The sequence below is a fragment of the Microbacterium salsuginis genome (genome assembly GCF_012524205.1).
GTDB classification, from domain to species: Bacteria; Actinomycetota; Actinomycetes; order Actinomycetales; family Microbacteriaceae; genus Microbacterium; species Microbacterium salsuginis.
The window spans coordinates 1,189,788-1,247,458 of sequence record NZ_JABACI010000001.1 but is presented as its reverse complement, the minus strand read 5'-3'; the positions used below and the strand labels follow the sequence as shown (position 1 = coordinate 1,247,458).

The following is a 57,671-nucleotide window of genomic DNA, read 5'->3' as shown; positions in this document are numbered from 1 at the left end:
CGACGGCCGAGTCCTGTTCCCGGTCGCTGAGTGAGCGAAGCGACACGAAACGCGCCGAACCGCCGGTCATCGCAGGAAGGCGGCTGCGACGCCGGAGTCCACGGGAATGTGCAGACCGGTCGTGCGCGAGAGCTCGGGGCCGGTCAGCACGTAGACCGCGTCGGCGACGTTCTCGGGCACGACCTCGCGCTTGAGGATGGTGCGGTTGGCGTAGAACTGGCCGAGGTCCTCTTCCTTGACGCCATACGTCGCGGCGCGGTTCGCACCCCAGCCCGAGGCGAAGATGCCCGAGCCGCGCACGACGCCGTCGGGGTTGATGCCGTTCACGCGCACGCCGTGCTCGCCGAGCTCGACCGCGAGCAGACGCACCTGATGGGCCTGGTCGGCCTTGGTCGCCGAGTACGCGATGTTGTTCGGTCCGGCGAAGACGGAGTTCTTCGACGAGATGTAGACGACGTCGCCGCCCATGCCCTGCTCGATGAGCGCCTTCGCGGCGGCCTTGGCCACCAGGAACGAGCCCTTCGCCATGACGTCGTGCTGCAGGTCCCAGTCCTTCTCGGTGGTCTCCAGCAGCGGCTTGGACAGCGACAGCCCGGCGTTGTTGACCACGAGGTCGATGCCGCCGAACGCGAGCACGGTGGCGTCGATCGCGGCCTGCACGCCCTCGGCGTCGGCGACGTTCGCGGCCACCCCGATCGCGACATCCGTGCCGCCCAGCTCCGCCGCGGCGGCCTGCGCCTTCTCGAGGTCGAGGTCGGCCACGACGACGCACGCGCCCTCGGCGGCGAGGCGGGTTGCGATGGCCTTGCCGATTCCGGATGCCGCGCCCGTGACGAACGCGATGCGGCCCTGGTGCGACTTCGGCTTGGGCATGCGCTGCAGCTTGGCCTCTTCCAGCGCCCAGTACTCGATGCGGAACTTCTCGGCATCCGAGATGGGGGAGTACGTCGACAGCGCTTCGGCGCCGCGCATCACGTTGATCGCGTTGACGTAGAACTCGCCGGCGACGCGCGCGGTCTGCTTGTTCGCACCGTACGAGAACATGCCCACGCCGGGGACGAGGACGATGAGCGGGTCGGCACCGCGGATGGCCGGGCTGTCGGCGGTCGAGTGGGCGTCGTAGTACGCCTGGTAGTCGGCGCGGTACTGCTCGTGCAGCTCCTTGAGGCGGGCGACGGATGCCTCGACCGTCGCGTCCGCGGCAAGGTCGAGGATCAGCGGCTTGACCTTGGTGCGCAGGAAGTGGTCGGGGCAGCTCGTGCCGAGCTCGGCCAGGGCGGGTGCCTTCTCGGACGCGAGGAAGTCCAGCACCTCGGTGGAGTCGGTGAAGTGGCCGACCATCGGCTTGTCGGTCGACGCGAGGCCGCGGATGGTCGGCGCCAGAGCCGCCGCCTTGGCCCGACGCTCGGCCTCGGGCAGGGCCTCGAAACCGGCGCGGACACCGCCGAACGGGTCGGCCTTGCCGTTGCTCGCGATGTAAGCGGCGGCGGTCTCGATGATCCACAGCGAGTTCTGCTCGGACTCCTCGGACGTGTCGCCCCACGCGGTGATGCCGTGGCCGCCCAGGATGCAGCCGATGGCCTGCGGGTTCTGCGCCTTGATCTCGGCGATGTCCAGGCCCAGCTGGAAGCCGGGGCGACGCCACGGCACCCACACGACCTTGTCTCCGAAGATCTTGGTCGTGAGCTCCTCGCCGTCGGCGGCGGTGGCGATCGCGATGCCCGAGTCGGGATGCAGGTGGTCCACGTGCGCGGCGTCGACGAGGCCGTGCATCGCGGTGTCGATCGAGGGGGCCGCACCGCCCTTGCCGTGCAGGCAGTAGTCGAACGCGGCGACCATCTCGTCCTCGCGTTCGACGCCGGGGTACACGTTCACGAGGGCGCGCATGCGGTCGAGGCGCAGCACCGCGAGTCCCTCGGGCTTGAGAGTGCCCAGGTCGCCACCCGAGCCCTTGACCCACAGCAGCTCGACGGGCTCACCCGTGACCGGGTCGGTGTCGGTGCCCTTGGCCGACGTGTTGCCGCCGGCGTAGTTGGTGTTCTTCGGGTCGGCGCCGAGGCGGTTCGACCGCGCGATCAGCTGGTCGACAGTCTCGTTCGTCATGGTGTCGTTCCTTCGTATCGGATCCGTGTCAGATGCTCCGCAGTCAGGTTCTGCGGTACTAGGCGGGGGCAGCGGGCGTTTTGTGACTGCGGAGCGGGAGTGGCTCCTGCTCCGCAGTCTGGTTTTGCGAGGCGCGTGGCGAGGTGGGTGCAGAAAGTGACTGCGGAGCGGGGCTCGGGGACTTGAGGGATGCGAGGCGGGCGGCGAGGCGGTCGATCGAGACGGATGCCGCAGCCTCGTGCGGCCGGTTGAGGTGACCGTGCTCGGTGCCCGGTTCGGTGACGACCTCGATCGGGCGACCGGCCGCCCGCAGCGTCGCGGCGAACGCCTCGCCCGAGACGCGGAGCTCGTCGGCCTCGCCGTTGACCATCAGCGTCGGCGGGAACTGGACGAGGTCGACCGGGCGAGCGAGGCCCGGGACGGCGCCCAGCGGTGCGTGCTCGACGGGACCGCCGAGGTAGTTCTCGTACATGCCGCGTACCACGTCGGGGCCGAAGCGGTCGGCCTCGGGATTCGCGTCGAGCAGCGCACGCAGCGCGGCGTCGGGTGCGGGCTGCACGGCCAGAAGCGTCGGGTACGCGAGGATCACGAGAGCGGGAAGCCGGGCGGCGCGTCGCTCGATCAGCCGGAGCGTCGCCCCGGCGGCGAGATTTCCGCCCGCGCTCGTTCCGCCCAGCGCCAGCCGGTCGCGATCGATGCGCAGCCGGTCGGCGGTGTCGAGCGTCCACGACCACGCCGCGAGCATGTCATCGGATGCCGCGGGGTAGTGGTGTCCGGGTCGCGCTGGAGTGGCGGCATCCTCCCCACGCCCACTCCACCCTTGCGGAACCGGCGCCCGACGGTAGTCGACCGAGATCACCGTGGTGCCGCGCGACGAGAGCTGACGCGCGACCCAGTCGGACTCGGGCATGTCGATGTCGCCGAACGCGAAGGCGCCGCCGTGCGCCCATACGAGGCCGGTGCCGTTCGGCTCCCGGGCGGGGTAGACCCGCACGAGCCCGTCGGCGGCGGGGTACGGCTCACTCATCTTCGTGTCCTTCGTCTCTTCCTCTGTCGCATTCTGCGGGTCGGTCTTGCAGATCGCGACAGTGAAGCGGAGGTGGTGCACCGGGGGTGCGAGGATCGGCATCCCGCACCCCCGGTGGGCTTGTGGAGTTACGCGCCCCAGCCGGCCTGGGTTCCCCCGACGCGGTCGGCCGCGATCCGGGACTGGTAGCCGGATGCCGCATAGGCGGCCATCGGGTCGGCGGGGAGTCCGCGCGACTCACGCCATTCGGCGAGCGCGGGGCGCACGTCGGTGTAGAACGCGTCCATGAAGACGGCGTTGGCGGCGAGCACGTCGTTCGCGGCCTGAGCGGCATCGAGCGCGGTGCGGTCCACGAGCAGAGCCCGAGCCGTCATCTCCTGGACGTTGAGCACCGAGCGGATCTGGCCCGGGATCTTGTCTTCGATGTTGTGGCACTGGTCGAGCATGAACGCCACGTCGGGGTTGTTCAGCCCTCCGCCGCGCACGACCTCGAAGATGATGCGGAACAGCTGGAAGGGGTCGGCCGCGCCCACGATGAGGTCGTCGTCGGCGTAGAAGCGCGAGTTGAAGTCGAACGACCCGAGCTTTCCGAGCCGCAGCAGCTGCATGACGATGAACTCGATGTTGGTGCCCGGTGCGTGGTGGCCGGTGTCGAGGCACACCATCGCGCGCTCGCCGAGCGCCGCGACCTGGGCGTACGACGTGCCCCAGTCCGGGACATCGGTGTGGTAGAACGCCGGCTCGAAGAACTTGTACTCGAGGACGAGTCGCTGCTCGTCCGACAGCCGCGCGTAGATCTGCTGGAGCGAGTCCGCGAGGCGGTCCTGGCGGGCACGCATGTCGTTCTGGCCGGGGTAGTTCGAGCCCTCGGCCAGCCAGATCTTGAGATCACGCGAGCCGGTCGCGTTCATGATGTCGATGCACTCGAAGTGGTGGTCGATCGCCTTCTGGCGGATGCGGTCGTCGGCGTGCGTGAGTGCGCCGAACTTGTAGTCCTCGTCCTGGAACGTGTTCGAGTTGATGGTGCCGAGCGCGACGCCGTGGTCTTCGGCGTGCCGCCGGAGCTCGTCGTAGGAGTCGACCTTGTCCCACGGGATGTGAAGGGCGACGCTCGGGGCCAGTGCCGTGTACTTGTTCACCTGGGCGGCGTCGGCGATCTTCTCGAACGGGTCGCGAGGGGTGCCGGGCGTGGTGAACACCCGGAACCGCGTTCCGGAGTTTCCGAACGCCCAGCTGGGAAGCTCGATGCCCTGGCCTTCGAGCTGCGTGAGGATCTCTGGGGACAGCGTGGTCATGATGGGGTGCTCTCTTCGTGGGGCGCGCGCGCCGCGGCAGCGGCGAGCTGGTCGTCGAGGTGGAAGATCTCGGTGAGGGGTGTGGCCGCCTGATCAGGGCGGCCGTCGAGGCCGACGAAGAAGCGGCTCATCTCGGCTTCCCAGCGGGCGGCGACGGGGGATGCCGCGAGGTAGGCCTGCGCAGCCGCGTCGTCGTCGGTCTCGTAGTAGCCGATGAGACGCCCGCCTTCGCCGAGGAACAGCGAGTAGTTGCGGCGGCCCGCGGCAGCGATCTCGGCGAGCATCTCGGGCCAGACCGGAGTGTGGCGGGCGATGTACTCGTCGAGCAGCTCCGGCGCGACCTGCAGCTGGAAGCAGACTCTCGTCATCGAATGTCCTCGGATCGGGGGATGAATCGTTTCAAACCTTAGCCGCTATGTATCGTTTCATGCAAGCAGAGCAAGGGGATGCCGTGGTCGTGAGCGTTCGAGATGTCGCGGCTGCGGCATCCGTCTCGGTCGGCACCGTCTCGAACGTGCTCAACCGGCCCGCGAAGGTCGCCCCCGCGACGGTCGAACGGGTTCAGCGGGCGATCGACGAGCTGGGCTTCGTGCGCAACGACGCAGCACGGCAGCTGCGGGCAGGCCGCAGTCGCACGATCGCCCTCGTGGTGCTCGACGCCGGCAACCCCTTCTTCGCGGAGGTCGCGCGCGGCGCCGAGGATCGTGCGGCGGAGTCGGGCATGAGCGTGCTGCTCGGCAACAGCGACGAGCGTTCCGAGCGTGAGCACGCCTACCTGGACCTGTTCCGGGAGCAGCGTGTGAACGGGGTGCTCGTCACGCCGGTCGACGGCGACCTGGAACGGCTGGAGCGCCTGCGCAGCGGAGGCGTCCACGTCATCCTCGTGGACCATGAGGACCCGGCAGGCGGCTTCGCCTCGGTGTCGGTCGACGATGTCGAGGGCGGCTACCTCGCGGTGTCGCACCTCCTGTCGATCGGACGCCGGCGGATCGCCTACGTGTGCGGACCACTCACGTTCCGGCAGGTCGCCGACCGTCTCGAGGGCGCGCGGCGGGCCGTGGCCGAGATTCCGGATGCCGCGCTCGAGGTCGTCGAGATGCCCGCGCTCTCGGTGCTGCAGGGTCGTGCGGCCGGCGAGACCCTGCGCGCGCGGCCGGCGGCAGAGCGCCCCGACGCCGTCTTCGCCGCCAACGATCTGCTCGCCGTGGGAGCGCTGCAGGCGTTCACCCTGATGGGCGACGTGCAGGTGCCCCGCGACATCGCCCTCATCGGATACGACGACATCGACTTCGCGTCGGCGACCGTGGTGCCGCTCAGCTCGATTCGCCAGCCCGCTCATCTGATCGGGCACACGGCAGTCGAACTCCTGCTGAGCGAGCTCGACGAAGAGGACGGCGGCCACGAGCGGACGGTGCGCTTCCGGCCCGAGCTCGTGGTGCGGGAGTCCACTGCCGGCTGACGAGCGGATGACGGGAGCAGGTCGCGCTTGAAGGCCGAGCGCGGCACGACGCTGTCCCACGGGTTCGCCGCGAGCGACAGCTCAGCTCGGCCCTGGACCGCGCCCGACCAGTTCTGCGGGAGGCGGCGGGAAGGGCCCACCCGGGTAGAGCTGATTGGCGACGCCCTGGATCTCGCGGGCGATCGGGAGACGGATCGTCGAGAGTGCGCGCCCGTTGTGCCACGCCCGGAAGACGTCGCCCTTCCCGATGGCGTTGCCCGCCCACACAGCCGTCGTCACGCGGGTGCTGGATTCCACCAGCCACGTCTGGATCTGCTCGTGCGTGCCCGTCTTGCCCAGCATCGGCGTGCCGTCGTTCGGGTTGCCCGCCGATCCGGTGCCGCCGGGGACCATGACGCCCTGCAGAGCGAACGCTGTCGCGGCCGCCACTTCGGGGCTGATCGCCTGCGAGCACCGGTCGCCGGGAACCGGCAGCTCGTCGCCGTCGGCGTTGACCACGCGCTCGATCGCGCGCGGAATGCAGTAGGCGCCGTTGTTCGCGACCGTGGCGAATGCTCCCGCCATGGCTACCGGCGCGATCTCGTTCGTGCCGATGATCGCTGCGGCGCCGTCGATGTCCACCGGCGCACCCGAGCCGCGTGTCACCCCCATGCGGGTGGCGACCTCCTCGATGTCGCACAGGTCGAGTCGTTCCGCCATGCCGAGGAAGCCGCTGTTCAGCGATTGCGCGGTGAACTGCATCGGCGTCCCGGTGTAGCCGGGGACGTTGCTGAAATTGCGGACGACGTGGTTCTCTCGGTTGATCCAGGTGCCGTCGCAGCGGTCTTGCAGACGAGGTATGACGCGCAGGCTGCCGTCGACGGGCTCGAAAAGCGAACGCCCCTTCTCGAGCCAGTCGACGAGCGTGAACAGCTTGAACGTCGAACCGGTCTCGAATCCACCCGAGACGCCGTGCACCGCATCCCCCGCATACACGAGCGACGTGTACACCGGATCGGTGGCGGCGAGGTCGGCATCCTCCGTGAAGCGGTTGTTCTGGCTGATCGCGAGGATGCGCCCTGTGCCCGCTTCGATGCTGATCGACGCGGACCCGAAGGCCATACCCGGAACGCTCTCGGGAGCGTTCCGCCGCATCGCGTCCTGCGATGCGGTCTGCAGCCGCCAGTCCAGCGTCGTGTAGATGTTCAGCCCCTCGCGAGTCAGCGACTGCTGCCGCTCCGCCGAAGTCCCGCCGAACGCGGCTGCGTAGTCCGGGTCGGACCTTACGGTGTTGACCACGTACTGGCAGAAGAAGGGTGCGGACGTCGCGGCGCAGCCTGTCAGCGCTGGCTGGATCTTGGGGACGATCGGCTCGATCGCCGCCGCCACGTACTGCTCGTCGGTGATTTGCCCGTCCTCGTGCATCCGGTCGAGCACGTAGAGCTGTCGTCCCTTCGTCGCGCTGTAGGCGTCGCCGGCGGCGAGGTACTGCTCCGCTGTGATCGTGCCGTCGGCGAGCAGGTTGTCCAGGCCCTCCAGCGTCCCAGGCGTGACGTCATCGACGGTGCCGTCGGCGGCGTTGTTATAGGCGCTTCCGTCGGCGGCGATGATCGAGCCGGTCTTGCGATCGATACGGAACGTGTTGGGGTTCTGCACGACGCCGGCGAGCGTCGCAGCCTGACCCAGCGTGAGGGTCGCCGCGGTGGCGCTGAAGTAGTAGCGCGCCGCCGCTTCGATCCCATAGGTGGTGCCGCCGAAGTTGGCGATGTTCAGGTAGCCCAGCAGGATGTCGTTCTTCGAGTACTCCTGCTCGATTTGAACGGCGTAGCGGATCTCCTGGAGCTTGCGCTGGTAGCCCTCGACACCGCTCGCTCGCGTCGCGTTCAGCCAGCAGGCTTGCAGCACCTCGTCGCGGCTCTGCGTCTCCGTCTCGACGGCGTCTCGCTCGCAGCGCTGCACCAGGACGTTCTTCACGTACTGCTGGCTGATCGATGAGCCGCCTTGGACTGTGCCGCCTTGCGCGTTGGTGAGGAACGCTCGCGTCGTGCCGAGGAGGTCGACGCCGCCGTGCTGGTAGTAGCGGGGATCCTCGGACGCCAGAATCGCGTCGTACATGATGGGTGCGATCTGGTCGAAGGTGACCGGAACGCGGTTCTGATCGTAGAACGATGTGAGCTCGACGTCCGCTCCGGTCGCGGGGTCGCGCGCGTAGATGGTCGTCGGCAGCATCAGGCGATCGATCTCGAGGTAACTCGGCATGCCGTCGAACAGCGAGACGGCTCTGCTCGCCGCATGTCCCGAGATCGCCAGGACCGGGGTGAGGGGAGCGACCACCACGATTCCCGCGATGACGCTGAGAACCACGAGGCCGACGAGTCCGCCGAGCACCCCGGCGGCTGTGCGGGTGTAGCGCGGCAGGCCCGCGACCTGCGGAGAAACCTCTGGTGACGGCTTCACGGCAGCTTCCGATCAGCGGTGGGAGAAAGCATGGCACTCCGCGGTCCATTCCGCCATGGGTGCGCTCACCGAGATTCCGGATGCCGCAGTCGAGGTCCATGCAGGGTGCACATGACGCCCGATCGACCCTCCGGCGGTCCCTTCGGGACGAGCGGAGATCGCCCGCCGGCACGACTCCTCGCTCGGCTACACTGCAGATGAATTCATATTGGAATGGATCTGCACACCGTATGGTTACGCAATTTGGCGGATCCTCGCCGGGAACCCCGACCGACCGCTACTGGGAGAGCACTCGTCCCGGAGCGGGCCGGCGCGCACCGCGTGCGGATGCGCACAGCGACGCGCGCACGCAGAGCCTGAACGGCACCTGGCGCTTCCGTCTTTCGCCGACCGCCGCGGGAACGGGCGACGGTTGGCTGGCCTCAGACTTCGACGACACGCTGTGGGATGCGATGCCGGTGCCCTCGCACTGGGTGCTCGAGCGGTTCACTCCGCTCGCCGGCGGCCCCGCGCGCCGCATGCTCGGCACCGAGGAGGGACCGCTCTACACGAACACCGCGTACCCGATCCCGCTCGATCCGCCGCGCGTGCCGGCCGAGAACCCGACCGGCGACTATCGACTGGTCTTCGATGTCGCCGACGACTTCGGGCACGCGGTGCTGCGCTTCCAGGGGGTCGACTCGTGCGCGAAGGTGTGGCTCAACGGCCTGGAGCTCGGCTGGTCGATGGGCAGCCGGCTGCCGTTCGAGTTCGATGCGCCGGTCCGCCCCGGGCGCAACGTGCTGTGCGTGCGCGTGCACCGCTGGTCGTCGGGCACGTACCTCGAGGACCAGGACATGTGGTGGCTCCCGGGCATCTTCCGCGACGTCGAGCTGCTCTCACGCCCCGACGGGGCGATCGACGACCACTTCGTGCACGCCGACTTCGACGCGGCGACGGGCATGGGAACGCTGCGAGTGGATGCCTCGACCCCTTCGACCGTCGAGATCCCCGAGCTCGGCATCCGCATGCCCGCCGGGGAAGCCGTCACCGTGCCGGTGCACCCGTGGAGCGCCGAGAGCCCGCGGCTGTACCGCGGCTCGCTCACCTCGGCGGGTGAGTCGGTCGAGCTCGCTGTCGGCTTCCGCCGCGTGGAGATCGTCGACGGCGTCCTCATAGCGAACGGCCGGCCGGTCACCTTCCACGGTGTCAATCGGCACGAGCACCACCCCGACACCGGGCGCACGCTCGATCGCGAGACGATGATCCGCGACATCGTGATGATGAAGCGCGCCAACATCGACGCCGTGCGCACCAGCCACTACCCGCCGCATCCCGAGTTCCTCCGGCTGTGCGACGAGTACGGGCTGTGGGTCGTCGTCGAAGTCGATCTCGAGACGCACGGGTTCATCTACGCCGGATGGGAGTGCAATCCGCCCGCCGAGCCCGCGTGGCGAGACGCACTCATGGATCGCCTGCGCCGCACCGTCGAGCGGGACAAGAACCGCCCGAGCGTCGTGGTGTGGTCGCTGGCGAACGAGAGCATGACGGGCGACACGTTCGGCGAGATGCGACGGTGGCTCGACGAGCGAGATCCGTCGCGTCCGGTGCTGTACGAGCGCGACCCCAGCTACAAGGACTCCGACTTCTACTCGCTCATGTACCCGTCCCTCGAGCTGCTCGAGAAGATCGGGCGCCGCGAAGAGCCGCGCGGCGGTCGTCTCAGCATGCACGGCATGGTCGTGGACGAGTCCGGCGTCGCGCCGTTGCCCGAGGGCGTCGCCGAGACCGACGAGACGCGGCGTCGCGGGCTGCCGTTCCTCCTCGTCGAGTATGCGCACGCCATGGGCAATGGTCCGGGGTCGCTGCAGGACTACTGGCGCATCATCCGCGCGCACGACCGGCTGTGCGGGGCCTTCGTGTGGGAGTGGATCGACCATGGATTCTCGGCGACCACGGCCGACGGCATCCCGTTCACGATGCACGGCGACGACGTCGACTACGACCCGCGCGGCGGCCGCTTCAGTCTGCACGGGCTGGTGTTCAGTGACCGCACCCCGACTCCGGGACTGATCGAGCTGGCGAAGGCGCACGAGCCGATCTCGATCGAGGTACTCGGTCACTCGGTGTACATAGTGAACAACCGACATTATGTGGATGCGTCGGATGCGGTGTTCCGCTGGGTGGTGGAGGCGGACGGTGCACGGTTCGCGGGCGGCGTGCTCGACGTTCCGCCGGTAGCGGCGGGCGAGTCGGTCGAGATCGCGATTCCGGATGCTGCGACCGCTGTCCACGGTCACGCCGACGCCGTGCTGACCGTGGAGGCGGCGCTCGCCGCCGACACCGGCTGGGCGCCCGCCGGCCATGTGCTGGCGTGGGGTCAGCGCGTGCTCACGGACGCCGGTGCGCCCGCGTCGGCCGCGGGCGTTGACGGCGGCACCCGTGAGAAACCGCGCGCAGGTTCAGAAACCCCGCATCCGGGGGTGCCTCAACGTCCGCATGGTTTCTCGACCTCGACCATTCGCCTCGGCGCGGGCGAGTTCGATCCGGTGACCGGGCGGCTCGTGCGACTCGGAGACCTCGAGATCGACGGTCCGGTGCTCGACCTGTATCGGGCGCCGACCGAGAACGACCACGGCCAGGGAGCGCTCAACGACCTGGCATCGGTGTGGCGCAAGACCGCGCTCGACCGGCTTCTGCACCGCGTCGACGCCCTCGAGACCGACGGCGATCGGATGGTCGTCCGCGGTCGCACCGCACCGCGCACGCATCCCCATGGTGTCGACTGGACGATGACGTGGACAGCCGACGGCGACGGCCTCACCCTCGACGTCGCCGTCGATTTCGTCGGACCGTGGAGCGATACCCCGTATCTGCACCGCGACATCTGGGTTCCGCGGCTCGGCCTGCTGTTCGCGCTCCCGGGCGGCGTCCAGCGTGAGCTGCCCGCCGAATCGCGGCGCCAACCGCAGGAACACGGCGGTCAGGATGCGCAGAAGGTGCCCGTGCGCGACGAGCGCGACATCCCCGTGCTCCATTGCGGGCAGCACGCGTGTGAGCACGCGCGAGGCTCGTGCGGCGACTTCTTCCACCGTCTCGCCCGGCGTGCTCCCGCGCACCACACCGTGGGTGAAGGCGCTCCAGTTGTAGCCGAGGTCGTGACGGATCTCGCGGGTCGTGCGCCCTTCGTAGCCGCCGTAGTCCCACTCGACCAGGAGCGGATCGACCTCGGCGCGCAGGCCGGCCAGCTCCGCGGTTCGCAGTGCACGGCGCAGCGGCGAGGCCAGCACGAGCGAGAAGTCGTAGCCCGCGACGAGCCGGCCGGCATTGCGGGCGAGGTCCTCGCCACGAGCGGTGAGCGGAATGTCGGTGAGACCGGTGTGCCGGCCTTCTCTCGACCATTCCGTCTCGCCGTGGCGCAGGAGCACCAGCTTGCCCGACGGATCGGCGGGGGCGGGGCGATCGGGGAGCTGATCAGCGGTGGCCACACGGTAACCGTAGTGTCTCGTCGTGGCGCCGCGACCACGCGTCGACACACGCCCCGTGGTGCCTGGGGCGTCTGACGGAGACTCGCACCACCGTTGCGCGCCTCGTGGAATGGAAGGGACGCGCTCGCCGGGGCTCCGAGTGCAGCCAGGCTTCCCTCCCCGCGACCGGATCGACCTGCGGTACCGGCTTGTCCGTGCGGTCGGCCACGAGGGGGAGGACAGTTCTGCGACGACCCGGGCGCTAGGCGGCCGGGCGGAATCTTCGAGGAGGCGGCTGCAGGTCGCCCCAGGCATAGCGGCGCGCGAGGCGGGCGGGTAGCGCAACGGGTTCGCCGCCGTTCGGCGGACGAAGCAAGAAGTCGTTCTTTCCGTCACGGGTGATGCGCCACGCGCCGTGATGGAGCTGCATGTGGTGCCAGCGACACAGCAGGATCCCGCGGTCGATATCGGTACGGCCGCCTTCGCTGTACGGGTCAATGTGATGCGCTTCGCAGTACGAGGCAGGTCGATCGCAGTCCCTCCACCGGCACCCACCGTCGCGGATTGCGAGAGCAACGCGCTGTTTCGCCGTGAACAGGCGGGCCTCGCGGCCGAGGTCGAGGGGGTTGCCCCGCTCGTCGAGCGTGCATGTCATCGTGCCGGTGTCACAGGCCTGCCGCGCGACGAGCCAGCCGGGAAGCGTCGTGTCGCTGTCTTCGAGCAGTGCAACGGCCGGGCGGCCCCCGGTCGCGTCGGCGAGCACACCGGCCGTCGCGACGATGCGGATCCCCGCCTTCCGCGTGCCGAAGACGGTCTCGGCGTCGGCGAGCGCTCCGGCGCGGAGCACGTCGAGCATCAGGTCGTAGGCGAGCTGATCGTTGGTTCGCGGGTCGGTGGCGAGCTCTTCAGCGCGGGCCTTCTCGTCGGGGTCGACGAATCGCGGGCCGCCACGGCGAGGACGCAGGGCGGTGTCGATGATGGCCTCGATCCACGCACCGCCCTCGTCTTCGAACGTGAAGCTGCCGTGACGGATGCCGTCGCGATCGGTCCACCGGCGGAACGCACGTGCTTCGAAGCGCTGCTCGAACCGGAGCTCGGCACCCGCCGGGTCGAGCAGATCGCGAATCGTGCGCGCCGCCGACGCCAGCTCTTCGACGGTGCGCTGCGAGGCCTCGTCGATGAGCTGAACGGCGGCCGTCGCCCATGCCGTCCACCCCTCGATCGCCCGGCCTGCGGACCCAGCGTCGGGCGCGCCGTCGGCGGTCGGATCGTCGGTTGCCGGCCCGTCGTCGACGGGCGGCTCGCCCAGTCCGCGGTAGATCGCGTCGTGCTGCGCCGACGTGAGCGTCCCGGTCATCAGCGCGTCACCGAGCACCGCATGCCAGGGTCGCCGGGCGGCTGCGGTCTGCGCGCTCGTAGGCGCTCCGGCATCCGTCTCGTCGTCGACGGGCGCCTCCCCCGCGATCTTCGCGTGATCGTCGGCGAAGTCGCCTGCTTCGACGGGCACGAGCCCCGCCGCGAGGGCTTCGCCCAGGCGCACTTGCTTGGCCGCGTCTGCGCGGGTCGAGCCGGTGAGGTCCTGGATCAGCGACACGGTCGAGCGGTGCCCGCGCTTCTGAGCCAAGCCGCCGTGGCCGGCGTCACGGGTGGAACGAGAGGCCACTGCACCGGATGCGGCGATCCGCACGCATTCTCCGCCACGCACGAGCGCGCTGGCGTGCTCGATGAGCGCCAGCACATCCTCATCGGCTATACGCTGCGCGACGACGGGGATGTCGACGGCCTCGACATCGTCCCCGACCACTGCGCGCAGCGCGTCGAGCGCCGCTTGCAGCTCGGAGAAGAATGTCATACTTCATCATGACACCGGCCCCCGACATTCGTATTTCTCAACGAACAAGGTGGGCAACCGGGTCAGAAACCGAACGACAACAGACTCGACGCCCGTCCGTCACGGATCGCCTGGAGGGCGAGCTTCTCGTAGTCGGGCACCCGCTCGGGCAGCGCGTCGAGGTCGAACCATGCGAGTTCGGCGCACTTGTGCGGTTCGAGGATCTGGGGCTCGCCCGTCCACGAATCGCACGTGAAGAACCAGTCGACCCGCTGCTCGCGCGGTTCCGCGGTGCCGTCGGTGCGCTGCATGACCGTGGAAGCCTTCACGCCGGCGGGCTCGACGAGGACGCCCAGCTCCTATCGCGCCTCACGGATCGCGGCGTCCACGGCCGTCTCGCCGAGCTCGATGTGACCGGCGGCGCCGGCGGTCCAGTAGCCGTCCATGTAACCGGTGTTGTGCCGCAGCTGCAGGAGCACCGCGCCCGAGCGCAGCAGGAAGACATAGGAAGCGGGCACGAGAGAGACGCGAGTCATGGCGAAGAAACCATACAGCCTGCTCGACCGGTCGCCCTCAGGTGCCGAGCGCCGCCACGTCGGTGAAGAGCGTGTCGGCGCCCACCTGGCCGCCCTTCAGCAACAGCTCCAGCCCGTCCAGGGCAGGGTCGGAAGCGTGGGCGCGCAGCAGCACGACATTGCCCCACGGATTCGCCGCGATCGAGAGCGAGTCCACGCCGAGCAGTCGCGTGACGCGGCTGGACGTGTCGCCTCCGCAGACGATGACCCGCCGGGTCGCGCCGTTGCGGACGGCGGTGGAGACGACGGATGCCGCGGCCTCCGCGATCGCCTCGAGCACCGGTCCCGCCGTGGCCGAGGTCGTGTCTGCGTCGTCCGAGGTCAGCACCACTCCACGCCCCGACCTCAACGCCGCGACGACCTCGTCGATCGTCGGACCCAGGTTCGCCGCCCCGAGTGGGAGTGGCCGGACCTGCCAGCCGGCGGCGGCCGCGGCATCCGCTTGTCGTCTGGTCTGCGCGGAACGGCTGCCCGACACCACGAGGACCGGGCCGGACGCGGGTGTCGACGTCGGCAACGCGGCCGCCGCACCGGGCGCCGCCGCCGCGATCCCGTGCGACAGTCCGCCCGAGCCGATGGCGAAGATCGGCGAGGGCAGTGCCTGCAGCGCCGCTCCCACGGTCACGAGGTGCTCGTCGGTGAGCGCATCGAGGACGAGCGCCGCCTCGGGCGCCCCGCGCAGACGGCTCGCCAAGTCGTCGTAGGCCACGAGCGGCACCGAGCCGAGGGCAAGCGAGGTCTGGCGGCCGAGGTGGACGGCGAGGTCGGCCTCGGTCATCGGCGTCGAGGGATGCGTCGACATCGTCGGCTGCCGATCGAGGCGATACACGACGCCGCGCTCCGCCGCGAAGTGCTGCCCGAACAGCGTGTACCGCCCGAAGTCCGGCTGGGCGAAGAGCATCGGGATGGGGCGCTCGCCGAACACTTCACGCCCGAGCTCGATGACCCGGCCGAGGCTGCCGACGGTCGGGGCGGAGTCGGCCGTCGAGCACGCCTTGTACTGGACGATCCGGGGCGCGAGGGCGTGAAACGCCTCGAGCACGGGGCGCAGCTCGGCCTCCATGGCGTCCGGATCCAGCGAGCGCGAGATGCCCGCCACACCCACCACATCGACCTCTGACGCGGCGCGGCGCAGAGCCGCGGCATCCGGGATCGTCGTGAACAGCCGCCCCGTCCACCCGCGCCGCGCGAACTGCAGCAGCGCGTCGACGCTGCCGGTGAAGTCGTCGCCGTAGAACGCGACGATCTCGCCGGAGCGACGGGCGGGTTCAGACACGGACGGGTCCGAACAGCTCGGTTGCGCGGCGCAGAGCCGCCGAGCGCTCCACGGCGACGTCGACACTCTCGCCCTGGGCCGCCGAGGCCCACGCATCGCGCATGCTCGCGACCCCGGCTGCCGCGCCGTCGGGATGACCGTGGATGCCGCCACCGGCGAGCACGAGCAGGTCGGTCGTCCCCACCGCGGAGTACGTCGCGTGCGCGAGGCCGCCCCACTGACCGGACGACAGCACGGGCACCGTCGGTGTGAGCCCCAGCAGGGGCTCGCGGACCGCGGCGATGGAGTCGAGCACCTGGTCGTCCGTCTCGTAGAACTTGTTGCTGATGCCGTTGGTGTGCAGGTGGTCGGCGCCCGCGAGACGGGCCAGCTTCTGCCACGCACGGAACCCTATCCCGACCTGGTCCGACCGACCGAACGCGCCGAACATCGCGCGATGCCCGTGGATCGGCACGGCCGCGTGGCTGCGAAGGAACTCGAGCCCCGAGATCCCGACCAGGTTGATGCATGCCATGACGCACGTGCCACCCGCCTCGACGACGAGATCGTGATTGGCCTCGAGGCGGCCGATGTCGTCCGTGATGTTGAAGGCGTACATCGGCTTGCGCCCGGTGCGGTCGGCATAGCGCTCGAGCACCGGCATCACCGCTCTCACGCGCTCGGCCAGGGGAGCGCTCGGGCCGTTGCCCTGCAGCTCGTCGTCCTTGATGAAGTCGATGCCGGCTTCGGCGAGCTCGCCCACCACCTCGGCGAGGTCATCGGGGGCGAGGCCGATGCTGGGCTTGACGATCGTGCCGATCATGGCGCCGTCGGGCCGGCCCAGCAGGCGGCGGGTCCCGTCGACACCGAAGGCCGGCCCGGCGTAGCGCTCCGCGAATGCCGGGGGCAGATCGATGTCGACGAGCTTGATCGCCGAGAGCTCTTTGATCTCGAAGAGGTTGCCGGCGACGGCGGCCAGCAGATTGGGCAGCGACGGCCCGAAGTTGTCGAGCGGGAACCGCAAGCGGACCACGGCACGGCGGCGCTGCGACGGGTCGCCCACGGCTCCGGGCAGCGGCGACGACCCCGTCAGCGGGACTTCTTCGATGGACTCCACCTGGGCGGCGAAACGGGCCCGCAGGTCGTCGGACTCGCGCTCGACGCGAACGAACGTGCCGGTGGACTGCTCGCCGGCGAGTACCTCGGCGGCATGCCGCAGCGGCAGCGAGGTCTCGATGACGTAGGTCGCGAAGACGTGCTGGCCCGTCAGCCGCTGACCGTTCGGTCCGGCCCCGCTCATCGCCACACCAGCGGGAGCCAGACCGACATCTCGCCCGCACCCCGGTTGCCCCATGCGTAGTAGGGGACGAGGCGGACGGTCGCCGTGCCGAGCTCGGTCTCGGCGAGGTCATCGTAGAGCGCATCGTCGTCGGCGCCGGGCAGCACGGCGATCTCGGTCTCGAGCGCGATGACCCGGTGCCCCGCGATCTCGGTCTCGATCGGAGTGAAGGTCGCGCCGCGGCGCAGCGCCGCCTGCTCGAGCACGACGCCGTCGGGAAGATCGGCGCTCTCGAGGCAGTACACCACAGGCCCGCGGCGCACGGCGACCTGATTGGTGGCCTCCTCCGCGAGGCGGTGGGCACGCAGGACCCGGACCGGCAGGGGGAGCGTGAGCTGGATGACATCGCCCTCGCGCCACTCGCGATCGATCCGTGTGTAGGTCCCCGGCGCGGTGACCTCCACCGGGTCGCCGTTCACGGTCAGCGTCGCGCCGGAGGACCAGCCGGGGATGCGGAGGTGGAGCGGGATGCCGCCAGCTGCACCTTCGACGGTCCAGGTGATCGTCTCGGCCCAGGGGTAGTCGCCGTCCTCACGGAGCGCGAGGGCGCGACCGTCCTCGGTGGCGACATCGACGCGGCCCCCGCCATAGAGGTGGAGGTACAGCCCGTCATCGCCGAGCGACGCGGCGCGCTCGTGGAACCGTGCCAGCGTGCGCGCGATGTTCGGCGGGCAGCAGAAGCAGCTGAGGTACGACTCGCGCAGGCGCTCGTCCGAGGGCGGCGGTTCGGGCGTCGGGTGGATCGCCGTGTCGCCCGGGCGGCGCAGCGGGTAGGGCAGGTCTCGCACCTGGCGGAGCGGGTTGGTGTAGAAGTACTCCGATCCCGCGAGGCTGATGCTCGAGAGCAGGCTGTTGAAGGAGATCTGCTCGATGACGTCGGCGTACTTCGCGTCGCCGGTGAGCGACAGCATCCGCTCGCTCCAGAAGATCATGCCGATGTTGGCGCACGATTCGTTGTGGGCGGTGGTCTGCGGCAACTGGTAGGCGCGGCCGTAGGCCTGATGCACGCGGCTGATCTGGTCCTGCCACGGCGAGCCGTCGGGCGAGGCGCCGTCGTAGAGGGCGCCGCAGCCGCCCGTGATGTAGAGCTTCGTGTCGATCACGTCATGCCACAGCCGCTCCAGCACCCCGACCAGCTCGGAGTCGCCGTTCTCGACGACGAGATCGGCAAGTCCCGCGTAGAGGTAGTTCGCGCGCACGGCGTGCCCGGCCACCACCGTCTGCTCGCGCACCGGCAGGCGATCCTGGTTGTCGTCGCCGCCCTGGAAGTCGTCGCGAACGCGCACGAAGGCCTCGGCCAGGCGCAGGTAGCGCTCTTCGCCGGTCGCGCGGTACAGCTCGATCACGGCCATGTAGTGCGACGGGCAGATCGCGCTGCGAGCGAGCTCGACGGGCTTGTTCGTGGCGAGGTCTTCGAGGAACGATGCCGCCTTGCGCGCCGCGTCGAGCAGGGTGGTCGAGCCGGTCACCTCGTAGTGGCGGACGCCGGCGGTGATGAGGTGACCGAGGTTGTACGTCTCGAAGTGGAAGCGGTCGGCGAGCGCCACCGCCGGTTCCTCGGCCTGCCGAAGGGCCTGGTTGCGGGCCGAGATGATCGTCGGGGTGTGAAGGTAGCCGTCGTCGCGCTGCACCGAGGCGATGAGCGAGGCGATCTGCTCGATGCGCGCCCCGAGTTCGGGGTCCGGGTCGGTCTCGAGTCGCGCGATCGCGGCCTCGAGCCACTTGTAGAAGTCGCCGTCCATGAAGGGCGGTCCCTCGTGGCTGCCCTGCTCGAGTCCCGCGGCGATGCGGAAGTTGGCCAGTCCCGGGCTGACGGCGGGGTCGCTGAGCGAGGACCAGATCTGGGGAATCGTGACGTCCCGGGTGCGATCGTGCACCTCGCCCCAGAAGCCGCTGGTCCACCGCGCGCTGTCGGCGCCGAGGGGTCGCAGACGGGCGTGGGCCCGCAGCGCTGTCGTGGCGGTCATGAGGGGATTCCTTCCAAGTGGCGTCAGGTCACTGTAGTCACGATTTGAGCATGAAGTGAATAGAATTTCAACACTGAGTGTTGACACACCCTGCAATGGTGCCTACTGTCGTGCTCGTACCTTTCACCCGCATGGCCGTCGTCAAGGAGGACGCTATGAACACCCGCAGCAGCAACCGCCGCCGCACCCTCGCCGCAGTCGGCATCGCTCTGGCCGCCGTCATGCCCCTTGCGGCGTGCGCCGGCGGCTCCGGCGGCACCGGCTCTGGAGGCGAGGGTGGCTCCGGCGGCTCCGATCCCGAAGCCTTCACCGTCATGACCGCCAACGAGAACCCGGTTCTCGAAGAGCAGCTCGACGCGCTCGCCGCGGGGGCCTGCAAGGCCGAGAACGAGGCGCTCCCGCTCGAGCACCAGAAGGTCGCACAGGCAGACACCGTCCAGAAGGTCACGCTGCTGGCCAGCCAGGATGCGCTCCCGACCCACACCATCGCCGGCACTGCGCTGATCCGTCCCGACGGCGACCTGGGCGCTGCCGGGCTGGTGGGTGACCTGAAGACCGCTCTCGAGGGCGCCGACGCGTGGGACAACGTTCTTCCGGCCGCGGCATCCACCGTCGAGCAGGTCTACGGCGGCTTCGTCTCGATGCCGTACCAGTACAACATCGAGGGCATCTTCTACAACAAGCAGATCTTCGCCGACAACGGCATCGAAGAGCCGCAGACCTGGGACGACCTCGTCGAGGCGTCCGGCGCGCTGCAGGATGCCGGCGTCGTGCCGATGACCGAGGCCGGTGCCAACGGATGGCCTCTGACTCGCATCATGGGCATGTACATCTTCCGCAACATCGGCCCTGACGCGATGGCTGCCATCCGCGACGGCGATGCGAAGCTCACCGACCCCGAGTACGTCGCCGGCGCGCAGGCGCTGGCCGACTACGCCGAGGCGGGCTATTTCGGCGAGGGCTTCTCGACGCGCGACGGCGACACCTCGTCGAACATGTTCCTCACCGGTGAGGCGGCGATGACCTACGACGGCACGTGGCTGCTCAGCGCCATCAACGACCCGGGGCGCAACCAGATCGGCGGCGAGAACGTGGGCTTCATGCCCTTCCCCGCGGTGGACGGCGGCGAGGGCTCGATCGACCAGTACCCGGCCAACGCGGGCGCGCCGATGATCGTCAACGCCAAGGAGTTCGGCCCGAAGGTCACCGACTGGATCAGCTGCATCGCCGAGAACTACGGTCAGCAGGCGCTCCAGGACGCCGGCGTCATCTCCGGCTTCGCCGTCAACGGCGAGGTCACCGACATCTCTGAGAACACCGCGGAGATCCAGGAGCGCATCGCCGGCATCGAAGAGACGACGCTGTGGTTCGAGGCCCTCTTCGACCCGAAGAGCAACTCGCTCGCCTCGACCAACGTGACGCTTCTCACGACCGGTCAGATGAGCCCCGAGGACTACATGGCCGAGCTGCAGGCGAGCATCGAAGCCAACGGCTGATCCGGATCTGAACCACCGGCCTCCCGGGCCTAGGCTCGGGAGGCCGGTCCTTCGAAAGAAAGCCCCCGCCTGATGAACTCGATCTTCGGCGATCGCAAGACGATCATCATCCTGCTGGCACCCGCCCTCCTGCTCTACACGCTCCTCAAGGTCGTTCCGGTCCTCTGGTCGTTCGGCCTGTCGTTCTTCGAGGGCAACACCCTCCGTGGTTTCGACTGGGTCGGGCTCGAGAACTTCGCCACGTTCTTCACCGACGGGGCGGCGCTGCAGTCGATGTGGGTCAGCGTCTTCTTCGCGATCGTCGCGACGATCGGCCAGGTCGCCCTGGGATACGGGCTGGCGCTGCTCTACGTCTTCGTCCTGCGCAAGGGATCGTCGTTCATCCGCACGATCGTGTTCTTCCCGGCGATCCTGCCGACCGTCGCCGTCGCATTGCTGTTCAAGAGCTTCGTCGCGGTGGGCGACAACCAGGGTCCCGTCAACGACATCATCAACTTCTTCGGCGGCGAGAGCGTCGAGGTGCTCGCCTCGACGGTCGGCACCATGTCGACTGCGATCGTCATGACCCTGTGGGGGTCGATGGGGTTCTACGCGATCCTGCTGTACGCGGGGCTGCTCGACATCCCCGAAGAGATCATCGAGTCGGCCCGCCTCGACGGCGCGAACGGACTGAAGCTGGTGCGGCACATCGTGCTGCCGCTGTCGCTGCCGATCCTGCTGTCGTCGATCATCTTCAGCCTCAATGCCACTCTCAAGGTGTTCGACAGCCTGCTCGCCCTGAACGGCGGCGGACCGGGTACCTCCACGGCGCCGCTCACCCTGTACATGTACCGCACGGCGTTCGAATACGCCGAGTACGGCTACGGCTCGACCATCGCACTCGTGCTGACGCTGCTGTGCCTGGTGTTCACGCTGGCGATCTTCCGATCCTCGCGACGGAAGGCGGAGGTCTGACATGACGACGACGATGACGACAGATGCCCCGGCCACGGTCGCCGTGCCGACCCGGCGCAAGCCCGCACGCAGCCCGGGACACCGCAAGGCGCTGCGGCTGGTGCGGCGGATCCCGGTCTGGCTCCTGGTCGCGGTGCTCATGGTGGTCGTGCTGTACCCGCAGGTGTGGATGGTGCTCGGCTCGTTCAAGACGCAGGCCGAGTTCCTGTCGAACCCGGCGCTGTCGCTGCCCGAGACATGGCAGTTCGACAACTACATCTCGGCGCTGACCAACGGCAACGTCGGCCAGAACTACCTCAACAGCATCATCGTGACGATCCCGTCGGTGCTGCTGATCGTCTTCATCGGCGTCGCCGCAGGGTACGCGCTCGAGGTCATGATCTGGAAGGGCCGCAACGGCACCCTCCTCTACATCCTCGCGGGCATCATGGTGCCGGGGCAGATGATCCTGGTGCCGCTGTTCATCGTGTACTTCCGCATGGGCATCACCGACTCGCTGCTGCCGCTGATCATCACGTACACCGTGATGGGCCTTCCGCTGACGACGTTCCTCATGGCGACGTACTTCCGATCGGTGCCGAGAGAGATCTTCGAGGCGGCGACGGTCGACGGCTCGGGACCGCTGCGCTCCTTCTTCGTGATCGGCGTGCCGATGATGAAGAACGCCATCCTCACCGTCGGCCTCGTGCAGTTCTTCAGTGTGTGGAACGACCTGCTCATCGCGCTGACGTTCACCACTCGTCCCGAGCTCGCGACCATCCAGGTGGGGCTGCTGAGCCTCAGCGATGAGTACGGCTCGACGCAGTACGGACCGCTGTTCGCGGCGGTGAGCATCAACATCGTGGTGCTGCTGATCGTCTTCCTCGTCCTGAACAAGAAGATCATGGCCGGCATGGCCGGCGGCGCCCTCAAGGGCTGAGAGAGCTGAAAGGCTGGTGGCATGTCCGCCGACGCACCCCGTATCGCCTTCGTCCACACCGGCGCCGTCGTGATCCCGCCCGTCGCCGAACTCGCGCGCGAGCACCTGGCGGGCGCGACCACCGTGAACTACCTCGACGACAAGATCGTGGCCGATCTGGGCGACCCGCGCCGCGCAGCATCCGTCCCTGAACGGCTCACCGATCTTGTGAAGGCCGCGAAGAGCGCGGGGGCGGATGTCGTCATGCTCACGTGCTCGTCGATCTCGCACCTGGCCGCGCCCACGGCCGAGTCCGTCGGCATCCCCGTGCTGCGCATCGATGAGGCGATGGCGGATGCTGCGGTCCGCACCGGCGACCGGGTGGCGGTGCTGGCAACCCTGCCGACGACCCTCACACCGACCCTCGGCCTGCTGCGCGAACGCGCCGAGCTCGCTGGACGTTCGCCTGAGTTCGTGAGCGAGGTGATCGAGGGAGCGTTCGAGGCCGTCTCCGCAGGCGACCGCCCGACGCACGACCGGCTCGTCGCGGCCGCGATCGAGCGCGTCGCGAAGGATGCCGATGTCGTGGTTCTCGCGCAGGCCTCGATGGCGAGTGCGGCCGAGGCCGCGTCGGTCGACGTGCCCGTCCTGACGAGCCTCGAGCCGGGCATCCGTCGCCTGAGCGAGGCCGTCGCGACACTCGCTCGTTGAGCGAGCGAACCGAGACGAAACGCCTCGAGGTCGCCGGAACGTTCGGGGCGTTTCGTCTCGCTCGTTCCTCGCTCGCTCAACGACCGAGTGGGGTCTCGGTCGTTGAGCGAAGGGCGCTCTGGCGCCCGAGACGACACGCGTCGGTCAGCGGCCGGCGAGCTCCTCGGCGGACCGCAGGTCGGTCACGAGCGTCGTGACCCACCCGCCGGCGAGCGCGCCGTGGATCGCCTCGAGCTTGCGCTGGCCGCCGGCGACGCCGACACGGCGGGGGATGCGCATCAGGTTCTCGACGGGGATGGCGATGATGCGGTCGTCGAGCTCGCCGCGCACGAGCGTGCCGTCGGCGCGGAAGATGCGGTGGCAGATGTCACCCACGGCGCCCTGCGCGAGGAGGCCCTCGCGCTCTTCGGTGGCGAACGCGTTGCCGCTGGTGGCGAGCACGTCCGACGGCTCGATGCTGCCGATGCCCATGATCGCCATCGTGAGGTCGTTCCAGTGCTGCGCGACGTCCTGCATCGAGGGATCGCGCAGCAGGCTGTCGCGGATCGCGGGGTCGGCCACGACGCCCGGGGCTTGGACGTAGACGGGCTCGGCGCCGAGCATGCGCGCGAGTTCGCCCAGGATGCGGTTGGAGTGGCTCTGCGCCTCCGGCGCTCCGACCCCGCCCAGCAGCTGCACGACTTCGGTGGCTGCGCGCACGGTGAAGGGGCGCATGCGATCGACCATGGCGAGGATCGTCTGGCTCCACGACGAGACGCCGATGCGCTCGGAGCCCGAGAGCGTCGCCTCGAGATACGCCGCCGCGCCCGCCCCGACCGACGCCAGCAGCTCGCGCTCGTCGGCGTCGGGATCGACGTCGACGACGACGGCCTCCGCGAGGCCGTAGCGCTCCTCGAGCTGTTCTTCGAGCTCGGCGTAGACGCCGGGTGCGACGGTGACGATCGTGCGCACGATGCCGAGGGTCTCTGCACGTTTGAGCAGACGCGAGACCTTCGCCTGTGAGATATTGAGCGCGGACGCGATGTCAGCCTGCCTCACACCGCGTTCGTGGTACATGCGCGCGACCTTGGTGAGCAGGCGCACCTGACCGTCGACGGGGCGGGTGTAGCGGGTCAGTGACACGGTGACTCCGATCGAGGCGATTCCGGATGAGGATTCGCTTACGAAAGGATATTCACTTTGTGCGCGTACGGCTAGACGGAATCCCACCGGTCGCCATACCCGGTCACCGGCTGAAGGCCTCGACGAAGCGGTCGCGGAAGTCCTCCATGCCCCAGACCGGAGCATCCGCCGACGGACGCAGGCCCGCCTCCCATTCCCAGGACTGGACCGCCTCGAACACCGCGTCGTCCTTCGCGATGATCGTGATCGGCACGTCGTATCCCGCGTCCCGGCCGCTCACGATGCGGGCCGGCTGGTGGTCGCCGACCACGATCAGCACGAGGTCCTGCTGCTCGAAGGTCTCGAGGTACGAGAACAGGGCCTCGAGCGAGTACGCCACGGACTCGCCGTAGAGCTCGCGGGCGTGCTCGGGGTCGGTCCATGCCGTGACCGGCGACTCGCCCTCTGCGACCTGGTCCGCGAAGACCGAACCGTCGCCGAGGTCGTCCCACGGCACCATGCGCGGGAGCGGCGTCCAGGGCGTGTGCGACGAGACGAAGTCGATCTCGGCCATGACCGGCTGGGCCCCGTCGAGATCGGACAGATCGTGGAACACCTTCCAGGTGTACTGGTCGGGCATGCGCGCATAGCCGAACGCCGGCCCGCGGTACCCCATGTTCCGGGAGTCGAGCACGGTGTCGAAGCCGTAGAACGCCTCGCCCTCCGGCCACTCCCGCTTGTTGGACGGCACGACCGCCATCGTGCGCCAGCCCGCAGCGTCGAAGAGGCCGGTGATCGTCGAGCGGCCGTGCTCGAGCAGCCGGTCGTAGGTGCGAGGCGAGTCCACGCGCAGGCCGCTCTGCAGCGTCGCATGGGCAAGCCAGCTCACGCCGCCGAGAGTCGGCGACGTGAGGAACGCGCTCCGCGCCGCGTAGCCCTCGCGCTGCAGAGTGCCGGCGCCCTCGTCGAGCGTGCGCGCGATGTCTTCGGTGAACGGCGAGGGCTCAACGGCAACGCGGCCGTAGCTCTCGATGAATGCGATGACGACGTCCTTGCCGGCGAGCCCGGCCATCGGCTGCGCCGGCGGCTCGGATGCCAGCGGATCCGTGGCGAGCGCCCGTTCGAACGCCTGCTGCTCCCGCACGCTGACGGCGGCGCGCTCCGATGCCGCCACCACGACGTCACCGGCGCGGAATGCCGCGACCGGCGTGCCCGCCACGACATGCGAGCCCGCGAGCGAGAAGACGACCCAGGTCGCCGCGAGCGCCGCGATCGCGGCACGCCCGCGCGGACCCTCCCCTCGGACGGCGCGACCGACCCGCAGTGCTGACAGGGCCACGACGACGCCCAGTCCCACGACCGCGGCGGCGATGAGAACGACGACGACGGCCGCGCCGACGGGACCGACGGCGTCCTGGACGACGCCGAAGGCGTCGCCGATCGCGCCGCCGTCCTCCGCGAGGTTGAACGGGCGGTCGATGGTGGCGCGGAACGCCAGATCGAGAGCGGCGAGGAGGATGCCGGCGACCACGACCGCGGCGAACATGCCTGCCGTGAGCCGCTGCATCACGCTTCCCGCGACGGTGAGGAGTACGACGAGAGCGACGACCGATTCTCCGGGCAGACCCACCAGAGCAGCGGGGCTGCCCGTGCTCAGCACCCCTGGAACGAGGGGCGCGAGCAGCAGGACCGTGCACGCGATCAGGGTCAGCGGCGCTCCACCGCGCAGCCCGCCGCGCACGGGGAACGCGGCCTCACGGCGTCGGGCCATCGTCCATGCCCCGCCGGCTCGCGGCAGCGGCCCCGACCGCGATCTCGGTCGACGGCTGGCCCGATGCCGCCCGATCCGAGAGGGCGTACCGCAGCAGCACCACATCGCCGATCTGCCGGGTCTCGGCGAGCCGGGCGCGCCGCGCCGCGGTCCAGGGGAACGAACCCTCGCCCACGAACCGCGGCGCGCGAGGTTCTCCGACGAAGAACGGCGCGATCACCAGCTGCAGCTCGTCGGCGATGTCTTCACGCAGAAACTGCGTGTGCATCCGGCCGCCGCCCTCGACCATGAGCCGGCGGACTCCGCGCGCGGCGAGGTCCTCCGCGATGTCTCGCATGGTCACGCGGTCGCCGAGGGCCATGACCGTGGCGTGGTCGCCGATGCGCGCGCCGAGCCCGGCGGCGGCCGCCCGCGGGCAATAGACGATCTTCTCCACGTCACCGGTGGTGAAGAAGCACGAGCCCATCGGCAGGTCGCCGCTGCCCGTGACCGTCACCTTCACCGGAGACGCGGTGCGTCCTTGAGCGATGCGCTTCTGCCGCCGTTCCTCGCTGCGCACGAGCAGGCGCGGGTCGTCTCGGCGCACCGTCGAGGCGCCGACCATGATCGCGTCGCTGTCGGCTCGCAGCTGATCGACGCGGTCGAAGTCCTCGGCGTTCGACATGATGAGCCGCTGCGGCGCCTCGCCGCTGAGATACCCGTCGAGCGATATGGCGCAGCTCAGCGTCACGTAGGGAAGCGTCATGTCGTCGCCCGCCTTCCGGCATCCGTCGGCACGTGGCGTCGACGCAGCAGCGAGGCGGCGACGATGAGAGCGCCCGGCGCCAACGCGATCATCACCAGGACGCCGTACGCGGTGGCGGCCGTGATCCCCGCGGTCGCGCCGAGCCCGACCGCGCTGAACGCCCATGCGGCGGCCCCCTCACGAGGACCCCAGCCCCCGATCCCGAGCGGGAGGGACGAGGCCAGCACCGCGGCGATCGCCGCGAGCGTCATCTGCTCGGGCGAAGCGACGACTCCCGTCGCGGCGCACGCGACGACGAACGTCAGGACGTGCGCGGTGACGACGATGACGGATGCCGCGACCACCGCGAGCACCGTCCCCACGGTCCGGAACGCCTCTCGCAGGATGCCGAGCTCGCGAACGACCGCCCGGCGAACCCGGCCGCTCAGCATCCCGATCGCCGCCAGCGCGACGACGACTCCCAGCGACCCGAGCAGCACCGCCATGGCCGGAGCGTAGGCCGCGAACCCGATCGCCGCCACCACCACGATGGCCAGTGCGAGCTGCACCACCTGCCCTGCCGTGCGCTCGGCGACAACGGCACGCGTGGCCTGCGCGACCCGGTCGAGGCGGCGCCCGTGCGTGATCGCGCGCTCGACGTCGCCGACGACACCGCCGGGGAGCACCGTGTTGAGGAACTGCGAGCGGTAGTAGGCGGCGACGGATTGACCCCAGCCCAGCCGGAGCCCGAGACGCCCGGCCAGAACGCGCCATCGCCAGGCGGCGGCCGCCGTCGCGGCTGCGGCCAGCAGTGCGGCCGCCGCGATCGCCGGAGCCGACACCGACGCGATGCCACGGAGGAAGGGCTCGGCACCCGTGACCGCCAGGATCGCCGCGAGGATGGCGAGTCCTGCTGCCGCACGTGCCCAGGGCTGCCAGCGCGCCGCGGGCCGGACTGCGCGCCCGCTGTGGGGGATCGCGGCGCTCATGACGGCCACGCCAAGAGGTCGACATGATGCACGACGACCCGCAGGCGATCCGCTGCGAGTTGCGCCATGCGCATGCGGGCGTACTCCGCGGCCCATTCGCGAAGCGCCGGCCGCTGCGCGACCGCGGCGGCGAGCCAGCCGTCCAGCCACTCGGTGATCAGGGCCGCATCACCGGGCTCGAGACGCCAGGGCGAGTCCGCGACCCGCACTGACCAGCCGGCAGCCCGGAAGAGGTCGGCGACGACGGTCGCAGCATCCGGTCCCAGCAGGTGCCGGTCTTCGACCAGCCGCCGTTGATGATCGTTGAAGGCTGCCTCGAAGACGCCGTCGCCGGGGTCGATCGGGTCGAGCGTCACCCGGCCGGTCACCGACAGTGCGAACAGCGCGGGGGCACCCGCCGCGATGCAGGCGGCGACGACCGCGCCGACCTCGTCGGCCGAGAGCACGTCGAGCAGCGCGGATGCCGTGACGAGAGACGCGCCCGCCAGATCCGCGCCCTGCAGCAGGCCGAGCTCGCCGGCTCGCGTGCGCACCGCGACGGCCCGGCCGTCCCGATCGTGCGCGGCGGCGGCCGCCGCGTGCTGGAGGAGTGCGTCGTTCCAGTCGTGCAGCACCCACGTCTGCGGTCCGGGAAGCAGCGGAGCGCTCCAACGCACCATCGAGCCCGTGCCGGTGCCGAGGTCGTGCACGACGACCGGGGGCCGCAGCATCCGTCCCGCCTTCACGGCGAGGGCCCGTGAACGCGAGCCGGCGTCCGCGTCTTCTCGCAGTGTCAACCAGTCCGCCGACACCGGGATGACCACGCTCATGACAGCGCCTCGAGCGTGGCGTGGATCGTGCGTGCGGTGTCGCTCCATCGCCTGCGGGCCGGGGCGGCGTGCCGGGCCGCGGCCGACATGCTCGCGCGCAGCCGGGGGTCCTCCAGCCAGCGCCGCAGCGCATCGCCGAGCGCGGCCGGGTCGCCCGGCGACACGAGCACCGCCGCGCCGGGCGGCTGGGCCGCTTCGGGGATGCCGCCGATGCTGCTCGCGATGACCGGGATGCCGCGCGCCAGCGCGTCGCCGATCGCGATGCCGTACGTCTCGGTGCGAGAGGGGGCGACGACGAGATCCGCCTGCGCGTAGGCCTCATCGAGTACGCCCGCGGTGAGGACCCCCGCCCACGTGATCCGCTCCGACAGCCCGGCCGCCTGGGCCTCGGCAGCGATCCGCGCCGCGAAGTCCGGCTCGGGCGCGGTGGATCCGGCGATCGTGCAGGTCCAGCTCGGTACGTCGGTCAGCCGGGCGAGGGCGTCGACGAGTGTGTCCTGCCCCTTGTGCGGGGCGACCACACCGACGCACAGGAGCGATCCGCCGGTGGCGGTGCCCGTCGCCATGGCCGCTTCGTCCGAGCCGGGCGTCGCGACCACGAGCCGATCCGGGGTGCTGAGACCACGCCGTGCGAGCTCCTCTCGAAGCCACTCGCTGCCGGCGATGACCCGGTGCGCACGCGGCAGCGTCCGCTTCTCACCCTCGACCGCCTGCGGGTCGGCGTCGGGGAACGACTCGGCCAGCATGTGCGCCAGCACGACGACGCGAAGGCGGGCGCAGGCCGCTTCGATCGCGGACGGCCGGCCGATCGCGATCAAGCCGTCGACCACGATGAGGCTTCCGTCGGGGAGGGGCTCGAAGGGGTCCGTGCGGGCGGCCGAGCTCTCGGCGGCGACTTCCACGATGCGCACGTCCCAGCCGAGCGCGCGCAGCTCGACGCTCACTCGCTGGTCGTACACGTTGCCGCCGCTCACTCGGTCTGGGTCGTCGAAGCCGTCGGGAACGACGAACCAGACGACCCGCGCGGACGTGTTCACAACGTCACCGCGAACGATGCCCACGCGACGTGCGACTCGTGCAGCGTCACCTCGATGCCCGTGAGGTTGCCGGCTCCGAGAGCGTCCTCGCGCACGGCGTCGACGAGGCGCTCCGCCACGAAGCTGCACAGGCGCTCGGTCGTGGTGTTGACGCCGGCGAACTCCGGTGCGTCGTCGAGGTTCCGATACGAGAGAGTCGACAGGATGCTGCGCAGCGCGTCCGACGCGCGCCCGATGTCGACGACGACGCCGTCGGCATCGAGCGCGTCGGCGCGGAAGGTGGCGTCCACGACGTACGTGGCGCCGTGCAGCCGCTGGGCGGGGCCGAACATCTCGCCCGTGAAGCTGTGGGCGATCATCATGTGGTCGCGGACGGTGAGCGAGTAGGTCATCCGGAGTCCCTCCAGTCGATCGTGTGGCACAGGCCCGGCAGCGACCCCGACGCGATCGCGGCCATCACGTCGGGGAGATCGCGCCACGACGACTCACCGGTGAGCAGGTGGTCGAACGCGGGGTCTGCGAGCAGCCGCAGCGCCAGCGCGAGGCGGTCGCTCGAGGTGCGGGTGCCGCGCCGGCGCGGCGAGACCATCCCCACCTGGCTCGAGCGGATCGTGAGACGCCGTGAATGGAAGGCGCCGCCCAGCCGCACGCTCGCGGTGCGGTCGCCGAACCAGCTCGCCTCGATGATCTCGCCCTCGGTCGCGGCGGTGTCGATGGCCAGCTGCAGGCCCTCGTCCGACCCGCTGGTGTCGATGACCAGGTCCCGATCGCGCGGGGCGTCGGCAGGTCGGGCGTAGCCGACGCCGAGTCGTTCGCACACCTCCTGCTTCGTGGCATCGACATCGACGACCGTCACCTCCACGCCCGGGATGCCCCGTGCCAGCCGTGCCACGGCACAGCCGATCATCCCGGCCCCGACCACCGTGACCCGGTCGCCGACCAGGGGCGCGGCATCCCACAGGATGTTCACCGCCGTCTCGACGGCACCCGCCAGCACTGCCCGGCGTGCCGGAACGTCGTCGGGGACGACCGCGACGGCGGCGGCGGGCACCACGAAGGCGGACTGATGCGGATACAGGGCGAACACGGTACGCCCCGCGAGTTCGGTCGGCCCCTGCTCGACCACGCCGACGTTCAAGTAGCCGTACTTCACCGGGCCCGGGAAGTCGCCCGCCTGGAACGGAGCCCTCATGCGCTCGCGCTCGCCGGCCGGCACCTCGCCGCGGTAGACGAGGGACTCGGTGCCGCGGCTGATGCCGGTGTAGAGCGTGCGGACCAGCACCTCGCCGGGCGCGGGAGCGGGCACGGCCTCATCCCGGAGGGATGCCTGCGCGGGCGCCTCGAGCCAGTACGCCGTGGCCCTCATCGGCGGAAAGCCTCGGTCGATTGAACCGGGAGCCGCTCCTGGAACGTGTTCCCAGTGGTATCCATGACGGAAGCACGGAGGTCAGCATGCCGAAAGTTCATTTCGCTCCGCTCTCGTCGATCGTGGCCGGCTTGCTGGGCCTCTGGGCGATCGATCGCTTCTCGCCGCTGTCCGCCGCCGGATGGGCCGCCGGACTCCTCTACCTTGTCGTGTCGAACGGACTCCTCGCCAGGGGGTTGCACCGCAGCGGGCTGACCGTCTTCGGATGGGCGAACGCGGCCACCGCGACCCGCTCGACGCTGGTCGGTCTCGTCACCGCGCTCGTTGCGACATCCGTCGACTCGCCCGTATGGGTGCCGCTGCTGGTCGTACTCTCGAGCATTGCGCTCGTGCTCGATGGGGTCGATGGTTGGCTCGCACGGCGCACGCACTCAGAGAGCGAACTCGGGGCGCAGTTCGACATGGAGGTCGACGCCTTCCTGCTCCTCGTGCTGGGCGTCTACGTGGTGCCGCTGCTGGGGTGGTGGGTGCTCGCGATCGGACTCCTGCGGTACGCGTTCGTGGTCGCGGGATGGTTCCTGCCGTGGATGCGGGCGACCCTGCCGCCGCGCTACTGGCGCAAGGTGACCACGGCAGTCGCGGGCATCGCGCTGACCGCGGCCGCCAGCGCACTGCTGCCCACGTGGGCGTCGCTGGCGGTGGTGCTGATCGCCCTCGCCCTCTTGCTGGAGTCGTTCGGCAGAGACGTGCTGTGGCTCGTCTCTCACCGACCGCGCACGACGGCCCGCGTTGCGGCGGGTCGCAGAACAAGGAATGGAGTGGTCCGATGACCAGAACGTCTCAGCGGGTCCTGTGGGTCCTGCGCATACTCAGCGCCGTCCTGCTCCTGGCGACGGGAGGCATCCACCTGTACCTCGCCCTCAACGGCGTGGGCGGCATCCTCGGCGTGATGTTCATCCTGAACGCGGTCGCCGGGCTGGTGCTGGCGATCGCGATCGTGGCATTGCGGGGACGGATGCTGCAGGCCGCGGCCGTGCTGAGCCTGCTGTTCCTCATCGCCACGCTGGGGGCGCTCGTGCTCGCGCTGACCGTCGGCCTGTTCGGCATCCACCAGGACTGGAACTTCACGCTGGTGCCCGAGACCGTGATCGTCGAGTCCATCGGGGTCGTGGTGCTCGCGGTGACGACCGCGATGGTGTTCCGCGCTCCGCGGGAGTGAGGATCGCCGGCGCGTTCTGAGTCGCTCAGGGCTGGATGTTCTGGTTGCGGTGGAAGACGTTCGTCGGGTCGTAGGCTCGCTTGACGGCTCGCAGGCGCTCGTAGTTGGCCCCGTAGTTGTCGCGCGCTCGGGTCCCGTCGTCTGCGGAGAGGAAATTGATGTATCCGCCCGGCTCCGACAGGGGAGCGATGGCCTCGTAGTAGTCGTGCACCCACGCGATGTTGGTGTCGTTGTCGGCAGGGTCCGGCCACATGCCGGCGATCACGCAGGCGAAGGACGCGTTGCGGTGGCCCCATGCCGTGGTGTCGGCCGGCACGCGATGGCTCGCCCCATCGATCGGATAGAGATGCATCGTCGACTCGACGCAGGGCAGCTTCGGTCCCCACTTGAGGTGCGCGACGATCGCCGCGTCTTTCAGCTCGGTGACGAACGCCGCCTTCCAGTAGTGCTGGAGCCCGGCCGGAAGCAGTGCATCGAATGCGCTGTTCAAGGTTGGATACGGCATGACGCCGATGTGCTGCGCGACGACTGGTGCGGCGTCGAGGAGTGGTGCGATCGCCTCGGGTCCCTTGTCGGGGTCGCCGGACCAGCAGGTGACGATGAGGCACATGGTCTCGCCGTGGTGCTCGGCCGGAATGAACTCCAGTGGTGGAGCGATTTGGAAGGCGAAGAACGCGCCCAGATCTTCGGGAGCCGTCGCGATGAACTCGCGATAGAACCGAAGCACCTCTCCGGCATGCTCCACCGGGTAGAAGATCGGTCCGCCATAGACGTCCTTCACCTCATGCAGACTGAATTCGAACGCTGTGACCACGCCGAAGTTGCCGCTCCCGCCGCGCAGTGCCCAGAACAGGTCGGGATTCTCGGACTCCTCAGCTCGCACCACTTCCCCGCCGGCCGTGACGACCTCCGCGGCGATGAGGTTGTCGCACGCCAGTCCGAACCGCCGTGACAGGTGCCCGATGCCGCCGCCGAGCGTCAGGCCGCCGACACCCGTACTCGAGATGATGCCCCCCACTGTGGCCAGCCCGTGCGCGTAGGTTGCGGCATCCAGGTCGTGCAGAGTCGCACCGCCCCCGACTCGAGCGGTCATGGCTTGTGGGTCGACGTCGACCGCGGTCATCGCGGAGAGGTCGCACACGATGCCGCCGTCGGTCGTCCCGAATCCGGGCACGCTGTGCGCTCCGCCGCGTATCGCGAGCTCGAGACCGGATTCGCGGGCGGCGTTGACGGTGGCGATGACATCGCCCACCGTCTGGCATCGGACGATCGCCGCGGGTCGCATGTCGATCATTCCGTTGTAGACGCGTCGGGCCTCGTCGTATCCGGGGTCTGTCGGCGTGATGACCGGGCACTCGATCATCTCGAGCAGTGTGGTCGGGGTCTCTGTGCTCATGGCTCCTCCTCGGTGTACGTCCAAGGTCCGCCGCGTGTGGCACCGGCAGCTAGTCCACGTTCGGCACCGATCCAGTACAGATTCCGTACTAGGCACCGCCGTGCTGCGGTGAGACGATCAGCACATGCCTGACTACGGGCGCTACTGCCCTGTCGCGATCGCCTCGGAGGTGGTCGCCGACCGCTGGACCCCGCTCATCCTCCGGGAGATGATCCTCGGCAACGTGCGCTTCAACGACATCGCTCGGGGGATGCCCGGGGTCTCGAGATCGCTGCTCGTCTCCCGCCTCCGGCACCTCGAGCGCAAGGGCGTCGTCGAGACCTGGCCGTCCGCCAGCGGGAAGGGTTCGGAGTACCACCTCACCCCGGCCGGCCGTGACCTCGCGCCCATCATCGAGTCACTCGGCAAGTGGGCAGTGACGTGGTTCCTCGACGATATCCACATCCATGAGATCGACCCGATCACGCTCACATGGTGGATGCACCGACGTACCCAACCCGATCGCTTTCCGCCGCATCGGACGGTGATCGAATTCCGGCACACCGCGCCGAAGAAGCAGACGATCTGGCTGGTGCTGGAACACGCGGCCGCCATCGGTATGCACCACGCACCCCGGCTTCGACATCGACGTCATCGTGTCGTCGACGACTCCGGCGCTGGCGGAGGTCTTCAACGGGTACACCCACTGGATGCACGCCGTCGATTCCGGAGCGATCGAGATCTCAGGGCCGCCCCGGCTTGTGAAGGCTTTTCCCACGTGGTTCCTCTGGAGTCCTTTCGCCGAATCGATCCGTCACCAGCTCGCCCACGCGTAGGCGCCTCCGGGTCGGAAGGCCTTCATGCTGTTCACCGATGCTGAGGGCGCGGGCATGCACTGTGAGATGCTCAACCGCTTCCTGGCGAACCGTCGCACTCTCGACTGGCAGGGCGGCACCATTCGGCTTGAGACGCGGTCGGCAGCTGTCTGACCCGGGATACTGTGGGGCTCGGACCCGACGGGGCCACCGGGGAAGGATCCATCCATGACTGGCACGAGCGACCCGTCCAGCATCGAGCGCACGACCTGCATCGTCGCGGGTGGTGGTCCTGCAGGCCTGGTCGTCGCGCTCCTCCTGGCCCGGGCGGGAGTGGACGTGGTGGTGCTGGAGAAGCACGCGGATTTCCTCCGCGATTTCCGCGGCGACACGGTCCACCCCTCCACCATGAGCCTGCTCGGTGACCTCGGCTTGTTCGAGCAGTTCGACGCGCTCCCGCAGAGCCACATCAAGCAGGTGACGCTCCCGGTGCCCGGCGGCCCCGGTGTCGTCATGGCCGACTTCAGCCGGTTGAAGGTGCCCCACCCTTATGTGGCGATGGTTCCGCAATGGCACCTGCTGAATCTGCTCGCCAGCGCGGGGAACCCGGAGCCGACCTACTCGCTGCGCACCGAGCATGCGGTGACGGGAGTGGTGCGCGAGAACGGTCGCGTCATCGGGGTCGACTACACCTCCCCGGCGGGGGAAGGGCGTCTTCTCGCGGACCTGACGATCGCGTGCGACGGTCGATGGTCGAGCGTTCGCCGCGGCCTAGCTCTGGCTGCCCGGGAGTTCCCGGTGGGCTTCGACGTGTGGTGGTACCGCGTCAGCACCGAGAAGCATCTGGCGGAGTCGCTCCTGCCCCGCGTGAGCCGGGGTCGTGCGGCGATCGCGATTCCGCGCGAGGGGTACGTACAGGTCGCCGGTCTCGGCAAGAAGGGCGCCGACAAGGCGATCCGGAGTCGGGGAATCGACGCCTTTCGTCAGGACGTGGCGACGCTGCTGCCCGACCTCGCGGACGACGTGCACAGCATCGCGTCCATGGACGACGTGAAGCTGCTCGACGTGAAACTGAACCGGCTGCGTCGCTGGCACGCGCCCGGGGTGCTGTGCATCGGAGACGCCGCGCACGCGATGTCTCCGGTGGGTGGCGTGGGAATCAACCTCGCCGTGCAGGATGCCGTCGCCACCGCGCGCATCCTCGGCGAACCGCTCCGCGACGGCGCGATGCGTGGTGGGGGAGGCGATCGTCTCCTCGCCCGAGTGCAGCGGCGCCGCACCTTCCCCACGGTCACCATCCAAGCCCTGCAGCGGATCATGCACTCCCGAGTGGTGATGCCCGCCCTTGACGGCAAAGACATCAGTCCACCGCCGCGGCTCGCCAAGCTGCTGCGACGCTTCCCTCGCCTGACTGCGCTGCCTGCCCGAATCATCGGTATCGGGCCTCGACCTGAGAAGCCTCCCCCATGGGCCAGACGCACAGCGGAGGACGAGGTTCGCCCGGTGTGAGCCACCGCCCTGCAATCTGACCCTCGCTGTTCGAACAGCCGTATTCTGCAGGCAGCAACGGATGCGTCGCCGGCAAGCCGGCAGCGCGTAAGACGATCATCAACGGGCGCCTGACACTCGACGTGCAACTCGGTCTATGACTTGACCGCACCCGCGGTCAGACCTTCGATGACCTGCCGCTGGAGAATCAGGAACAGCGCGATCGGCACGAGCATGATGATCGTTGCTCCGGCGAGGGCGCCGGTGATGTTGAAGCCGAACTGCGACTTGAACGCGGCGAGCGCGAGCTGGACGTTCTGGTTCCCGGCCGACACTGTCAGAAGGTTCGCGAAGAAGAACTCATTCCAGATCTGGACGAACGCCACGACAGAGACGGTCGCGATCGCGGGTCGCGAGAGCGGAAGGATCACGCGGCGAAGCAGGGTGAAGTATCCGGCGCCATCCACGATCGCCGCCTCTTCGAGTTCCGGAGGGATCGTCTGAAGGAATGACCGGAGAACCACGAAGCTGAAGGGGAACTGCAGCGCCGCGTACAGGATCACCAAGCCGGCCTTCGAGTCGAACAGACCGAGTTCGCGGACGATGAAGAACACCGGCGTGGCCAGGCCTACGAGGGGGATGGCGAGCGCGAGGGCGAAGGTCGTGTTGAGGAATCCCTTGCCCACGAAATGGAACCGGGCAAGCGGGTAGGCAGCGAGGAACGCGACGAGGAGCGCGCCCGCGGTGCCTCCGACCGCGTAGATGAGCGAGTTGAGAATGTACTCCTGCAGGTGGATCTGCGTGAACGCGTCGATATACCCCTGCACCGTCACCGGCGAGGGCCAGAAGCCGTCCCCCGTGTTGATCTGCCCTGCGGTCTTGAAGCTCGAGATCATCACCCAGACCGTCGGGAGAAGGGACAGCACCGTCGCGAGCACGACGGTCACGTAGATCATGATCGTCGCAGGTACGTCCCGGCGGTGGATGCGGCGGGCCGCGGTGCGCTCGTAGGAAGTCATGCTCAGCGATCCCCGATTCTGAACAGGCGCCGGATGAGGACGATGAGGATCGCGCCCAGCGTGATGATGACCGTTCCCACGGCGTTCGCGAAACCCCAATCGCTCTGCAGGTAGGCCCGGTAGGCGTAGAGGGCGAGCGAGACCGTGGCGTCGTCGGGTCCCCCCGAGGTGAGGATGAAGACCAGATCGAACATGCCGATGTCTGCGAGCACGCGGATCAGCACGCACGTCCCGATCGCGTTGCGCAACAGCGGCAGGGTGATCAGCACCTGCTGCTGGAGCTCGCTCGCGCCATCCACGCGCGCCGCTTCATAGAGTTCTCGCGGGATCGAGGCGATCTCAGCCATGATCACGATCATCACGAAGCCGAGAATGAACGCGAAGGTTCCGGCCACGGCCCACCGCGCGGTCGCACTGTCGTAGAGCCAGTCGCGACCGCTGATGCCGAGGGGCGCGAGCATATTGTTGAGCAGCCCCAATCGCGAGTTGTAGAACATCGAGAAGATCAGCGCATACGCGGCGCCCGAGATCACGAACGGGATGAACAACAGTGTGCGGAACGCCTCCCAGCCCCGAGGCTTCAGGGCCAGCACCATCCCCACTCCGACACCGAGCGGCACCTGAACGAAGACGCCGATCGCGAGGTAGAAGAGAGTGTTGCCGAGCGCCTTCGCGAAGACCGGATCCGCCAGCATCCGCTCATAGTTCTCCCACCCCACGAACTCGAGCGAGCGTCCGCTCCACGAGGTGAACGACATCGCGATCAGCACGACGAGGGGTATCGCAAAGAAGGTGCCGAAGAGCAACGCGGCGGGCGCGATCGAGAGGAACGCGGGCAGGCGCATCCCACGCGGAATCGGGGGTCCGGCTGCGCCGCCGGGTTTACGGCGCGGCCGGAGGGCGAGGGTGGTCAAGGCTAGCTTCCGCTCGCGTTCGCGTCGCTGGCCAGACGAGAGAGGAACGTCTCGGTGTCGATGTCGCCCTTGACGTAGGCGGGCCACAGGTTCTTCCAGGCGTTACCGAATCCTGCAGGACCGTGCACGCGAACGTGGGGATAGATGAAGGCGACATCGTCGGATGCTGCGACCAGTCCGGCTGACAGGGGCTCGAGGTCTGCGGCCTCGAGCGCAGAATCATCGACGACGACAGCGGGGTTCGCCCCCGTCTGCTCTGCCTGAGTGATCACCTCCTGCTCCGATGTGACGAACTCGAGGAACGCGAGTACCGCCTCCAACTCGCGGTCGTCGGTGGCTCCCGACACCCATCCGGCACCGGAGACCATGATGAGGCCCTGGCCATCATCCCAACCGGGGGAGACGGAGTAGCCAGTTGCGTCGTACAGGCCCTCGATGGCGGCATCACCCTGCAGGTTGGTCTTGACGAACCACGGCCCATTGGGAACCGTCGCGGCAGACCCGGACAGGTACGCGGCCGCGGCGTTCTGGAAATCGCCCGAGAAGGCGTCGGTGTTCACCAATCCCTCGACGTGCCAGTCGCGAAGGCGCTCTGTGGCGTTGACCGCGGCCTCGCTCCCGCCGAAATCATCGCCCGAGATGCCCTCGTTGAGGAAGTCCTGACCCCCCGGAGCCGTGCCGATCAAGTTGGTCCACATCAGCATCGTCGCCCAGTCACCGTCCAGCGCGAGGGGCATCGTGCCCGTCTCTGCGATGGCGCGAGCAGCGTCTTCGAAGTCGTCCCACGTCGCGGGCAGCTCGTCGTAACCTGCAGCCGCCCAGATGTCCTTGTTGTAGTAGACGCCGATTGGATCGCGCTGCTGAGGGATCGCCCAGATTTCGCCGTCCTTACCAGAGAGCGCGTCGAATGCGCCCGGCTGGAAGGTGTCGGCCCATGCGGCGTCGGCGTCGAGGTCGCCGGCGAAGTCGTGGAGCGCGCCGGTTTCTGAGAGAGCAGCGAGCTCTGCGGAATTGAGCTGGAAGAGATCGGGAAGGTCGTCGGCGAGCGCAAGGCGCTGGTAGTACTGGAGGCGCTCATCTCCCGACCCGGCGTTCGCATTGGTGAGGGTGTCGATGCGATAGGTCCCCTCATACTCCGCGTTGAAGCGCTCTGCAGCCTCGAAGTTGTACTGCAGGAAGGGGTCGATGGGTGATTCCTGACACGTGGCGCAGGTGATCACGATCTCTTCGTCCGCGGCATCTGGACTGTCTCCGGGGCCGCACGCCGATAGCGCGAGCGATCCGGCGATCAGCGCGGTCGTCGCGGCTGCCAGTTTGCGTGGGTTGCTGTACTCCATGCGATTCATCTCCTTTGATGCGTGGTACTCGGGTAGTGCGGGAGCCTGTTGGACAGCGAGGATGCGGCCTAGTAACCGACGATCTGCGGCCAATGCCGCTCGATGCCCTCGCGATCGAGTCCCTTCTGGAAGGCTTCGAGCAGGTCGTCGGAATCGCGGACGGCCTTCGGTGAGGTCGAGTTCGCTTCGCAGAAGGCGATGAGGTGCGCACCGACCTCGCCGACGTTCCACTCGACCAGCGGCATCCTGTAGGCGCCATTGGTGATGTGAGTCGTGCCGATGTTCTTCGCCGCGGGAAGAAGGTTCTCGATGCGCACGGGCAGGATGCAGCCGAGAGGGATCTCGAAGGGGCTGCAGCCGATGTCGATGTACGGGTCGCCCCCGGTGGAAGGGTGCAGGTCGATCCGGTAGATGCCGACTCCGATCGAGTCGCGGTGCCGGACAGCCCCACGCTCGCCGCGGACGTCGAGCGCGATCTCCTGCTCCACCACGGTGTGCTCGGCGACGATCCGCCGCGCTTCCCGCACATATGGGGCGAGTGCGAGCCCGTCGCTCGAACCGCCGAGCAGATCACCGCGCAACCGAAGACCAGGCCACCCGGTGCCACCGTCGGGGCGAGGGGCTTCAGTCTGCAGCCAGTACAGGAACGAGAGGGAGAGGGCCCGGGCCCGCTGCACCTCCCGCTTGGGGTCGGGGACTTCGAAGATCGGAGATTCCCAGTAGTCGATCTGGGGCCAGTTGACCAGTGTGATATCGGAGGGATACGCACCGGGGACGAAGTTCTGTCGCGCGGCGATGCGGCGGAAGGTCCACAGGTTGCGATCCATCTCGCCCACACGGTGGTCGGCATAGTCCGGGCGAATGGCCCGGAAGTCGCCATCCGGATTCGGTTGGAACCGATGATTGATCGGCGCGAGCGTCTTCGGGTGCGGCGCCGTCAAAGACAACTGGCCCTCGGGCCAGTGCGGGGCACGGGCACTCAGGAAGTGCTCGTACTCGGCCGGCTTGTCGATGGTGTGGTCGCCATCGACGTGATCGACCGCGAAGCACACGCTCACCGGTTGCATGTTCGACGGGTCCGCCAGTTCGGGCGCGTGCGGTTCTCCGGTTGACAACCTCGACTCCGCGCCCGTGACGTACTCAGCCCCGGCGAGCGGCAGGAGGTCGCCGAGTTCGGTCGCATCGACGACCCACGGCGCCTCCACCACGACGGTTTCGCCCGAGCGCAGATCGCGCAGCGCTACGGCACGAATGGTATCGCCGTCCACGTCCGCACTCATCGGCACGTGCTCCATGAGCACCCGGAGTCGGCCCGCGGCACGGTGCGGTGCCAGCAGCTGATCGATCACTGCCACCGTCACCATGGGCTCGTGACACAGGTCCGACACCTTCGCCGCGCCCGGATTGAAAGCCCTCTGCGCGCGGGCATCCTCGGTCAGCGGGTAATGATCGCGGTAGTAGCGCCTGATCCCGTCACGCAGGTGTCGATATGTCGCAGTTGAACCGAACTGCTCGATCCAGAGATGCTCGTCCGGGGGTACTGCCTGCGAAGTCAGCACGCCCCCCAGCCAGCGGGTCGGTTCCGTGAGAACGACGTTCAGACCGTTGCGTGCTGCGGTGAGAGCGGCGGCGACTCCGCCGATTCCGCCGCCGACGACCAGGACAGTGGTTCGGGTATTTGGCACGCTCACGATCTTCCCCCTTGGACTACCGTCAGTACATGGTCGATGAGCGCATCCTTGTGTCTGAAATTGATCCTCTCTCGCGCCGTCTTACTCTGAGGAACTGCTCCGCCCAGCCGTTGAAGCAGGACCCCGCAAGCCGTATCGGGCCGCGTCTGCAGCAGCAGATACAGATGGTTCTGGTCCACGTCGGCGGAATGACGGTGCACATCGCGGACGGGCGTTCGTACGATGTCTCCGCTGGCCAGATGTGCATTCTCCTGCCGGGGCACACAGAGACGATCCGCTTCCCCACCGACGTCGTCACCACACAAACGGTCATCCGGGGCGATCCCGATGGCCTCACCCCCGAGATGAGCGCGTGGCTGGAGGCGCTCCGTCCGACACGCAACCTCTCGGCCGCGTTGACGTATCTGTCACGAGAAGCGGTAGCAACGGTCCAGACACGACTCACCGCGAAGGGCGCTCTCGTTGATGCCCTGGGCACCGCACTCCTTTGGCGCTTCATCGCGGAGTTCGAGAACTACCCGGCAGCGCTTCCCGAGCGCATCGAAGAGGCACGGCTCTTCATTCACCAGCATCTCGAGGATGACGTCGGACTGAATGACATCGCCCGTGCAGCTCACGTCACTCCCGCTCACCTGATTCGACTCTTCCGTGAACACATCGGGACCACCCCGACCAAGTACCTGTGGGACCGAAGAGTCACCCTCGGTATGGAGCTGCTCACGAGTTCGGGCATGCCGATCTCGATCGTCGCGCGTCGATCCGGCTTCAAAACGAGTTTTCACTTCGCCCGGAAGATCAAAGAGGCCAGCGGGCTCTCTCCCACACAGCTCCGCGAAGCGGCATGGTCTGCAGCACACGCCCCGGCTGTGCAGTCGGGACCGATCTCGCATAGTGAGCCCGTGAGCGGGTGAGAAAGTTGTCGAACGATCGCCCGTTGCGGACGGTTCAGAGAGTGTCGTCGAGCCAGTCGAGAGTGCGACGGTTCGCGAGTGAGCGGTTCAGCACCTCACAATGCATGCCCGCGCCTTCGGCATCGGTGAACAGCATGAACGTCTTCGGACCCGGCAGCGCGTCGTAGAGCGCTTTGGAGTCGGACGAGACCGGGTCGGACTCTGCTGCCGTGACGAGCACTGGGCAGGTGATCATGGCGATCTCGCTCGGCTCCAGCTTCCACTTCATCATCTCCGCGAGAAACCCGGTGAGGTCGCCGCCGCCGTTGGTCCAGAAGCCGCGCTGGATGATCTTCCAGTGCAGCCCCCGGTTCTCAGAGAAGTAGGCCATGATCGTGCGCTCGTCCTCGTCCGACAGTTCGGGGAGCCGCGCCATGGCGTCGGCGTCCAGTCCGAATCTGGCCAGCGGTGCCGTGAGCTTGACGCCGATATCCATCTGACCGGGGTCGGCGACGATCGCCGCGAGCCGGTGCTCGTGCGCGGCGACCTGCGGCGCGAAGTAGCCGCCGAGGCTCCACGCCCAGTAGACGATGCGGTCAGGATCGACCACGTCGATGCGCAGCGCCGCGTCGACGACCGGCGTGACCACCGCATCCCAGTCGTGGCGCAGGGTGAGTCCCTCGTCGATCAGAAGCTTCCCCTGGCCCGGGCCGTCGTGCAGGAGGACGTGGTAGCCGCGTGCGAGGGCGGCGATCCCGAACCCGAAGTGGTTCTCGGTCATCGTCGAGTCCCAGCCACCGCCGACCAGCACAACCGGACGGCGCTCCTCCTCATGACCGGGTGCGCGGATGAACCATGCCGGCAGCTTGGTGCCCTCGTACGGGATGTCGACGGGGTCGGCCCGCACGACACCGAGGCGCAGCGCCTTCTCGAACGTGTGCATCTGGAGGTGGAATGCGTCCGCGAGCCGAGGGTCGACGGGTGTGCCGTACAGCGGATGGTAGGACATGGCGAGCCAGAGCGACGCGCGCATGTAGCAGTCGTACGCGGTCTCGATGTGGCCGGCTGCGGCGGCCGCGTCGCCCTCTTCGATCCGCGCGCGGGCGGCGGCCGAGCAGGCCTCGAAGAAGGAGTCGTCGTCACCGTCCGTCACTCGACTGATCAGCAGGTCGACTTCACCGATGTCCGCGCTGCCATACGGTGCGAGACCCATCAGGGCACCCGCGAACTCATTCTGGATCGGATCGTTGAAGAGTTGCACGCGAGTCTCCAAGCTGTTCAGTAGTCAACGGACGGCGGGGTCGAACGCTCCGGTGACCGAGCCGGCGTTGAGCGCCACCTTGCCTTCCACCCGGACTGCGCGGCGCGGTACTCGGCGCTCGCTGTGGACGCTCACCCGGCTGACTGTATGCCCCGCGCCCCGGCCCGCGATAGGCCCACGAGTCCATCCGCCCAGCACCGCGGGGCGGTGGGCTCAGTCGCGACCGCTACGGTCCGACGAAGACAGCAGCGGGACTTGAACCGTTATTCACGCGACCTAAGCCGGCCCGCAATGGTGTCGTGCGCGGGTGTGGCGCCTTCATCGCTGCGATCGAGCGTCTTCTGGTGTCCAGGAACCGTCAAGAACCCGCGGCGGCCCCGCCCTCGACAGCGACGATCCGATGGTCGTCGTTGTGGGTGAGTTCGGTGCTGAGGAAGTGACTGTCCGTCGGCAAGCGCAGATCGAAGCGCGAATAGGAAGCGATCTGCAGGCTGGCAGTTGCGATCGTGACATCCAGAATGTGACCGCCGACACTCCGATCCTCGGCCAGGAAGTGCAGGTGCACCCCTGCAACGGTGATGCCCTGATAGATCGCAGGCGCCCAGAATCCGATGAGCGTGCCTCGCACGTCGACGAGATCTGTCTCGATCTGTTCGTTGACGACCTCGGCGAGCGGGCGGAACGGGTGTTCTTGGCGCCGCGTGACTCGAACGCGCGCAGACCGCACTACGCCGTCGACGCGCACAGCGTGGAAGAGATTGCGGCTGACCAACGCCCGCTCGATGTGCTCCGTCAAACCTGCGAGCGCAAGCCCCGTGATGGGTTCCGCGGTCACCGTGGGGAACCGGCAGACGACGACGAAGGGAAGAATCTCGCTATCAGTCATCCGTGCCGGCGGTTCGTCGACTGTGCATTCGAAGACCTCACCCTCATCGATGATCACCTCGCCGCCAAGACTCTCGCAGCATCCGATGCCGAAGTCGCCGATCTCCTTCGCGGTCTTCACCGACATCCCCGAGTCGTAGGCACCCGCGAGGAGCGCGTCCAGCACCGCGAACTGGGTCACCGCAGCGTCTGCAATTGGTCGGTCTGCCACGTCGCGAGGCTACCGCGACGCAGCCAGATCGGTCCGGCCAACCTGGCCGCCGCATCAAGGACGGGATCCGGTTGATGCTCAGTTCAGTCGGTTCATGGCGAGGTCGAAGATCGAGACTCGCGGGCAGAAACGCGCGGGGAGTCTAGCTAAGCTCGCCCGACGATGTCGAATTCCTGGAGTTCTCCAGCATCCCCGTGCACGCAGCCTTGGACTACCGCGGGTCGTTCCACTGCTCCAACGAACTCGTCAACCAATTCCACGACAATGTGGTGTGGAGCATGCGCGGCAACTTCCTCGACGTGCCCACCGACTGTCCCACCCGTGAGCGCAGCGGGTGGACCGGTGACGCGCAGGTGTTCGCTCCCACAGCCCTGCTGTTGGCAGAGACCGGACGATACCTCACTAACTGGCTCGTCGACATGCGCACCCAACAGCACGCGGACGGCACCATCACCGACATCGTCCCGCTGGACTCCCCGAATTGGCGTGAAGGAGCTACCGAGCGCACGGACAAGGAGAAGGAGTTCGGATTCACCATGCCCCCCAGCGGCTCCGCCGGCTGGGGCGACGCCATCGTGCTCATCCCTTGGCAGGTGTACCAGGCAACCGGATCTACCGACGTGCTCAGCGACAACTATCCGGCTATGGTTCGCTGGGTCGAGCGGTACGCGCGGCTCGCGGAAGAAACTGGCGACAGCGGCCTCCCGCACGGCCGCTACCTGGTTGACTCCGGCTATCACTGGGGCGAGTGGCTCGAACCGGAAGGCGAAGGCGACGGCGTCAAGCCGATGATGGAACTGATGGCGGACCTCTTCGCGCAGCCTCGGTCCTGGGTGGCAACGGCATACTTCGAGCACTCCAGCCGCATCCTCGCCGAGATAGCTGAGCTGCTCGGTAAGGGCGACGACGCTCGCCACTTCGCCGAATACGCAGAAGGGGCCCGAGCCGCATGGCAAGAGGCCTACATGTCCGATCCCGCGCTGCTGGAGCCGGACGCGCAGGCAACCTACGTGCGCGCGCTGGAGTTCGATCTTGTTCCAGACCACCGCCGTCAGGCGACGGTGGACCGCCTCGTTGAGCGCATCCGGCAACGCGACAACCACCTGGGAACCGGCTTCCTCAGTACCGGCTTCCTGCTGCGACAACTCTCGCGCAACGGCGAAGCTGAAGTCGCTCTGGACATCCTCCTTCAGCAAACGCCACCGTCCTGGCTCGGCCAGGTCGTGCGCGGTGCAACGACAACTTGGGAGACCTGGACCGGCGTCGACGCCAACGGCGACCCAGTCATGTCCCAGAACCACTACTCGCTGGGAGGATCCGTCCGCTGGCTCTACGAAGAACTCGCCGGTATCCGACCCGCCGAGCCCGGCTGGCGACGGATCATCGCAGAGCCACTGCTCACCCCCCGGATTCCGTCCGTCTCGGCGAGCACCGCCACCCCATTCGGCGACGTCGCGATCCAGTGGACCCTTCGGGCCGGACAAGCCGGCGTGATCGTCGACGTCCCCGCCGGCGCAGAAGCGACCATCATCCTTGCCCGCGCTGACCCTGAAACGACACGGCTCGGAAACGAGACCGTGGCTTCCAGCCAGCATCCCACTCGCGTCGACGCAGACCGACTGTTAGTCGAAGTCGGATCAGGCCGACACGAATTCACGTGGAGCATCAGCGCATGATCGCCCTGGACTGGGCTCCTTTCGACATGGCAGCGGGCGAGGCCTTGCCGTGCCACGGAAGGTCGCTCCGCGCGCAGACAACCTTCTATTCGAGACAGAGCGTCGAGAAGACTTAGCAGATGGGTCGCGGGGGATCCAGACCTTCCCTCCTAGGAGCTGTGTGAGCACCTTCTCCGCGTCGCCCAGGCTGCTTCTGACCAGTGAAGCCGGCAGGACGAACCAAACTGGCTCTTCGCAATCGAGGGTGTAGGCGCACACCACCCTCAGTCGGAAGACCCGCCAGGGAAGAGCGGATTCCCCGGGCCGTGTAGTCGGCCGGTCGCGGGGTCGACCCAGTTGCCGGATCCGGTGGCCCGGTGCCAGCGCTTGTGGAACGCTAGGTCGGTACCGTCGGCTTCAACGACGGCGGCACCGCAGAGATCGCAGATGCGCAGGATGACTGTGTCGCCACTTGCGGTCGTGACCGAGACCGCCTCCTCCGGAAAAGCGATGCCCACCAACCGCCCCCTCTCGCCGTGTCCGGCCGTCGCAGTTTGATGCCGAGACTGCACTCAAACTACGCCATGTGGCGCCGGCGTTCGCGGCGGGCGGCGACGAGGCATGCCGTCGGAAGATCAGCGTAAAACCGTCCATCCTCGTACGGCGTCGCGCTCACCACGCGAACGTCCGCTGTATCGGCTTGCCCCGCGTCAGAGCGGTCGTACGGGGGTCCACTACTGCGCAGTCCCGAACACCGCCACACTAGGGCGATGGTGGGCACGCGGCTCGTTTCGACGAGCGCAGGGGCGGTGGAGATCCTGCACGTGCCCGGCGACAGATCAGCGGTGCTGTTCTTTCCCGGTGGTCATTGCCGCGCGGCCACGGACTGTGGGTGGAGCTTGTATGCCGGGCTGGGCCACGAGGTGGTCTCGTTCTCACGCCCCGGCTACGGCGGTACCCGGGTTGGCCGGCTCACCGCCGCGGAGTTCACCCCGCTGGTGGGAGAGGTGTGTGAACGACTCGGGATCTCATCGGTCGCTGCCTCTGTCGGGGTTTCGTTCGGGGGACTCCAGGCGGTGCACGTCGCTGCCGGCGGCGGGCCGAGGGCGCAGCGCCTAATTCTTCACAGTTGCGCACCCTCCACCATGCAATACCCCGACACCCGGGCAGAGGCGCTCCTCGGCCCGGTGGTGTTCTCGCCTCTCTCGCAGGGTGCGGTCTGGGGCTTGGTGCGATGTGTCGTGCGGTCCGACGCCGGGTTGCGAATGATGTTGTCCCAGCTTTCGAACCTCCCCACCAGCCACTGGTGGGATCAGATGAGTGTGGCCGACAAGGATGAGGCCCGGAGCCTGTTCCGCGCCATGCGCTCGGACTCCGGCTTCACGAATGACCTGCGCCAAGGGCATCCCGGGGGCGCTGACGCGCGGCGTAAAGCCATGTCAGCCGTACAGTGCCCAACCTTGGTGACGGCCTCCAGAAACGACGGTGGGGTGTCGTTCACCCACGCGGAGGACTTCGCGCGAGTCATCCCCGACGCCGACCTCGTCGAACTCAGTTCCCCCAGTCACCTCTTCTGGATCGGCTCGCAGAAGGCCAAACTGATGTCGACTCTGCATTCCTTCATACAAGATTGACGGCTGGCACCCAGCGTCCCTCCGCGATTAGTCCGCGCAGAGCCGTCACGCCCGCAACCCGGTCCCCTCGCGGGACACTTGTCACGTGCACTACAGGCTCATGAACGATTACTCGGCTGACTGGCCCTTCTGGGGCGGCAAGGACGGTGCGGGACTCTGCGCCGAGGGTGATCCCGCTCTTCCCGCAGAGACTGCGACCGCTGCCCGCGCCTGGGCACCCCAATTCAACGAGTTGTTCGACTGGCAACACGGTTGGCCAAGTGCCGCGATCGCCGCTGCGCATGAAGAAGAGGGAAAGAGGCTCTACGACGAGGTCAAACGCGCCCTTCCTGGTGACCAGGTAGTTCTTCAATACTGGGAGCGCACCTATCGCGAAGGCCCCTAGGCCGGTCGCTACGCGAGCACCTCGGCGTCCCGGATAGTCTCCGCCGTCAGTAGGGCCTTTGCTCCGAGTACCTCGAGTCCGAGCAAGCGACCGCCGGCGTCGAAGTCCAGAACAAGCGTCCCGTGCGGGCGCTCGATGATCAGGTTCTCGACGGACTCACCTGCGCCGATCGAGGTTGCGATCGGAAAGTAGGCGGCGTCCGCCGAGTGGTCGACGGTGAATCGGCGCTCGGACATGGAACAAAGCTACCGATTTGCCGCGTCGCAATAGGCGGTCCCATTGCGCGCACTCGTGAAATCAGGCGCCTATGGGCGCACCCGGCGCCCCACGCCCGCTAGCAGTACCCGCCGCTCTCGTCGGGATGCCGCGATCGGGTGGAGCCCCTAGACCTCCAGAACCGCCTTGAGGTGGTTGGAGATGTCGTTGCACTTTGCAGCGTTCTTGAACAAGCTCGTTACGTAGTTGCTGGCGTAGTCACTCTCAACGTGTGCCCACAGGAGATCTAGAGTCTTCTCGGTTAGCTGCGGGACCTCCTCAAGAAGTGCTGACCACAGCGACTCAGGGATCTCCGCCGACAAGTCATGTGATGCGCTCAGCTTTTGAAGCACTGCGTGCGCAATCATGCGGTTCCCTTGGGTCGCGACCGCCTTCCTCTTGCCTTCGGAAGCCGCCCGCAGGTCCATCAGAGATTGCTCGACCGCCCGATGGACCTGAACGGACTGCCAAACCTCGAATGCCGTGGTCGAGTCGCGGAACAACTGCGGGTAGTAGCGGCCGCGCCGGTCTTCCAGGCGGCCGATGGCACTCTTGGCGAGCACCGCAAAGCCGCTGTCGGGCTTCGCGCACGCAAGCGCGACCAGCGCCTCCGAAACGGTGCAGCCGTCGACGAACTCCGGCGCAGGCTCGCCGCGCTTGAACACGTATCGCTTGCCGAGTGAGAGCTGAATGTCGTCCTGCAAACGCTGCTGGTTTGGGTCCAGTGAGAGGAAGTCGCGGCTCTCGACTACGTTCTGCGTATTCGTAGCCCTCGTGACGTCAGTAGCGAACTCGGGTGGGCACCCCTCCAGAGAGATCAGTCGAATCCACACCTGCACGGAATCGAGCGCACTGCTATCGGCCTTGTACTTCTCCGCCAGGCTCGAGACTGTCTGGGCGCCATTGACGATGCTCATTCCATTGACTACGAAGTCACCCGTGACCCGGGATGCCCCGCCCTTCGCGGTCTTCTTCACTGAAGAGCAGAGCGCAGTTATCCCGTTGTTGAAGTACCAGAAGTTTTGCGGATCTTCCTCGATCGTCGCAGTGAGTTGAGCGTTGACCGCGGTCGTCCCAAGCGCCTTTCGGAGGTTGTCATCGAAGAGCCGGCCCCCATGCTCGAGATACCACTGCGCCACCGTAACCCCGTCGATGACCCCGTAGAAGGCCGCGTACGGCTCTGAGACAGAACCCCAGCCCTCAAGCGTCAGTTCGAGGTCGATCTTCGGAGCGGCGCCGCCTTCACGGAGGATCTGATGAAGCTCCGCGAGGCCCAGGAGCTTGACCGTCAGCATCTCGGAGATCTCGTTCATCTCGGCGAGCGCGTCATCAACAACGTCTTGGACCTCCTTGGCGAGCTTGGTCTCTCCGGTGATCGCGACCACTAGGCAGAACGTGACTGCGGGGTCACCAAGCGCGGTCTCGATGTCCCGGATAGTGGACGCAAACTTCTTGTTGAATCGGTCGAACTTCTCCTCTGTGAGATCCCGCAGGCCGCTGACCGTCTTGTGCATATCCCCGACGCTTATGCTGCCGGTGCCCTGGTCGTGCCATTTGGATTGCACGACGTAGATGCGCCTGTCGCGGAGGTCTACGTAGATAGCATCAATGCCGTTATCGTTCGTGCCATCGGTCACATGCTTCGCTGCGTCGAGTTCGTCCATGTCGGCTACAACACTCTGTAGAGCGAATGCGGCGAGACCGCGTGTCTTGGCTACCGCTTCCCTCTCATTGGCAGGCGCTTTAGCGACATCACTGAGGTCTAGGTGAGCCCGATACCGATCAGTCACGGCGGTTGCGATGTGGGTGGCGTGAATTCGAGTGATCGCGGACAAGTTCAACCTTCAGGGTCTGTGGAGTCCGACCTACCGTATCGTTTGAGGGTCCTCGAGCGCGCGGAAGTGGAGGGGCACCGGGACATGAACCCCGTAACTGACTTGGGCGGTACCGGTCGCCTACGGCGCGCCACTAAAGCCGGGCGGTACGACGAGCTTCTCGATCTCATCCGCGAGTTCGCCGACGGGCCGGCAAGCGTCAAGCTCCAGGGTCGCGCCGCGACGTAGCAGCGGCTCAACCTCCTGGACGTAGCGGCGTACCTCGGCCCGGTCACGTTCTGACTTTCCGTAAGGGTTGTTCGTACGAACCGAGAGGCGACGCAGTAGGACGTTGACCGGTGCGCTGAGGAGAATGACGGCCGCGAAGCGGTCGTAAAAGCGCCCCTGATTCTGCACCGTGCCCGAGACGACCACGGGCGAGGGGGTCGACAACAAAGTAGCCATTCTCGGTTCGTCCCACGCGCCGTCTGCACCCACCCATGGGCCGTAGTCCGTGTCGACGGTTCGATGGCCGCGACGTGAGAGTTCGCTCAGCACCGATGACTTTCCGACGCCGGACATGCCCGTGATCAGGATGTGCCCCACAACTCGGGAGCATAGTACTTAACTGTGCGGAGGCCGGTGGCTCAGGCGCGTTCCACGAGTGGGATCGTGGCCCCGAGTCGCGCGGGGCCCGTTTACCCCGCCCGATGAACAAGCCCGCCATGGTGGCCTTTGCGCGCGGCCACCGCGCACCTCCAGGCTCAGTCCCGAAGCGCCACCCTCCGCGAGTGAACGCCGCTGTCCAACGTCTCCTCGCCAACCCCGACGAGATCGAGCACAGCCTCGGCACCCACCGGCACTGTCACCTCGACCTCGAGCGACCCGCCCTCGATCCGCCACGCGATCGCAGCCTCCCCGTACGGCGTCAGCTGCCGCGCCGACGCCGACGTCAACCCACCGCCCGGACGCGGCGCGAACCGAATCCGCCGGTACCCAGGCTCCGCCGGCGCGAGTCCCGCGATCACCCGATGCATCCAGTCCGCCACCGCGCCGAGGGCGTAGTGGTTGAACGAGGTCATCTGGCCCGGATTCACCGTGCCGTCCGGCAGCAGCGAGTCCCAGCGCTCCCAGACCGTGGTCGCACCCTGCTCCACCTGGTACAGCCAGGACGGGCACTCGCGCTCGAGCAGCAGGTCGTACGCGGTGTCGATGTGCCCGGCTCCGCTGAGTGCGTCCGAGACGAGAGGCGTGCCGACGAACCCGGTCGCGATGCGGTTGCCGGCGTCGCGTACGAGCTGCGCGAGACGGGATGCCGCGGCATCCCGCATCTTCGGATCGGTGAGGAGGTCGAACTGCAGGGCGAGGGCGTACGCCGTCTGCGCGTCGCTGGTCATCGTGCCGTCGTCGTTCACGTACTCGGCGGTGAACGCCGCGACCACCTCGTTGGCCAGCGCGTCGTATCGCGAGGCCTCGGACGACAGCCCCAGCACCTCCGCCATGCGCGCGACGGTTCGCGCCGACTTCGCGAAGTACGCGGTCGCGACGAGGTAGCGGTCGGTGCGGGCATCGGCCGGGTCGTTCGGTGGCGCGGCAGGGTCGAGCCAGTCGCCGAGCTGGAAGCCGGTGTTCCACAGCCTCGACGGTCCCGCGATGCGCTCGATCAGGTCGACCCAGCGCCGCGCGCTGTCGAACTGCGCGCGCAGCACCCCGACGTCGCCGAAGCGCTCGTACAGCGTCCACGGCAGGAGGGTCGCGACGTCGCCCCACGCAGCGCCCGGCCGCAGCGGCGTCCACATCCTGTCGGCCGGGATGACCGGCACGTACCAGGGAACCGTGCCGTCCGGCAGCTGCTCGATCGCCACATCCTGCAGCCACCCGGAGAGCATGCCCGACACGTCGTACAGCGTCGATGCCGTCGGGCCGAACACCTGGATGTCGCCGGTCCAGCCGATGCGCTCGTCGCGCTGCGGGCAGTCGGTGGGGATGTCGACGAAGTTGCCGCGCATGCCCCACAGCACGTTCTGGTGCAGGCGGTTGAGCGCAGGATCGGACGACTCGAACCACCCGGTGCGCTCGAGGTCGGTGTGGTAGACCCGCGCGACGAGTGCGCCCGCTGCGACGTCGGCGTCGAGGTCGCCGGGCCAGCCGGGCACCTCGACATAGCGGAAGCCGTGGAACGTGAAGCGCGGCTCCCACTCTTCGACCTCGCGCCCGGCGAGCGTGTAGTTGTCGGTGGAGCGCGCGTCGCGCAGCGGACGCGTGTAGATCTCACCGTCCTGCATCACCTCGGCCGTGCGCAGGGTGACGGTGGCGCCCGCAGGCCCGCTCACCCGGATGCGCACGCGGCCGACGAGGTTCTGGCCGAAGTCGAGGATCCGCGAGCCGCTCGGACCTGTGAGCACCTCGACCGGTTGCAGCTCCTCGGTGCAGCGCACCGGGGGAGCGGTGGGCGCGACGAGCGTGGCGGGGTCCCGGTGGCGCTCCTGCGCCATCTCCCACGCGGCGTCATCGAAGCCCGGGCTGGACCAGCCGGCCTGCTCCTCGCGGGCGTCGTAGTCCTCGCCGTCGTAGAGGCCGCTGTGCAGGATGGGGCTGGGTGCCGTGCGCCACGAGTGGTCGGTCGCGACGACCTCGCGCGTGCCGTCGGCGTAGGTCAGTTCGAGCTGGCCGAGAAACGACTGGTCGGTGCCGTAGACGTTGCGGAACCCGCCACGCCAGCCCAGCCGGCCGCGGTACCAGCCGTCGCCCAGCCACGCGCCGAGGGCGTTGGCGCCCGGCCGCAGCTGCTCGGTGACGTCGTATGTGTAGTAGCGCAGCCGCGCGCCGTACACCGTCCAGCCGGGCGAGAGCGTGTCGTCGCCGACGCGCTCGCCGTTGAGCTCGGCCTCGTACAGCCCGTGCGCGGTGGCGTACAGCCGCGCACGCACGAGACCTTCGCGCACCTCGAACTCGCGACGGACGATCGACGGTCGGCGCTGGTCGGAGTTCGGGTGCTCGTTGCGGGTGGCGCCGACGGGCCGTGCCACCCAGTCCGACGGCTCGAGCAGCCCGGTCTCGAGCGTCGTAGGAGCAGATGCGTCCGACCACGCGCCGTCGACACCGCGAACCGCGATGCGCACCGTCGCGATCTCGCGCGAGCCCAGCGGCTCGGCGGGCCAGTCGACGAGCACCTGCTCGCCACCGTCGATCTCGTACGAGACCGAGCGGCCGTCGCGCTCGATGTCGACTCGATAGGCGGCCTGGCGCCAGCCTGAGGGAGCGGAGCCGACGCGCCACGACAGCCGCGGCATCCGCTCACCGATCCCGAGAGGTTCGCGATGGTACTCGATGCGGGGTGCGTCGACGGTGACGGTCATGGTGGGCCTTCCGTTAGCCGCGAAGAGTTCTGAAACGTTTCGGTTCGCGTGTACAGTGAGTGTGCCAGGGAGTTCGAATCGTTTCAAGTCGCCCGTGCGAGGAGGCACTCAATGAGGATCGGCGTGACAGGCAGCGGCGGCAAGCTGGGCCGTGCAACGGTGGAGCGACTTCGTGCCGACGGCCATGAGGTGATGGGTTTCGACCTCGCGGGAGTCCCGGGACCGGGCTTCACACGGGTCGACCTCGCCGACTTCGGTCAGACCCTCGACGCGTTCCTCTCGGTGACCGCCCGCCACGACGGACTCGACGCCCTCGTGCACCTCGCGGCGATCCCGGTGAACGGATTGATTCCGGATGCCGCCACCTTCCACAACAACATGACCGTGTCGTTCAACGCACTGTTCGCGGCGCACCGCGCCGGCATCCGCACGATCGTGCTCGCGTCGAGCATCACCGCGATGGGCTTCCCGTTCGACGAGGCGCCGCCCGCGCTTCCCGTCGACGAGACCTACACGAGCGCGAACAACACGTATGGCCTCGGCAAGGTCGCCGAGGAAGCGATCGCCGCGCAGCTCGTGCGCTGGGGCGACGGCACCTCGATCACGGCGCTGCGCTTCACGAACGTCGTCGCGGCCGACGAGTACGCGACGTTCGAGCGCGCGGGCGAACCGGACTACCGACGTGACCTCATCGGGTCGTGGATCGACGCTCGCGACGGGGCCGAGGCGGTCGCGCGGGCGCTCGCCGCCGCCCAGCCCGGATTCGAGGTGTACAACGTCGCGGCTCCTGAATCGGGCGTGGCGGCGCCGTCGCGCGAGGTGGCAGCCCGCTGGTTCCCCGGCACGCCGGTCGCCGACGATCTCGGCGAGTTCGAGTCGCTGATGTCGACGCGCAAGATCCGCGAGCGGCTCGGCTTCGTCGCGCGGCACGACTGGCGCTGACGATGTCGAGGCCGGGGATCCGTCAGGTCGCAGCCCGCGCGGGAGTCGCGGTCGGCACCGTGTCGGCGTACCTCAATCATCCCGACCGCGTGTCGGCCGCGCGGGCGCAGCGCATCGCCGAGGCGATCGCCGAGCTCGGGTTCGTGCCCAGCAGCGCAGGCCGGCAGCTGCGGCTGGGTGTCAGCAGCCTCATCGGCTACCTGTCGCCCGACGTCAGCAACCCGCACTTCAGCGAGATCGCGCAGGAGGTGGAGTACCGCGCGGAGCGCTTGGGCATGACCGTGTTCTTCGCCCACTCGCACGGCGATCGCGCCCGCGAGGACGCGTACCTCGAGGCATTCGAGCAGCGCCAGGTGCGGGGACTGCTGGTGTCGTCGTTCGAACCGGTCGAGGAGCGACTCGCGGCGATGCGCGACCGGGGTACGCCCTCGGTGCTGGTGGGGCGCCGCGCGTGCCGGCCCGAGCAGCCGTCGGTGTCGATCGACGACGTCTCGGGCGGCCACCAGGCCGCCGAGCACCTGCGGGCGAACGGATGCCGCCGCCTCGCCTTCGTCGGCGGTCCGCTGCCTGTGCAGCAGGTCGCCGACCGGCTGGCCGGGGCGCGACAGGTCGCGCCCGACCTCGAGGTGATCGAGGTCGCGGAACGGTCGATCGCGGTCGGACGGTCGGTCGGCCACGCCCTCGCAGCGCGCCGTCCGGCGGAGCGACCCGACGGGGTGTTCGCCGCGAATGACGTGCTGGCGCTCGGCATCCTGCAGGCGCTCGTCGCCGGGGGAGTGTCGGTGCCCACCGAGGTCGCGCTCGTCGGATACGACGACAACGAATTCGCCGAGGCATCCCTCATCCCGCTCACGAGCGTGCGAGCGAGGCACGAGGACTTCGGCGCCACGGCGGTCGACCTGCTCTTCGAGGCGATCGAGCACGCGTCGGTGCCTGACCCGCAGCGCGTGTACGCACCGGAGCTGATCGTGCGAGAGAGCTCGCGCCGCACCGCATCCTGACCCGTACGGACCACATCGAAGGAGAGCATCCGTGTCATCCCATCAGCCCAGTGAGCTGTACCGCCCCATCGAGCTGACGTTCGAGGGATCGGCGCTCATTCCCGCCGATCGCACGCCGCTCACCGTGCGACTGCAGCACGCGGCATCCGGTGCCGAACGCGCCGTGCCGGGATTCTGGGACGGCGGCACCACGTACCGCGCGAGGTTCGCCCCCGATCTCAAGGGGGAGTGGACCTGGCAGACCGAGAGCGAGGATGCCGCGCTCTCGGGCGCGACCGGCACGATCCAGGTCGTCCGCGGCGGGGATCACGGGCCCGTGCGCGTCGCGGACCGGTTCCACTTCGCGCACGTCGACGGCACGCCGTTCCGGCCCGTGGGCACGACCGCCTACAACTGGCTCCACCAGGACGAGCCGCTCTTCTCGTCGACGGTCGACGCGATCGCCGAGGCGGAATTCAACAAGTTCCGCTTCATGGTCTTCCCGCAGGGTGGCGGGTACATCGAGCACATCCCCGACCTGATGCCGTTCGAGAAGACGGACGGGCGCTGGGATGTCACGAAGCCCGTGCCCGAGTTCTTCCAGCACCTCGATCGGGCCGTCGAGGTGCTCGGGGAGCGCGGCATCCAGGCGGACGTGCTCATCTACAACGCGTACGACCGCGGGCAGTTCGGTCTCAACGAACTCACCGAGGAAGAGGACGCGATCTACCTGCGCTACCTCGTCGCCCGTCTGGCCGCGTACCCGCACGTCTGGTGGTCACTGTGCAACGAGTTCGACCAGCTCGAGCGACCCGCGGAACGGTGGAACCGCACCGGTGCGCTCCTCGCCGAGATCGACCCCTACGACCACCTCCGATCCATCCACAACTGGATCGAGATCCACGACAACAACCAGCCGTGGATCACCCACGCGTCGATCCAGAACGGCTCCGCCACGACGCAGTTCGGCCGCGCCAACCTCTACCGCGACGTCTACGGCAAGCCGGTCGTGCTCGACGAGATCAAGTACGAGGGCGACATCGACGACCGCTGGGGTCATCTCGACGCCGAGCAGCTCGTGCACCAGTTCTGGATCACGACCGTCTCGGGCTGCTACGCCTCGCACGGCGAGAGCTTCGTCACCGAGAGCGGCAGCCTCCACATGGTCGAGGGCGGACCGCTGCGCGGCGCCTCGCCGACGCGGCTGGCCTTCCTGCGGCGGATCCTCGAGGAGGTCGACGGCCCCGGCCTCGACCCCATCGACAAGTGGGACGACCCGGCCTACGTCGCCGGCATCCCACGCCGTCTCTACGTGCAGTATCTCGGCCGCAGCGCGCCATCGACGTGGGCATTTCGCCTGCCCATCGGGGTTCCAGGGGAGCGACCTGAGCCTGGTGACCGGTTCGAGGTCGACGTGATCGACACATGGAACATGACCATCGCGCCGGTCGGCCGCGTGTTCACGCTCGACGACGTGCAGCGCAACGACGCGTACGACCGGGCGTCTGCGCCGGTCGAGCTGCCCGAGGGCGGGGCGATCGCGCTGCGCATCACCCGCATCGAGAGCTGAGTCGTGGCCGCCGTCGACCGCCTCGGAGCATGGCGGCGCGGCCCGCGCCTCGGGACCGCGTACTACAACGAGTACCTCCCCGGTGGTGCCCATTCCGGACGTGGGCGGCTCGAGACCGACCTGCAATTGATGACGGATGCCGGGATCACCTGCATCCGCGTCGGTGAATCCGTCTGGTCGACCTGGGAGCCGCGCGACGGTGAGTTCGATCTCGACTGGCTCACGCCGGTGCTCGACGGAGCGCACGCGCACGGCATCGACGTCATCCTCGGCACGCCGACGTACGCGGTGCCGCCGTGGCTCGCACGCAAGCATCCCGAACTCGCGGTCGTGCGCAAGGACGGCTCGAGCGTGCCGTGGGGCGGGCGGCAGGAGGCCGACTTCACCTCGGAGACCTTCCGTGGCTACGCCGAGCGGGTCATCCGGGCTGTGCTCGGGAGGCACGGGCGGCATCCCGCGGTGATCGGCGTGCAGCTCGACAACGAGGCGGGACTCCACCTCATCCACAACGACGACGTGGTCGCACGGTTCCGGCAGTGGGTCGCTGATCGCTACGGCGACGTCGAAACGCTCAACCGCGAGTGGGGACTGACGTACTGGTCGCACCGCATCTCGGAGTGGGACGAGCTGTGGCCGCCGGCCGGCAATACGACCCCGGCGTACGACCTCGCGTGGCGGCGATTCCAGGCCGAGCAGACCGCCGAGTTCATCGGCTGGCAGGCCGCCATCGCGCGCGAATTGGTCGCCGACGACACGTTCCTGACGACCTGCATCGCGTATCAGCGGCCTGCGATGGACGACGTCGCGGTCGGCGCGCACCTGGATGTCGCGAGCGGCAACGCCTACTACCTTGCTCAGGACGCGCTCGACCTCGATCGCGAGGGCGCCGGCGGCCAGTGGTACGCCGACGACGTGCCGCAGCTGATCCTCATGGCCGACCGTATGCGCGCGACCCGCGAGGGGCCGTTTCTCGTCACCGAGACCGGCGCCGCGTCGATCGGCCCGGCGTGGCTCACGCGTCCGCCCTACGACGGCCAGCTCGCGCAGGCCGCGTGGCTGCTCGTCGCGCGCGGCGCCCGCCTCGTGTCGTATTGGCACTGGCACACGTTGCACTCGGGCGCCGAGGTGCATTGGGGTGGCATCCTCGGGCACGACCTCCAGCCCGGGCGTGTGCACGGCGAGATTGCGCGGATCGGCCGCGAGTTCGCCGCCGCGGCGGAATGGCTGACGGATGCCGAACCCGATGCCGACGTCGGCCTCGTGTACGCGCACGACAGTGAGTGGATGATGCAGTTCGAGCCGCCGCTCGCGTCGGCCGGTGCGCCGGACCGTGCCGCGCACGCCCGGATCGTCGGCGCGTTCGGGCGGGCCGCTGTCGACGCG

47 protein-coding genes and 2 pseudogenes (1 of these 49 only partly in view) are annotated in these 57,671 nt (G+C 68.4%); 18 read left to right on the top strand and 31 right to left on the bottom strand.

Annotated elements, in window-relative coordinates; genetic code table 11:
• Positions 1-66: 66 nt before the first annotated feature.
• Genes HF576_RS05950 through HF576_RS05935 form a run of 4 tightly spaced genes read right to left on the bottom strand, consistent with a single transcriptional unit; the run spans position 67 to position 4,793 of the window.
• Positions 67-2,103 (bottom strand): bifunctional aldolase/short-chain dehydrogenase, encoded by a 2,037-nt coding sequence (locus tag HF576_RS05950; protein WP_168911793.1) that lies wholly within the window; start codon positions 2,101-2,103, stop codon positions 67-69.
• Between the two features lie 58 nt (positions 2,104-2,161).
• The gene (locus tag HF576_RS05945) at positions 2,162-3,232 is read right to left on the bottom strand and encodes an alpha/beta hydrolase fold domain-containing protein (RefSeq protein WP_240948645.1); all 1,071 of its coding nucleotides are present in this window, start codon (positions 3,230-3,232) and stop codon (positions 2,162-2,164) included.
• 26 nt (positions 3,233-3,258) lie between these two features.
• Positions 3,259-4,425, bottom strand: a complete 1,167-nt coding sequence (gene rhaI / locus HF576_RS05940; RefSeq protein WP_168911792.1) for an L-rhamnose isomerase — start codon at positions 4,423-4,425, stop codon at positions 3,259-3,261.
• A complete protein-coding gene (locus tag HF576_RS05935; protein ID WP_168911791.1) occupies positions 4,422-4,793 on the bottom strand; it encodes an L-rhamnose mutarotase in 372 nt (123 codons plus the stop codon). The genes rhaI and HF576_RS05935 overlap by 4 nt, the downstream gene beginning before the upstream one ends.
• Before the next feature lie 59 nt (positions 4,794-4,852).
• Between HF576_RS05935 and HF576_RS05930 the strand changes: the two genes are divergently transcribed.
• The gene (locus HF576_RS05930; protein ID WP_205834738.1) at positions 4,853-5,884 is read left to right on the top strand and encodes a LacI family DNA-binding transcriptional regulator; all 1,032 of its coding nucleotides are present in this window, start codon (positions 4,853-4,855) and stop codon (positions 5,882-5,884) included.
• A gap of 81 nt (positions 5,885-5,965) precedes the next feature.
• On the opposite strand, the gene HF576_RS05925 is transcribed toward HF576_RS05930, so the two are convergent.
• The gene (locus tag HF576_RS05925; RefSeq protein WP_343234174.1) at positions 5,966-8,320 is read right to left on the bottom strand and encodes a transglycosylase domain-containing protein; all 2,355 of its coding nucleotides are present in this window, start codon (positions 8,318-8,320) and stop codon (positions 5,966-5,968) included.
• A gap of 80 nt (positions 8,321-8,400) precedes the next feature.
• On the opposite strand from HF576_RS05925, the pseudogene HF576_RS05920 reads away from it, so the two are divergent.
• A pseudogene (locus HF576_RS05920) lies at positions 8,401-11,175 on the top strand (glycoside hydrolase family 2 TIM barrel-domain containing protein); the annotation flags it as partial.
• 108 nt (positions 11,176-11,283) lie between these two features.
• On the opposite strand, the pseudogene HF576_RS20290 reads toward HF576_RS05920, so the two are convergent.
• The 7 genes and pseudogenes from HF576_RS20290 to HF576_RS05890 form a co-directional block, all read right to left on the bottom strand.
• Positions 11,284-12,081, bottom strand: a pseudogene (locus HF576_RS20290) (histidine phosphatase family protein); the annotation flags it as partial.
• Positions 12,029-13,618: an HNH endonuclease signature motif containing protein gene (locus tag HF576_RS05910; protein WP_168911790.1), complete on the bottom strand. Its 1,590-nt coding sequence runs from the start codon at positions 13,616-13,618 to the stop codon at positions 12,029-12,031. The gene HF576_RS05910 and the pseudogene HF576_RS20290, both read right to left, overlap by 53 nt.
• A gap of 62 nt (positions 13,619-13,680) precedes the next feature.
• A complete protein-coding gene (locus tag HF576_RS20285; protein ID WP_240948644.1) occupies positions 13,681-13,908 on the bottom strand; it encodes an NUDIX hydrolase in 228 nt (75 codons plus the stop codon).
• Positions 13,909-13,956: 48 nt separating this feature from the next.
• On the bottom strand, positions 13,957-14,133 hold the full coding sequence (locus HF576_RS20280) for an NUDIX domain-containing protein (protein WP_240948643.1): 177 nt from the start codon (positions 14,131-14,133) through the stop codon (positions 13,957-13,959).
• Between the two features lie 37 nt (positions 14,134-14,170).
• Positions 14,171-15,448 (bottom strand): four-carbon acid sugar kinase family protein, encoded by a 1,278-nt coding sequence (locus tag HF576_RS05900; protein WP_168911789.1) that lies wholly within the window; start codon positions 15,446-15,448, stop codon positions 14,171-14,173.
• A complete protein-coding gene (locus tag HF576_RS05895) occupies positions 15,441-16,727 on the bottom strand; it encodes a RuBisCO large subunit C-terminal-like domain-containing protein (RefSeq protein WP_205834736.1) in 1,287 nt (428 codons plus the stop codon). Before HF576_RS05895 ends, HF576_RS05900 begins: the two co-directional genes overlap by 8 nt.
• Positions 16,724-18,733 (bottom strand): glycoside hydrolase family 127 protein, encoded by a 2,010-nt coding sequence (locus HF576_RS05890; RefSeq protein WP_168911788.1) that lies wholly within the window; start codon positions 18,731-18,733, stop codon positions 16,724-16,726. The genes HF576_RS05895 and HF576_RS05890 overlap by 4 nt, the downstream gene beginning before the upstream one ends.
• 155 nt (positions 18,734-18,888) lie before the next feature.
• On the opposite strand from HF576_RS05890, the gene HF576_RS05885 reads away from it, so the two are divergent.
• The 4 genes from HF576_RS05885 (at position 18,889) to HF576_RS05870 (ending at position 22,792) form a co-directional block, all read left to right on the top strand.
• A complete protein-coding gene (locus HF576_RS05885) occupies positions 18,889-20,229 on the top strand; it encodes an ABC transporter substrate-binding protein (protein ID WP_168911787.1) in 1,341 nt (446 codons plus the stop codon).
• A gap of 72 nt (positions 20,230-20,301) precedes the next feature.
• Positions 20,302-21,183: a carbohydrate ABC transporter permease gene (locus HF576_RS05880; RefSeq protein WP_168911786.1), complete on the top strand. Its 882-nt coding sequence runs from the start codon at positions 20,302-20,304 to the stop codon at positions 21,181-21,183.
• A 1-nt stretch (position 21,184) separates the two neighbouring features.
• Positions 21,185-22,102 (top strand): carbohydrate ABC transporter permease, encoded by a 918-nt coding sequence (locus HF576_RS05875; protein WP_168911785.1) that lies wholly within the window; start codon positions 21,185-21,187, stop codon positions 22,100-22,102.
• A 21-nt stretch (positions 22,103-22,123) separates the two neighbouring features.
• Entirely contained in the window at positions 22,124-22,792 is a 669-nt protein-coding gene (locus tag HF576_RS05870) for an aspartate/glutamate racemase family protein (RefSeq protein WP_168911784.1), read from the top strand.
• A 144-nt stretch (positions 22,793-22,936) separates the two neighbouring features.
• Here HF576_RS05870 and HF576_RS05865 read toward each other — a convergent pair whose 3' ends face one another.
• The 8 genes from HF576_RS05865 to HF576_RS05830 form a co-directional block, all read right to left on the bottom strand.
• On the bottom strand, positions 22,937-23,914 hold the full coding sequence (locus HF576_RS05865; RefSeq protein WP_168911783.1) for a sugar-binding domain-containing protein: 978 nt from the start codon (positions 23,912-23,914) through the stop codon (positions 22,937-22,939).
• Between the two features lie 103 nt (positions 23,915-24,017).
• Positions 24,018-25,664 (bottom strand): alkaline phosphatase family protein, encoded by a 1,647-nt coding sequence (locus tag HF576_RS05860; RefSeq protein WP_168911782.1) that lies wholly within the window; start codon positions 25,662-25,664, stop codon positions 24,018-24,020.
• Positions 25,648-26,409 carry a RibD family protein gene (locus HF576_RS05855; protein ID WP_168911781.1) on the bottom strand — a complete coding sequence of 254 codons (762 nt, stop codon included), beginning with the start codon at positions 26,407-26,409 and terminating at the stop codon, positions 25,648-25,650. The genes HF576_RS05860 and HF576_RS05855 overlap by 17 nt, the downstream gene beginning before the upstream one ends.
• The gene (locus tag HF576_RS05850) at positions 26,406-27,377 is read right to left on the bottom strand and encodes a lysylphosphatidylglycerol synthase transmembrane domain-containing protein (RefSeq protein WP_168911780.1); all 972 of its coding nucleotides are present in this window, start codon (positions 27,375-27,377) and stop codon (positions 26,406-26,408) included. Before HF576_RS05850 ends, HF576_RS05855 begins: the two co-directional genes overlap by 4 nt.
• Positions 27,374-28,186, bottom strand: a complete 813-nt coding sequence (locus HF576_RS05845) for an SAM-dependent methyltransferase (protein WP_168911779.1) — start codon at positions 28,184-28,186, stop codon at positions 27,374-27,376. The genes HF576_RS05850 and HF576_RS05845 overlap by 4 nt, the downstream gene beginning before the upstream one ends.
• Positions 28,183-29,223, bottom strand: a complete 1,041-nt coding sequence (locus HF576_RS20715) for a glycosyltransferase (protein WP_168911778.1) — start codon at positions 29,221-29,223, stop codon at positions 28,183-28,185. Before HF576_RS20715 ends, HF576_RS05845 begins: the two co-directional genes overlap by 4 nt.
• Positions 29,220-29,615: a 6-pyruvoyl trahydropterin synthase family protein gene (locus HF576_RS05835; RefSeq protein WP_168911777.1), complete on the bottom strand. Its 396-nt coding sequence runs from the start codon at positions 29,613-29,615 to the stop codon at positions 29,220-29,222. The genes HF576_RS20715 and HF576_RS05835 overlap by 4 nt, the downstream gene beginning before the upstream one ends.
• The gene (locus HF576_RS05830; RefSeq protein ID WP_168911776.1) at positions 29,612-30,589 is read right to left on the bottom strand and encodes a zinc-dependent alcohol dehydrogenase; all 978 of its coding nucleotides are present in this window, start codon (positions 30,587-30,589) and stop codon (positions 29,612-29,614) included. Before HF576_RS05830 ends, HF576_RS05835 begins: the two co-directional genes overlap by 4 nt.
• 86 nt (positions 30,590-30,675) lie before the next feature.
• Here HF576_RS05830 and HF576_RS05825 point away from each other — a divergent pair, with 86 nt between their 5' ends.
• Complete coding sequence (locus tag HF576_RS05825; protein ID WP_168911775.1) at positions 30,676-31,419, top strand: CDP-alcohol phosphatidyltransferase family protein; 744 nt, start codon at positions 30,676-30,678, stop codon at positions 31,417-31,419.
• The gene (locus HF576_RS05820; protein WP_168911774.1) at positions 31,416-31,808 is read left to right on the top strand and encodes a hypothetical protein; all 393 of its coding nucleotides are present in this window, start codon (positions 31,416-31,418) and stop codon (positions 31,806-31,808) included. The genes HF576_RS05825 and HF576_RS05820 overlap by 4 nt, the downstream gene beginning before the upstream one ends.
• 25 nt (positions 31,809-31,833) lie before the next feature.
• On the opposite strand, the gene HF576_RS05815 is transcribed toward HF576_RS05820, so the two are convergent.
• Complete coding sequence (locus tag HF576_RS05815; RefSeq protein WP_168911773.1) at positions 31,834-33,204, bottom strand: FAD-binding oxidoreductase; 1,371 nt, start codon at positions 33,202-33,204, stop codon at positions 31,834-31,836.
• A gap of 124 nt (positions 33,205-33,328) precedes the next feature.
• Between HF576_RS05815 and HF576_RS05810 the strand changes: the two genes are divergently transcribed.
• The gene (locus tag HF576_RS05810) at positions 33,329-34,063 is read left to right on the top strand and encodes a winged helix-turn-helix transcriptional regulator (RefSeq protein WP_205834735.1); all 735 of its coding nucleotides are present in this window, start codon (positions 33,329-33,331) and stop codon (positions 34,061-34,063) included.
• A gap of 163 nt (positions 34,064-34,226) precedes the next feature.
• Complete coding sequence (locus HF576_RS05805; protein ID WP_168911772.1) at positions 34,227-35,507, top strand: FAD-dependent oxidoreductase; 1,281 nt, start codon at positions 34,227-34,229, stop codon at positions 35,505-35,507.
• A gap of 134 nt (positions 35,508-35,641) precedes the next feature.
• Here HF576_RS05805 and HF576_RS05800 read toward each other — a convergent pair whose 3' ends face one another.
• The 4 genes from HF576_RS05800 to HF576_RS05785 all read right to left on the bottom strand — a co-directional run bounded on the left by HF576_RS05800 (position 35,642) and on the right by HF576_RS05785 (position 40,441).
• Positions 35,642-36,505, bottom strand: a complete 864-nt coding sequence (locus HF576_RS05800) for a carbohydrate ABC transporter permease (RefSeq protein WP_168911771.1) — start codon at positions 36,503-36,505, stop codon at positions 35,642-35,644.
• 2 nt (positions 36,506-36,507) lie between these two features.
• On the bottom strand, positions 36,508-37,419 hold the full coding sequence (locus HF576_RS05795) for a carbohydrate ABC transporter permease (RefSeq protein ID WP_168911770.1): 912 nt from the start codon (positions 37,417-37,419) through the stop codon (positions 36,508-36,510).
• 2 nt (positions 37,420-37,421) lie between these two features.
• Positions 37,422-38,756 (bottom strand): ABC transporter substrate-binding protein, encoded by a 1,335-nt coding sequence (locus tag HF576_RS05790; protein ID WP_168911769.1) that lies wholly within the window; start codon positions 38,754-38,756, stop codon positions 37,422-37,424.
• A gap of 68 nt (positions 38,757-38,824) precedes the next feature.
• Positions 38,825-40,441 (bottom strand): FAD-dependent oxidoreductase, encoded by a 1,617-nt coding sequence (locus HF576_RS05785; protein ID WP_168911768.1) that lies wholly within the window; start codon positions 40,439-40,441, stop codon positions 38,825-38,827.
• Positions 40,442-40,476: 35 nt separating this feature from the next.
• On the opposite strand from HF576_RS05785, the gene HF576_RS05780 reads away from it, so the two are divergent.
• The gene (locus HF576_RS05780; RefSeq protein ID WP_168911767.1) at positions 40,477-41,358 is read left to right on the top strand and encodes an AraC family transcriptional regulator; all 882 of its coding nucleotides are present in this window, start codon (positions 40,477-40,479) and stop codon (positions 41,356-41,358) included.
• 34 nt (positions 41,359-41,392) lie between these two features.
• On the opposite strand, the gene HF576_RS20270 is transcribed toward HF576_RS05780, so the two are convergent.
• Positions 41,393-42,598, bottom strand: a complete 1,206-nt coding sequence (locus HF576_RS20270; RefSeq protein ID WP_168911766.1) for an alpha/beta hydrolase — start codon at positions 42,596-42,598, stop codon at positions 41,393-41,395.
• Between the two features lie 358 nt (positions 42,599-42,956).
• The gene (gene budA, locus HF576_RS05770) at positions 42,957-43,649 is read right to left on the bottom strand and encodes an acetolactate decarboxylase (protein ID WP_343234195.1); all 693 of its coding nucleotides are present in this window, start codon (positions 43,647-43,649) and stop codon (positions 42,957-42,959) included.
• A gap of 239 nt (positions 43,650-43,888) precedes the next feature.
• Between budA and HF576_RS05765 the strand changes: the two genes are divergently transcribed.
• The 3 genes from HF576_RS05765 to HF576_RS05755 all read left to right on the top strand — a co-directional run bounded on the left by HF576_RS05765 (position 43,889) and on the right by HF576_RS05755 (position 47,368).
• The gene (locus HF576_RS05765) at positions 43,889-45,370 is read left to right on the top strand and encodes an alpha-L-rhamnosidase-related protein (RefSeq protein ID WP_168911764.1); all 1,482 of its coding nucleotides are present in this window, start codon (positions 43,889-43,891) and stop codon (positions 45,368-45,370) included.
• Positions 45,371-46,119: 749 nt separating this feature from the next.
• Positions 46,120-46,983 carry an alpha/beta fold hydrolase gene (locus HF576_RS05760; protein WP_168911763.1) on the top strand — a complete coding sequence of 288 codons (864 nt, stop codon included), beginning with the start codon at positions 46,120-46,122 and terminating at the stop codon, positions 46,981-46,983.
• 100 nt (positions 46,984-47,083) lie between these two features.
• The gene (locus HF576_RS05755) at positions 47,084-47,368 is read left to right on the top strand and encodes a hypothetical protein (RefSeq protein ID WP_168911762.1); all 285 of its coding nucleotides are present in this window, start codon (positions 47,084-47,086) and stop codon (positions 47,366-47,368) included.
• Between the two features lie 8 nt (positions 47,369-47,376).
• On the opposite strand, the gene HF576_RS05750 is transcribed toward HF576_RS05755, so the two are convergent.
• The 4 genes from HF576_RS05750 to HF576_RS05735 form a co-directional block, all read right to left on the bottom strand.
• Positions 47,377-47,604 carry a DUF2283 domain-containing protein gene (locus HF576_RS05750; RefSeq protein WP_168911761.1) on the bottom strand — a complete coding sequence of 76 codons (228 nt, stop codon included), beginning with the start codon at positions 47,602-47,604 and terminating at the stop codon, positions 47,377-47,379.
• A gap of 147 nt (positions 47,605-47,751) precedes the next feature.
• Complete coding sequence (locus HF576_RS05745) at positions 47,752-49,287, bottom strand: AIPR family protein (RefSeq protein ID WP_168911760.1); 1,536 nt, start codon at positions 49,285-49,287, stop codon at positions 47,752-47,754.
• A 291-nt stretch (positions 49,288-49,578) separates the two neighbouring features.
• Positions 49,579-50,043: an AAA family ATPase gene (locus HF576_RS05740; protein ID WP_343234173.1), complete on the bottom strand. Its 465-nt coding sequence runs from the start codon at positions 50,041-50,043 to the stop codon at positions 49,579-49,581.
• A 158-nt stretch (positions 50,044-50,201) separates the two neighbouring features.
• Positions 50,202-52,796, bottom strand: coding sequence for an alpha-L-rhamnosidase (locus HF576_RS05735; RefSeq protein WP_168911759.1), 2,595 nt, complete (start codon positions 52,794-52,796; stop codon positions 50,202-50,204).
• A gap of 123 nt (positions 52,797-52,919) precedes the next feature.
• Between HF576_RS05735 and HF576_RS05730 the strand changes: the two genes are divergently transcribed.
• The 4 genes in view from HF576_RS05730 to HF576_RS20710 are tightly spaced (at most 31 nt apart) and all read left to right on the top strand, a layout consistent with a single transcriptional unit that may run on beyond the window.
• Positions 52,920-53,738 (top strand): NAD-dependent epimerase/dehydratase family protein, encoded by an 819-nt coding sequence (locus HF576_RS05730; protein WP_343234172.1) that lies wholly within the window; start codon positions 52,920-52,922, stop codon positions 53,736-53,738.
• A 2-nt stretch (positions 53,739-53,740) separates the two neighbouring features.
• The gene (locus HF576_RS05725) at positions 53,741-54,739 is read left to right on the top strand and encodes a LacI family DNA-binding transcriptional regulator (protein ID WP_168911757.1); all 999 of its coding nucleotides are present in this window, start codon (positions 53,741-53,743) and stop codon (positions 54,737-54,739) included.
• 31 nt (positions 54,740-54,770) lie between these two features.
• The gene (locus HF576_RS05720; protein ID WP_168911756.1) at positions 54,771-56,288 is read left to right on the top strand and encodes an apiosidase-like domain-containing protein; all 1,518 of its coding nucleotides are present in this window, start codon (positions 54,771-54,773) and stop codon (positions 56,286-56,288) included.
• Positions 56,289-56,291: 3 nt separating this feature from the next.
• Positions 56,292-57,671, top strand: the 5' portion of a protein-coding gene (locus HF576_RS20710) for a beta-galactosidase (protein WP_168911755.1). 732 nt of this gene lie beyond the right edge of the window; the window shows 1,380 of its 2,112 coding nt (coding positions 1-1,380); the start codon lies at positions 56,292-56,294; its stop codon lies off the right edge, out of view.

Coding starts and splice junctions, on each gene's coding strand:
- HF576_RS05950 (WP_168911793.1), bottom strand. CDS start 2,103: ATGACGAACGAGACTGTCGACCAGCTGATCGCGCGGTCGAACCGCCTC.
- HF576_RS05945 (WP_240948645.1), bottom strand. CDS start 3,232: ATGCCGATCCTCGCACCCCCGGTGCACCACCTCCGCTTCACTGTCGCG.
- rhaI (WP_168911792.1), bottom strand. CDS start 4,425: ATGACCACGCTGTCCCCAGAGATCCTCACGCAGCTCGAAGGCCAGGGC.
- HF576_RS05935 (WP_168911791.1), bottom strand. CDS start 4,793: ATGACGAGAGTCTGCTTCCAGCTGCAGGTCGCGCCGGAGCTGCTCGAC.
- HF576_RS05930 (WP_205834738.1), top strand. CDS start 4,853: ATGCAAGCAGAGCAAGGGGATGCCGTGGTCGTGAGCGTTCGAGATGTC.
- HF576_RS05910 (WP_168911790.1), bottom strand. CDS start 13,618: ATGACATTCTTCTCCGAGCTGCAAGCGGCGCTCGACGCGCTGCGCGCA.
- HF576_RS20285 (WP_240948644.1), bottom strand. CDS start 13,908: ATGCAGCGCACCGACGGCACCGCGGAACCGCGCGAGCAGCGGGTCGAC.
- HF576_RS20280 (WP_240948643.1), bottom strand. CDS start 14,133: ATGACTCGCGTCTCTCTCGTGCCCGCTTCCTATGTCTTCCTGCTGCGC.
- HF576_RS05895 (WP_205834736.1), bottom strand. CDS start 16,727: ATGAGCGGGGCCGGACCGAACGGTCAGCGGCTGACGGGCCAGCACGTC.
- HF576_RS05890 (WP_168911788.1), bottom strand. CDS start 18,733: ATGACCGCCACGACAGCGCTGCGGGCCCACGCCCGTCTGCGACCCCTC.
- HF576_RS05885 (WP_168911787.1), top strand. CDS start 18,889: ATGAACACCCGCAGCAGCAACCGCCGCCGCACCCTCGCCGCAGTCGGC.
- HF576_RS05880 (WP_168911786.1), top strand. CDS start 20,302: ATGAACTCGATCTTCGGCGATCGCAAGACGATCATCATCCTGCTGGCA.
- HF576_RS05875 (WP_168911785.1), top strand. CDS start 21,185: ATGACGACGACGATGACGACAGATGCCCCGGCCACGGTCGCCGTGCCG.
- HF576_RS05870 (WP_168911784.1), top strand. CDS start 22,124: ATGTCCGCCGACGCACCCCGTATCGCCTTCGTCCACACCGGCGCCGTC.
- HF576_RS05860 (WP_168911782.1), bottom strand. CDS start 25,664: ATGGCCCGACGCCGTGAGGCCGCGTTCCCCGTGCGCGGCGGGCTGCGC.
- HF576_RS05855 (WP_168911781.1), bottom strand. CDS start 26,409: ATGACGCTTCCCTACGTGACGCTGAGCTGCGCCATATCGCTCGACGGG.
- HF576_RS05850 (WP_168911780.1), bottom strand. CDS start 27,377: ATGAGCGCCGCGATCCCCCACAGCGGGCGCGCAGTCCGGCCCGCGGCG.
- HF576_RS05845 (WP_168911779.1), bottom strand. CDS start 28,186: ATGAGCGTGGTCATCCCGGTGTCGGCGGACTGGTTGACACTGCGAGAA.
- HF576_RS05835 (WP_168911777.1), bottom strand. CDS start 29,615: ATGACCTACTCGCTCACCGTCCGCGACCACATGATGATCGCCCACAGC.
- HF576_RS05830 (WP_168911776.1), bottom strand. CDS start 30,589: ATGAGGGCCACGGCGTACTGGCTCGAGGCGCCCGCGCAGGCATCCCTC.
- HF576_RS05825 (WP_168911775.1), top strand. CDS start 30,676: ATGCCGAAAGTTCATTTCGCTCCGCTCTCGTCGATCGTGGCCGGCTTG.
- HF576_RS05820 (WP_168911774.1), top strand. CDS start 31,416: ATGACCAGAACGTCTCAGCGGGTCCTGTGGGTCCTGCGCATACTCAGC.
- HF576_RS05815 (WP_168911773.1), bottom strand. CDS start 33,204: ATGAGCACAGAGACCCCGACCACACTGCTCGAGATGATCGAGTGCCCG.
- HF576_RS05810 (WP_205834735.1), top strand. CDS start 33,329: ATGCCTGACTACGGGCGCTACTGCCCTGTCGCGATCGCCTCGGAGGTG.
- HF576_RS05805 (WP_168911772.1), top strand. CDS start 34,227: ATGACTGGCACGAGCGACCCGTCCAGCATCGAGCGCACGACCTGCATC.
- HF576_RS05800 (WP_168911771.1), bottom strand. CDS start 36,505: ATGACTTCCTACGAGCGCACCGCGGCCCGCCGCATCCACCGCCGGGAC.
- HF576_RS05790 (WP_168911769.1), bottom strand. CDS start 38,756: ATGGAGTACAGCAACCCACGCAAACTGGCAGCCGCGACGACCGCGCTG.
- HF576_RS05780 (WP_168911767.1), top strand. CDS start 40,477: ATGGTCGATGAGCGCATCCTTGTGTCTGAAATTGATCCTCTCTCGCGC.
- HF576_RS05760 (WP_168911763.1), top strand. CDS start 46,120: ATGGTGGGCACGCGGCTCGTTTCGACGAGCGCAGGGGCGGTGGAGATC.
- HF576_RS05755 (WP_168911762.1), top strand. CDS start 47,084: ATGAACGATTACTCGGCTGACTGGCCCTTCTGGGGCGGCAAGGACGGT.
- HF576_RS05750 (WP_168911761.1), bottom strand. CDS start 47,604: ATGTCCGAGCGCCGATTCACCGTCGACCACTCGGCGGACGCCGCCTAC.
- HF576_RS05745 (WP_168911760.1), bottom strand. CDS start 49,287: ATGGACGAACTCGACGCAGCGAAGCATGTGACCGATGGCACGAACGAT.
- HF576_RS05735 (WP_168911759.1), bottom strand. CDS start 52,796: ATGACCGTCACCGTCGACGCACCCCGCATCGAGTACCATCGCGAACCT.
- HF576_RS05725 (WP_168911757.1), top strand. CDS start 53,741: ATGTCGAGGCCGGGGATCCGTCAGGTCGCAGCCCGCGCGGGAGTCGCG.